This is a genomic window from Herbiconiux sp., assembly GCF_004297105.1.
Taxonomy (GTDB): Bacteria; Actinomycetota; Actinomycetes; order Actinomycetales; family Microbacteriaceae; genus Herbiconiux.
Genome location: NZ_SCVE01000010.1, coordinates 57,672 through 112,561, shown reverse-complemented (window position 1 = coordinate 112,561; position 54,890 = coordinate 57,672). Strand labels below are relative to the sequence as shown.

54 protein-coding genes and 1 pseudogene (1 of these 55 only partly in view) are annotated in these 54,890 nt (G+C 68.8%); 34 read left to right on the top strand and 21 right to left on the bottom strand.

All coding sequences use genetic code 11. From position 1 onward, the window contains the following. From EPO52_RS06250 to EPO52_RS06230, 5 genes and pseudogenes are all read left to right on the top strand, one after another. Positions 1 to 119: pseudogene (locus EPO52_RS06250) on the top strand (aquaporin); the annotation flags it as partial. Positions 120 to 177: 58 nt separating this feature from the next. Continuing rightward, positions 178 to 1,698, top strand: a complete 1,521-nt coding sequence (glpK, locus tag EPO52_RS06245) for a glycerol kinase GlpK (protein WP_290803546.1) — start codon at positions 178 to 180, stop codon at positions 1,696 to 1,698. 184 nt (positions 1,699 to 1,882) lie between these two features. Next, complete coding sequence (locus EPO52_RS06240) at positions 1,883 to 2,506, top strand: hypothetical protein (protein ID WP_290803544.1); 624 nt, start codon at positions 1,883 to 1,885, stop codon at positions 2,504 to 2,506. Between the two features lie 88 nt (positions 2,507 to 2,594). After that, entirely contained in the window at positions 2,595 to 3,998 is a 1,404-nt protein-coding gene (guaD, locus tag EPO52_RS06235) for a guanine deaminase (protein ID WP_290803541.1), read from the top strand. 5 nt (positions 3,999 to 4,003) lie between these two features. Then, positions 4,004 to 4,984, top strand: coding sequence for a hypothetical protein (locus tag EPO52_RS06230; protein WP_290803538.1), 981 nt, complete (start codon positions 4,004 to 4,006; stop codon positions 4,982 to 4,984). Positions 4,985 to 5,016: 32 nt separating this feature from the next. Here the strand turns inward: EPO52_RS06230 and EPO52_RS06225 are convergent, their stop codons facing one another. Genes EPO52_RS06225 through EPO52_RS06215 form a run of 3 tightly spaced genes read right to left on the bottom strand, consistent with a single transcriptional unit; the run spans position 5,017 to position 8,382 of the window. Next, entirely contained in the window at positions 5,017 to 6,945 is a 1,929-nt protein-coding gene (locus tag EPO52_RS06225; RefSeq protein ID WP_290803534.1) for a carbohydrate-binding domain-containing protein, read from the bottom strand. Continuing rightward, positions 6,929 to 7,768 (bottom strand): polyphosphate polymerase domain-containing protein, encoded by an 840-nt coding sequence (locus EPO52_RS06220; RefSeq protein ID WP_290803530.1) that lies wholly within the window; start codon positions 7,766 to 7,768, stop codon positions 6,929 to 6,931. The genes EPO52_RS06225 and EPO52_RS06220 overlap by 17 nt, the downstream gene beginning before the upstream one ends. Then, positions 7,765 to 8,382 carry a DUF4956 domain-containing protein gene (locus EPO52_RS06215; RefSeq protein ID WP_290803526.1) on the bottom strand — a complete coding sequence of 206 codons (618 nt, stop codon included), beginning with the start codon at positions 8,380 to 8,382 and terminating at the stop codon, positions 7,765 to 7,767. Before EPO52_RS06215 ends, EPO52_RS06220 begins: the two co-directional genes overlap by 4 nt. 176 nt (positions 8,383 to 8,558) lie before the next feature. Here EPO52_RS06215 and EPO52_RS06210 point away from each other — a divergent pair, with 176 nt between their 5' ends. The 3 genes from EPO52_RS06210 to EPO52_RS06200 all read left to right on the top strand — a co-directional run bounded on the left by EPO52_RS06210 (position 8,559) and on the right by EPO52_RS06200 (position 11,254). Then, positions 8,559 to 8,942 (top strand): hypothetical protein, encoded by a 384-nt coding sequence (locus EPO52_RS06210; RefSeq protein WP_290803523.1) that lies wholly within the window; start codon positions 8,559 to 8,561, stop codon positions 8,940 to 8,942. A 219-nt stretch (positions 8,943 to 9,161) separates the two neighbouring features. Further along, on the top strand, positions 9,162 to 10,127 hold the full coding sequence (locus EPO52_RS06205) for a phosphodiester glycosidase family protein (protein ID WP_290803519.1): 966 nt from the start codon (positions 9,162 to 9,164) through the stop codon (positions 10,125 to 10,127). Between the two features lie 11 nt (positions 10,128 to 10,138). Further along, positions 10,139 to 11,254, top strand: coding sequence for a bifunctional glycosyltransferase family 2/GtrA family protein (locus EPO52_RS06200; RefSeq protein ID WP_290803516.1), 1,116 nt, complete (start codon positions 10,139 to 10,141; stop codon positions 11,252 to 11,254). 16 nt (positions 11,255 to 11,270) lie between these two features. On the opposite strand, the gene cofD is transcribed toward EPO52_RS06200, so the two are convergent. The 6 genes from cofD to EPO52_RS06170 all read right to left on the bottom strand — a co-directional run bounded on the left by cofD (position 11,271) and on the right by EPO52_RS06170 (position 16,334). Continuing rightward, on the bottom strand, positions 11,271 to 12,263 hold the full coding sequence (gene cofD, locus EPO52_RS06195; RefSeq protein WP_290803512.1) for a 2-phospho-L-lactate transferase: 993 nt from the start codon (positions 12,261 to 12,263) through the stop codon (positions 11,271 to 11,273). 35 nt (positions 12,264 to 12,298) lie between these two features. Then, a complete protein-coding gene (locus tag EPO52_RS06190; protein WP_290803509.1) occupies positions 12,299 to 13,564 on the bottom strand; it encodes a hypothetical protein in 1,266 nt (421 codons plus the stop codon). Beyond that, positions 13,561 to 14,187: a sigma-70 family RNA polymerase sigma factor gene (locus tag EPO52_RS06185; RefSeq protein WP_290803506.1), complete on the bottom strand. Its 627-nt coding sequence runs from the start codon at positions 14,185 to 14,187 to the stop codon at positions 13,561 to 13,563. Before EPO52_RS06185 ends, EPO52_RS06190 begins: the two co-directional genes overlap by 4 nt. A 52-nt stretch (positions 14,188 to 14,239) precedes the next feature. Next, positions 14,240 to 14,656 (bottom strand): type II toxin-antitoxin system VapC family toxin, encoded by a 417-nt coding sequence (locus EPO52_RS06180; RefSeq protein ID WP_290803502.1) that lies wholly within the window; start codon positions 14,654 to 14,656, stop codon positions 14,240 to 14,242. Continuing rightward, the gene (locus tag EPO52_RS06175) at positions 14,653 to 14,937 is read right to left on the bottom strand and encodes a toxin-antitoxin system antitoxin subunit (protein WP_290803498.1); all 285 of its coding nucleotides are present in this window, start codon (positions 14,935 to 14,937) and stop codon (positions 14,653 to 14,655) included. The genes EPO52_RS06180 and EPO52_RS06175 overlap by 4 nt, the downstream gene beginning before the upstream one ends. A gap of 62 nt (positions 14,938 to 14,999) precedes the next feature. Continuing rightward, positions 15,000 to 16,334, bottom strand: a complete 1,335-nt coding sequence (locus EPO52_RS06170) for an aminotransferase class I/II-fold pyridoxal phosphate-dependent enzyme (protein ID WP_290803493.1) — start codon at positions 16,332 to 16,334, stop codon at positions 15,000 to 15,002. Positions 16,335 to 16,503: 169 nt separating this feature from the next. Between EPO52_RS06170 and EPO52_RS06165 the strand changes: the two genes are divergently transcribed. The 8 genes from EPO52_RS06165 to EPO52_RS06130 all read left to right on the top strand — a co-directional run bounded on the left by EPO52_RS06165 (position 16,504) and on the right by EPO52_RS06130 (position 25,131). Continuing rightward, positions 16,504 to 17,352, top strand: coding sequence for a nitrilase-related carbon-nitrogen hydrolase (locus EPO52_RS06165; RefSeq protein ID WP_290803490.1), 849 nt, complete (start codon positions 16,504 to 16,506; stop codon positions 17,350 to 17,352). Between the two features lie 28 nt (positions 17,353 to 17,380). Beyond that, positions 17,381 to 18,817 carry a dihydropyrimidinase gene (gene hydA / locus EPO52_RS06160; RefSeq protein WP_290803488.1) on the top strand — a complete coding sequence of 479 codons (1,437 nt, stop codon included), beginning with the start codon at positions 17,381 to 17,383 and terminating at the stop codon, positions 18,815 to 18,817. A gap of 30 nt (positions 18,818 to 18,847) precedes the next feature. Beyond that, a complete protein-coding gene (locus EPO52_RS06155; RefSeq protein WP_290803485.1) occupies positions 18,848 to 19,864 on the top strand; it encodes a TIGR03842 family LLM class F420-dependent oxidoreductase in 1,017 nt (338 codons plus the stop codon). Further along, entirely contained in the window at positions 19,861 to 20,766 is a 906-nt protein-coding gene (locus tag EPO52_RS06150) for an ABC transporter permease subunit (RefSeq protein ID WP_290803483.1), read from the top strand. The genes EPO52_RS06155 and EPO52_RS06150 overlap by 4 nt, the downstream gene beginning before the upstream one ends. After that, positions 20,763 to 21,620, top strand: a complete 858-nt coding sequence (locus tag EPO52_RS06145; RefSeq protein WP_290803480.1) for an ABC transporter ATP-binding protein — start codon at positions 20,763 to 20,765, stop codon at positions 21,618 to 21,620. Before EPO52_RS06150 ends, EPO52_RS06145 begins: the two co-directional genes overlap by 4 nt. Beyond that, the gene (locus tag EPO52_RS06140; RefSeq protein ID WP_290803477.1) at positions 21,617 to 22,456 is read left to right on the top strand and encodes an ABC transporter permease subunit; all 840 of its coding nucleotides are present in this window, start codon (positions 21,617 to 21,619) and stop codon (positions 22,454 to 22,456) included. The genes EPO52_RS06145 and EPO52_RS06140 overlap by 4 nt, the downstream gene beginning before the upstream one ends. Positions 22,457 to 22,541: 85 nt before the next feature. After that, positions 22,542 to 23,690 (top strand): ABC transporter substrate-binding protein, encoded by a 1,149-nt coding sequence (locus EPO52_RS06135; RefSeq protein ID WP_290803474.1) that lies wholly within the window; start codon positions 22,542 to 22,544, stop codon positions 23,688 to 23,690. 112 nt (positions 23,691 to 23,802) lie between these two features. Then, entirely contained in the window at positions 23,803 to 25,131 is a 1,329-nt protein-coding gene (locus tag EPO52_RS06130; RefSeq protein WP_290803471.1) for an aspartate aminotransferase family protein, read from the top strand. A gap of 18 nt (positions 25,132 to 25,149) precedes the next feature. On the opposite strand, the gene EPO52_RS06125 is transcribed toward EPO52_RS06130, so the two are convergent. After that, entirely contained in the window at positions 25,150 to 25,296 is a 147-nt protein-coding gene (locus tag EPO52_RS06125) for a hypothetical protein (RefSeq protein ID WP_290803468.1), read from the bottom strand. A 115-nt stretch (positions 25,297 to 25,411) separates the two neighbouring features. Here EPO52_RS06125 and EPO52_RS06120 point away from each other — a divergent pair, with 115 nt between their 5' ends. The 8 genes from EPO52_RS06120 (at position 25,412) to EPO52_RS06085 (ending at position 32,115) form a co-directional block, all read left to right on the top strand. Further along, the gene (locus tag EPO52_RS06120; RefSeq protein WP_290803465.1) at positions 25,412 to 26,350 is read left to right on the top strand and encodes a LysR family transcriptional regulator; all 939 of its coding nucleotides are present in this window, start codon (positions 25,412 to 25,414) and stop codon (positions 26,348 to 26,350) included. A 100-nt stretch (positions 26,351 to 26,450) separates the two neighbouring features. Then, a complete protein-coding gene (locus tag EPO52_RS06115) occupies positions 26,451 to 26,957 on the top strand; it encodes a DUF177 domain-containing protein (RefSeq protein ID WP_290803552.1) in 507 nt (168 codons plus the stop codon). A gap of 67 nt (positions 26,958 to 27,024) precedes the next feature. Further along, a complete protein-coding gene (rpmF, locus tag EPO52_RS06110; protein ID WP_290803461.1) occupies positions 27,025 to 27,228 on the top strand; it encodes a 50S ribosomal protein L32 in 204 nt (67 codons plus the stop codon). Positions 27,229 to 27,253: 25 nt separating this feature from the next. Beyond that, positions 27,254 to 27,484 carry a hypothetical protein gene (locus tag EPO52_RS06105; RefSeq protein ID WP_290803460.1) on the top strand — a complete coding sequence of 77 codons (231 nt, stop codon included), beginning with the start codon at positions 27,254 to 27,256 and terminating at the stop codon, positions 27,482 to 27,484. Next, positions 27,474 to 28,199: a ribonuclease III gene (gene rnc / locus EPO52_RS06100; protein ID WP_290803457.1), complete on the top strand. Its 726-nt coding sequence runs from the start codon at positions 27,474 to 27,476 to the stop codon at positions 28,197 to 28,199. Before EPO52_RS06105 ends, rnc begins: the two co-directional genes overlap by 11 nt. A 3-nt stretch (positions 28,200 to 28,202) precedes the next feature. Continuing rightward, complete coding sequence (locus tag EPO52_RS06095) at positions 28,203 to 29,216, top strand: Fpg/Nei family DNA glycosylase (protein ID WP_290803454.1); 1,014 nt, start codon at positions 28,203 to 28,205, stop codon at positions 29,214 to 29,216. Positions 29,217 to 29,488: 272 nt separating this feature from the next. Further along, on the top strand, positions 29,489 to 30,211 hold the full coding sequence (locus EPO52_RS06090) for a cohesin domain-containing protein (protein WP_290803451.1): 723 nt from the start codon (positions 29,489 to 29,491) through the stop codon (positions 30,209 to 30,211). A gap of 41 nt (positions 30,212 to 30,252) precedes the next feature. After that, positions 30,253 to 32,115: an amidase family protein gene (locus tag EPO52_RS06085; protein ID WP_290803449.1), complete on the top strand. Its 1,863-nt coding sequence runs from the start codon at positions 30,253 to 30,255 to the stop codon at positions 32,113 to 32,115. 514 nt (positions 32,116 to 32,629) lie between these two features. Here the strand turns inward: EPO52_RS06085 and EPO52_RS06080 are convergent. Next, on the bottom strand, positions 32,630 to 33,385 hold the full coding sequence (locus tag EPO52_RS06080; RefSeq protein WP_290803447.1) for a YoaK family protein: 756 nt from the start codon (positions 33,383 to 33,385) through the stop codon (positions 32,630 to 32,632). Between the two features lie 151 nt (positions 33,386 to 33,536). On the opposite strand from EPO52_RS06080, the gene EPO52_RS06075 reads away from it, so the two are divergent. Both EPO52_RS06075 and EPO52_RS06070 read left to right on the top strand, forming a co-directional pair. Then, positions 33,537 to 34,661: an acetamidase/formamidase family protein gene (locus EPO52_RS06075; RefSeq protein ID WP_290803444.1), complete on the top strand. Its 1,125-nt coding sequence runs from the start codon at positions 33,537 to 33,539 to the stop codon at positions 34,659 to 34,661. Then, on the top strand, positions 34,654 to 36,378 hold the full coding sequence (locus tag EPO52_RS06070; RefSeq protein ID WP_290803442.1) for an AtzH-like domain-containing protein: 1,725 nt from the start codon (positions 34,654 to 34,656) through the stop codon (positions 36,376 to 36,378). The genes EPO52_RS06075 and EPO52_RS06070 overlap by 8 nt, the downstream gene beginning before the upstream one ends. A 109-nt stretch (positions 36,379 to 36,487) precedes the next feature. Here the strand turns inward: EPO52_RS06070 and EPO52_RS06065 are convergent, their stop codons facing one another. Next, positions 36,488 to 38,158, bottom strand: a complete 1,671-nt coding sequence (locus tag EPO52_RS06065) for an Ig-like domain-containing protein (RefSeq protein WP_290803440.1) — start codon at positions 38,156 to 38,158, stop codon at positions 36,488 to 36,490. Positions 38,159 to 38,341: 183 nt separating this feature from the next. Here EPO52_RS06065 and EPO52_RS06060 point away from each other — a divergent pair, with 183 nt between their 5' ends. From EPO52_RS06060 to EPO52_RS06050, 3 genes are all read left to right on the top strand, one after another. Next, positions 38,342 to 39,541 (top strand): alanine--glyoxylate aminotransferase family protein, encoded by a 1,200-nt coding sequence (locus tag EPO52_RS06060; protein WP_290803549.1) that lies wholly within the window; start codon positions 38,342 to 38,344, stop codon positions 39,539 to 39,541. A 157-nt stretch (positions 39,542 to 39,698) separates the two neighbouring features. Beyond that, entirely contained in the window at positions 39,699 to 40,961 is a 1,263-nt protein-coding gene (locus EPO52_RS06055) for an allantoate amidohydrolase (RefSeq protein ID WP_290803438.1), read from the top strand. Further along, positions 40,958 to 41,863, top strand: a complete 906-nt coding sequence (locus tag EPO52_RS06050; protein WP_290803436.1) for a MurR/RpiR family transcriptional regulator — start codon at positions 40,958 to 40,960, stop codon at positions 41,861 to 41,863. The genes EPO52_RS06055 and EPO52_RS06050 overlap by 4 nt, the downstream gene beginning before the upstream one ends. A gap of 124 nt (positions 41,864 to 41,987) precedes the next feature. On the opposite strand, the gene EPO52_RS06045 is transcribed toward EPO52_RS06050, so the two are convergent. Together EPO52_RS06045 and EPO52_RS06040 are read right to left on the bottom strand one after the other, a co-directional pair. Next, positions 41,988 to 42,683, bottom strand: coding sequence for an NADPH-dependent F420 reductase (locus tag EPO52_RS06045; RefSeq protein ID WP_290803435.1), 696 nt, complete (start codon positions 42,681 to 42,683; stop codon positions 41,988 to 41,990). Positions 42,684 to 42,746: 63 nt separating this feature from the next. Continuing rightward, positions 42,747 to 43,415, bottom strand: coding sequence for a nucleotidyltransferase family protein (locus tag EPO52_RS06040; RefSeq protein ID WP_290803434.1), 669 nt, complete (start codon positions 43,413 to 43,415; stop codon positions 42,747 to 42,749). A 23-nt stretch (positions 43,416 to 43,438) separates the two neighbouring features. Between EPO52_RS06040 and EPO52_RS06035 the strand changes: the two genes are divergently transcribed. Together EPO52_RS06035 and uraH are read left to right on the top strand one after the other, a co-directional pair. Continuing rightward, on the top strand, positions 43,439 to 44,002 hold the full coding sequence (locus EPO52_RS06035; protein WP_290803433.1) for a 2-oxo-4-hydroxy-4-carboxy-5-ureidoimidazoline decarboxylase: 564 nt from the start codon (positions 43,439 to 43,441) through the stop codon (positions 44,000 to 44,002). Then, a complete protein-coding gene (gene uraH, locus EPO52_RS06030; protein WP_290803432.1) occupies positions 43,999 to 44,343 on the top strand; it encodes a hydroxyisourate hydrolase in 345 nt (114 codons plus the stop codon). The genes EPO52_RS06035 and uraH overlap by 4 nt, the downstream gene beginning before the upstream one ends. 23 nt (positions 44,344 to 44,366) lie before the next feature. On the opposite strand, the gene pucL is transcribed toward uraH, so the two are convergent. Together pucL and allB are read right to left on the bottom strand one after the other, a co-directional pair. Beyond that, complete coding sequence (pucL, locus tag EPO52_RS06025; RefSeq protein WP_290803431.1) at positions 44,367 to 45,287, bottom strand: factor-independent urate hydroxylase; 921 nt, start codon at positions 45,285 to 45,287, stop codon at positions 44,367 to 44,369. 140 nt (positions 45,288 to 45,427) lie between these two features. Then, complete coding sequence (allB, locus tag EPO52_RS06020) at positions 45,428 to 46,789, bottom strand: allantoinase AllB (RefSeq protein WP_290803430.1); 1,362 nt, start codon at positions 46,787 to 46,789, stop codon at positions 45,428 to 45,430. 166 nt (positions 46,790 to 46,955) lie between these two features. Here allB and EPO52_RS06015 point away from each other — a divergent pair, with 166 nt between their 5' ends. The 3 genes from EPO52_RS06015 (at position 46,956) to EPO52_RS06005 (ending at position 51,116) form a co-directional block, all read left to right on the top strand. Next, positions 46,956 to 48,092 carry a methylenetetrahydrofolate reductase C-terminal domain-containing protein gene (locus EPO52_RS06015; RefSeq protein WP_290803427.1) on the top strand — a complete coding sequence of 379 codons (1,137 nt, stop codon included), beginning with the start codon at positions 46,956 to 46,958 and terminating at the stop codon, positions 48,090 to 48,092. A gap of 96 nt (positions 48,093 to 48,188) precedes the next feature. Beyond that, complete coding sequence (gene kynU / locus EPO52_RS06010; RefSeq protein ID WP_290803424.1) at positions 48,189 to 49,412, top strand: kynureninase; 1,224 nt, start codon at positions 48,189 to 48,191, stop codon at positions 49,410 to 49,412. A 12-nt stretch (positions 49,413 to 49,424) separates the two neighbouring features. Next, positions 49,425 to 51,116 carry a thiamine pyrophosphate-binding protein gene (locus EPO52_RS06005; protein ID WP_290803421.1) on the top strand — a complete coding sequence of 564 codons (1,692 nt, stop codon included), beginning with the start codon at positions 49,425 to 49,427 and terminating at the stop codon, positions 51,114 to 51,116. 89 nt (positions 51,117 to 51,205) lie between these two features. On the opposite strand, the gene EPO52_RS06000 is transcribed toward EPO52_RS06005, so the two are convergent. The 5 genes from EPO52_RS06000 to EPO52_RS05980 form a co-directional block, all read right to left on the bottom strand. After that, positions 51,206 to 51,772 (bottom strand): pyridoxamine 5'-phosphate oxidase family protein, encoded by a 567-nt coding sequence (locus EPO52_RS06000; protein ID WP_290803418.1) that lies wholly within the window; start codon positions 51,770 to 51,772, stop codon positions 51,206 to 51,208. After that, the gene (locus tag EPO52_RS05995; protein WP_290803415.1) at positions 51,769 to 52,563 is read right to left on the bottom strand and encodes a creatininase family protein; all 795 of its coding nucleotides are present in this window, start codon (positions 52,561 to 52,563) and stop codon (positions 51,769 to 51,771) included. The genes EPO52_RS06000 and EPO52_RS05995 overlap by 4 nt, the downstream gene beginning before the upstream one ends. Beyond that, complete coding sequence (locus EPO52_RS05990) at positions 52,560 to 53,906, bottom strand: FAD-binding oxidoreductase (protein ID WP_290803413.1); 1,347 nt, start codon at positions 53,904 to 53,906, stop codon at positions 52,560 to 52,562. The genes EPO52_RS05995 and EPO52_RS05990 overlap by 4 nt, the downstream gene beginning before the upstream one ends. Positions 53,907 to 53,981: 75 nt before the next feature. Next, positions 53,982 to 54,809 (bottom strand): SDR family NAD(P)-dependent oxidoreductase, encoded by an 828-nt coding sequence (locus EPO52_RS05985; protein WP_290803409.1) that lies wholly within the window; start codon positions 54,807 to 54,809, stop codon positions 53,982 to 53,984. 9 nt (positions 54,810 to 54,818) lie between these two features. After that, a protein-coding gene (locus EPO52_RS05980; RefSeq protein ID WP_290803405.1) for an ABC transporter substrate-binding protein crosses the window boundary here: on the bottom strand, positions 54,819 to 54,890 show its 3' portion. It continues 1,101 nt past the right edge of the window; only the last 72 of its 1,173 coding nucleotides appear in the window; its start codon lies beyond the right edge, outside the window; the stop codon is at positions 54,819 to 54,821.

Genomic DNA, 54,890 nt, shown 5'->3' with positions numbered 1-54,890 from the left:
CGATCAAGGGCAAGGGGTCTTCCGACTGGTCGTACTCGTGGGTTCCCGTGGTGGGCCCGATCATCGGTGGTGTGCTCGCGGGGCTGCTCGCCATCCCGCTGCTCCCCATCCTCACCTAGCGTTCACCCGCATCCGATCAACTGAGACATCAGAAGCATCTCTACAAAGGAGTTAGACATGACTGAACAGAAGTACGTTCTCGCCATCGACCAGGGCACCACCTCGTCGCGCGCGATCATCTTCGATCACGCCGGCACCATCGTGTCGACCGGTCAGAAGGAGCACGAGCAGATCTTCCCGAAGGCGGGCTGGGTCGAGCACAACCCGGTCGAGATCTGGGACAACGTGCGCGAGGTCATCGGTCAGGCCCTCTCGAAGGCCGACCTGACCCGTCACGACATCGCGGCGGTCGGCATCACCAACCAGCGCGAGACCGCGGTGGTGTGGAACAAGAACACCGGCAAGCCCGTCTACAACGCCATCGTCTGGCAGGACACCCGCACCCAGTCGATCGTCGACCGCCTGGCGGCCGATGGGGGAGTGGAGCGCTTCAAGCCGATCGTCGGCCTGCCGCTCGCCACCTACTTCTCGGGCACCAAGATCGTGTGGATCCTGGAGAACGTCGAGGGCGCCCGTGAGGCCGCGGATGCCGGCGACCTGCTGTTCGGCACCACCGACTCGTGGGTTCTCTGGAACCTCACCGGCGGCACCGAGGGCGGCGTGCACGCCACCGACGTCACCAATGCCTCGCGCACCCTGTTCATGGACCTCGAGACGCTCGAGTGGCGCGACGACATCCTCGAGGCGTTCGGCGTTCCGAAGTCGATGCTCCCCGAGATCAAGTCGTCGTCCGAGGTCTACGGCACCGTCGAGTCGTCGAACCTCCTGCGCGAGGTTCCGGTGTCCGGCATCCTGGGCGACCAGCAGGCGGCCACCTTCGGCCAGGCGGCGTTCGACGCCGGCGAGTCGAAGAACACCTACGGCACCGGTAACTTCCTGATCTTCAACACCGACACGGAGATCGTGCACTCGAAGAACGGGCTGCTCACCACCCTCGGCTACAAGCTGGGCGACCAGCCGGCTCACTACGCGCTCGAGGGCTCGATCGCGGTGACCGGGTCGCTCATCCAGTGGCTGCGCGACAACCTCGGCATCATCTCCTCGGCCCCCGAGGTGGAGGAGCTGGCGAAGACGGTCGACGACAACGGTGGCGCCTACTTCGTGCCCGCGTTCTCGGGTCTCTTCGCCCCGTACTGGCGGTCGGATGCGCGCGGTGCCCTCGTGGGGCTCACCCGCTACGTCAACAAGGGCCACATCGCCCGCGCCGCGCTGGAGGCCACGGCCTTCCAGACCCGCGAGGTTCTGGACGCCGTGAACGCCGACTCCGGTGTGGACCTGACGGAGCTCAAGGTCGACGGCGGCATGATCGCGAACAACACGCTCATGCAGTTCCAGGCCGACATCCTGGGCGTGCCGGTCATCCGGCCGGTCGTCGCCGAGACGACCGCGCTCGGTGCGGCGTACGCGGCCGGCCTCGCGGTGGGCTTCTGGGCCAACCTCGACGAACTCCGCGCCAACTGGCAGGAGGACTCCCGCTGGGAGCCCTCGATGGAGCCCGCCGAGCGCGAGCGCCAGCTGCGCAACTGGAAGAAGGCCGTCACGAAGACCCTCGACTGGGTCGACGAAGACACCGAATAAATTCGGCGCCTTCGTCGACCTGGGGCTGTGCCTCGCCTGCGCCGCCGCTCCGGCGGCGCAGGCGACGACACCGAATAGATTCTGTTTGCCATCGCGCAGCCGTCACTGACCCTCGGTCGGTGGCGGCTGCGCCGTTTGCCCCTCCGTGGTTGCTTCAGAGCTGAGGATCTGTCAGAGTTGCTCGATGAGTGAGCAGCCGACCGAGATCATGCTCTCCGTTTCGGGCGAGGGCGAGAGGCCGCGGCGCCAGCGGGTGGTGCCGTTGGTGGTCGGCCTGATCCTGGTGATCGGCGCGGCCGGCGTGGGCGGATTCTTCCTTCTTCGTGCGTCGATGCAGGATGCGGCCGCTCCGGTGATCAGTGGCACCGCCACCTCGTCTTTTTCCCGCACGCCGTCTCCCGCTCCCGCGTCGCCTGCCGTCTCTCCTGGAGCATCTGGTGCGCTGCCGTCCGGCTCGCAGGCCGCACCGCCCCCGGCATCTGCATCGGCGCCGGCGCCGGCAATCGAGTCGTTCTCCGTCGGGCCGCAGACCGTCACCTGTTCGGCGCCGGCGCCGGGAGTGCCGGGGCTCACCAGCACGCCCCTCACCATCTCGTGGTCGATCGTCGGCGGCCTGCGCGCCTGGGTCGGCGTCGACACCGACGATGCCATGGCCGAGCCCTACGCGGAGGTCTCGGCCGAGGCGGGCTCCACCACCGACCTCCAGTACCTCTGCGCCGACGACCACCGGTACACCCTCACGGTCCTGGGCGCCGACGGCCAGACGGTGAGCCGCACGGTCACGGTCACCAACATCGGAGATCGGTGACGCGCTTCGAGTGTCCCCTGTTAGGGAGACTGTGGTGGCGGCATCCGTGTGTCACTATTGCCGCACACGACTCATAGATGGGGATCTCATGGCCGAGAAGGCAGTCCGCGGTACGTTCCTTGATTTCATCGACGACCCGTGGAAACACGTGGGCGACGAAGCCGCAGCCACCCGCTTCCACGTCGACGGCCTGCTGGTCACCGAAGACGGCATCATCACCGATTTCGGGCCCTACGACGAGATCGCGCCGAAGCACCCCGGAATCGAGATCACGGAGATCCGCGACCGCATCATCCTGCCAGGATTCATCGACGGGCACATCCATCTCGCGCAGACCCGCGTGCTGGGCGCCTACGGCGAGCAGCTGCTGCCGTGGCTGCAGAAATGGGTGTTCCCCGAGGAGCACAAGTACGCCGAGCGCGACTACGCCGAGGAGGGCACGAAGCACTTCTTCGACAACCTGCTGGCTTCCGGAACCACCACCGCGCAGACCTTCACCACCGGCAACCTGCTCTGCAACGAGGTCTTCTTCGAAGAAGCCACGAAGCGCAACATGCGCATGATCGCCGGCCTCACGGGTATCGACCGGCATGTTCCCGACTACTTCGCGAACACTCCCGAGCAGTACTACGCCGACTCGAAGACGCTGATCGAGAAGTGGCACGGCACCGGACGCAACCTCTACGCCATCACCCCGAGATTCGGCTTCGGCGCCTCGAACGAGCTCATGGCCGCCACTCAGAGGCTGAAGGAGGAGTTCCCCGACACCTGGGTCAACACCCACATCTCCGAGAATCCGGCCGAGATCCACGGTGTTCTGGCGCTCCACGACGACTGCACCGACTACCTGGAGGTCTACGAGAAATACGGTCTCGTCGGCCCCAAGTTCACGGGCGGTCATGGAGTGTGGCTGTCGGATGGCGAGTTCCGCCGTTTCTCGGAGTCGGGCGCGGCCGTCGCGTTCTGCCCCTCGTCGAACCTCTACCTCGGATCGGGCCTCTTCCGCCTCGGCCGCGCCACCGACCCCGAGCACCGTGTGCTGCTCTCGGTGGGCACCGACATGGGCGGCGGCAACCGCTTCAGCCTCCTCAACTCGCTCGAAGACGGCTACAAGGTGGGGATGCTCAACAACACCATCCTCGACGGCTCCATCGTGCCGAGCCAGCAGGACCTGGCGGAGTCGGAGCGCAACAAGCTCTCCGCCTTCCGCGCCTTCTACCTGCTCACCCGCGGTGGCGCCGAGTCGCTCTACATCGACGACCTGGTCGGCACCTTCGACATCGGCAAGGAGGCCGACTTCGTGGCCCTCGACTACACGGCGGGCCCCCCGGCCGCTCCGTGGCACGCCTCGTTGCTGCTCGAGAAGGCCGGCGACGGCCCGCTGTCGCTCGAGACGGTCTCCGACCTGCTGTTCGGCATCATGATGGTCTCCGACGAGCGCGCCGTCGACCAGACCTGGGTGATGGGCGAGCTCGCCTACCAGAAGGCCTGACGCCCATGACCGAGACCAGCTCCGACACGACGGGAGCGACGGATGTCGGCACCCCCGTCTCGCTCGTCGTGCACCGGCGGCTGGCCGAGGAGAGCTACGAGAAGTACGCGGCCTGGCAGCAGAAGGTGGGCGCGCGCATCGCGAACTGGCCGGGCTTCCTCGACCGTCAGGTCATCGCGCCGAAGCCTCCGCTGCAGGTCGACTGGGTGGTCGTGCAGCGCTTCCGCGACGTCGATTCGGCGCGCGGCTGGCTGCAGAGCGCCGAGCGCACGACGCTCATGGCCGAGATCAAGGACGAGTTCATCGGCAACGACGACATCCATCTCTTCACGGAGGAGGCGAAGCATCCGTCTGAGGCCGCATCGGTACTGATCTCGAGCAGGGTTCCGGCAGACGAAGAGGGCGCGTTCCTCGACTGGCAGCGGCGCATCTCGGCGGCCGAGTCGCGATTCGACGGCTTCCTCGGCCACAAGATCGAGCGACCGGTGCCCGGGGTGCAGGACGACTGGGTGGTGGTGCTCAGCTTCGACACCGACGAGCACCTGAACGCCTGGATCGATTCGGCCGAGCGCAAGGAGCTGCTCGACTCGGGCAAGGCCTACAACGAGCAGCTCACGCTCACCAAGGCGAGCTATGGCTTCGGCTTCTGGACGGGCAACAAGACGGCCCTACCCGACCCCATCTTCAAGAGCAATCTGCTCGTGCTGCTGATGCTCTATCCCGTCGTGTTCCTCTGGGGCTACTTCGTGGCGGCGCCGCTGTTCGACAGCCACGGGGTGCCGTTCTGGCTGTCGCTGTTCGTGGGCAACCTGGTGTCGACTCAGCTGCTCGGCTGGTTCCTCGTGCCGTGGGCGTTCAAGCGTTTCAGCTGGTGGATCAAGCGCAACCAGCCAGCCCGGGTGCACCTCTACGGCTACGCGATCGTGGTGGCCCTGTACGCCGTCTCGATGGCGGTCTACGCCTGGCTGATCGCCATCCGCGGGTGAGACGACCTGCCGGCGCGCTGCGGGCAGGCCGGCTAGTTGCGAGCCCCGGTTCCCGACCCGGGGCCGCCTCCTGTCCCACCCCCGCCCATGCCGCCCTGGGTGGCCTCGCCTGCGGTCAGCGTCGTGGACACGGTGGCGCCGTCGGCGGTCCCGGACGTGGCGAGGCCACCCAGTACGTCGCCTGAGACGGTCCCTCCGACCGCGATGCTGTACGTCGCGCCGGTCGTCACGGTCGGGGACGAGTAGACCAGGTTCTGAAAGCTCTTGCTCGACTCGAACGAGGCCACGACCGAGCCGTCCTCGGCCACGACCTGCACGATCGTGCCGGCGTCGACCGCGTCGGAGAGGTTCGCCGACAACCAGCCCTGCGCCGAGGAGGTGCTCGGCGACACCGCCATTCCCATGCTCCCTGCCGCGAGCAGGGTGCCGCCGGATATGGTGAAGTCACCATTCACATCGAGGGCACCGTTGCCGTTGTCCGTGGGCCCGCTCACCACCGTCGTGCCGCCGGTGATGGTCATCGATCCATTCGAGTCGAGGCCGTCGCCGTCCGCGTCGACCACGAGAGTGCCGCCTGAGATGACGATGGAGTAGTCACCCGCCGCCATTTCACCTCCGGCGCCGCCCCCTGTCTCCGCGGTGGAGGCACCGGCCGCGTTCAAGCCGTCGTCACTCGACGTGACGGTGGTCGAGCCGCCCGCCACGGTGACGTCCGCCGATTCCAGGCCCTCGTAGGAGGTCGTGATGTCGACCGTACCTCCGTCGACCACCAGGGCGGTGTCGGCGTGGATGCCGTCGTCACCCGCCGAAGCCGCGACCGTCGCGTCGCCGGTCACATGCACGTAGGCCGCGGAATTCACGGCGTCGTCGGCTGCGTCGATCGTGGTCTCGCCACCCTCGATCACCGTGATGACCTCGCTCGTGATGCCCTTCGAGGTGGCGGAGTCGTCGGTCGAGCTGTCGTCGGACGTGTCGGCCGTGTCATCCGCCGGCCCGGCGCCCATCGCGGTCGAGTGCGCAGCGGCCTGCGACGAGCCGCCGCCGGCCGTGATGTCCAGCGTTCCCGCGGTGACCACCACGTCGGTCTGCGCCTGGATGCCGTCGTCTCCGGCCGTCACGGTGACGGCGCCGCCGGCGAGATCGACGAAACCGCGCGTCGTGTCCTCGTCGTTGTCGCTCTTCAGCCCGTCGCCGCCCGCGGTCACGGCGAGGGTGCCGCCGGTGATCACGAGGTAGTCCTTGCCGCGAACACCGTCGTCGACCGCGTCGACCGTGACGGTGCCGGACGCGATGACCAGCCCGTCCTTGCCGGTGATGCCGTCGTTGCCGTTCCCGGTGACGTTCAGGGCCCCGGTCCCGGTGATGAGCAGGTCGGCCGCGCTGTAGAGGGCGGCGTTCGACTCATCGGTGTCGGCGTAGCCTGCGGTGTCGCTGAGTGAATTGGTGGAACCGGCGGCCAGCACGAGCACCACCTCGGCGGCGGCTGCCACGTCGATAGCCGAACTGGTCGAGCTCGTGATCGACGCGTCGTCGAGGATGAGGCGCACGGTTCCCTCGTCGGTGCTGTTCACGAGGAGCTGGCCATCCGTGAGCGCGCCGCTCACCCGATAGGTGCCGGACGCGGTGATGGTGACGGTCGAACCCTCGACGGCCACTCCGGACGAATCCGCCCCGCTGTCGTCGACGCTCGCCGAGTCGCCGGCGAGCGTGATGAGCGTGGCCGTGCCATCGGCAGAGTCGTCGTCGGTGAACTCATGGATGCTGTCGTTCGCGGCGAGCACGGCGGCGGCGTCCTGGGTGGCGTCCGTGCCGGCGACGGCATCGAGCACCGTCGACGCCGCGCCGTCGCCGCCGGTTCCGGTGCCGACGGAGGCGACCGTGGCACAGCCGGCGAGGAGGCCGACGGTCACGATTCCTCCAGCGAGGAGGGGGAAGACGAGTGGTCTACGTGAGGGGAGCATGAGTGATTCCTTGGTCGTTGATCGGGTGTCGTGGTGTCGGAGCGGTGTCAGGGCGGAAGTGGCGTGTGAGGACGCGTGTCCACTTGTTGGAGGCCAGTTCGGGGCGGAGAGCCGCGAGCCCCGTGCCGTACTTGGAGATGGTGGAGGGTCGGTGACCGTGCGCCCAGAGGTGTCTGTCGACAGGGGAGGCCCTCGACCCGGACTTGGTCTCGATGACGACGATCCCCGGGGTGTGCATCCGCCGCTCGTCGTCGAGTGCCCAGTCGAGGTGCGTGTCGATCGTCGCGCGACTGTCACCCGCCTCTCCCGGAACGATGAGCGTGGTGCGTCGATAGCGCGTGATGAGGGTCGGGGCCAGCGAGTCGAGGTCGACGTCGGTGAATCCCGCCCCGGCCAGGGTGTCCTCGACATAGTCGAGCCCGTGCTGGTTGAGGAGTCTCCGCTCCTCGAAGACGTACTCCATGCGGTCCTTCACCGTCGCCGACCGGGCACCCTTCGTCTTCACCTCCAGATATGCGGCAGTGGAATCGACGTACGAGCGGGTGCGCATCTTGAATCGACGTCGGCGCTGCCGGGCGGCCATCCAATAGCTCGTGAGCTCAGGAGTATCGAAGTAGACCGACTCGTACCGGAAATCACGAACGCCCGCGGTCTCGAGAACCTGAGTGCGGGGATCGACTCCGTCGAGAAGTGCGGGCAGCGCGCCGATGGGGATCACATACTTGCGATCGACTCGGGTCTGCAGGGCGGCTCGTTCGATGAGCTCGTCGAGCCCGATGGGTGCCAAGGTCGCCAGACGCGACGCGGCTTCGGCGTCGCTCATCGCACGTCGGTCTTGTCGAGCGACACCGCGGGAGCGACCGACGCGTGCGCGGCGTTCCGCGGGCGGTCGCCGATGGGCACCAGGAACCGGACGTCCACGGTCGTGGTGTCATTGACGAGGTCGACATGTTTCACCTGGACCTGTTTGATCCGCCCGCCGAGCACCTGTTCGAGGTAGGCCTCGAGTGCCGGCTCGTCGGTGAAAGCTCTGTCGAGGTGCATGCTCTGCTGCCGGTACCGCGGGAACAGCCGCACGTTGTCGCCGACGAACATCACAGCGAGGATGAGTGCCATCAGGCCGATGTTGAGCGCACTCGGCACGGCCGTGAGGCCGGCGAGGAGCCCCAAGGCCAGTGCTGAGAAGTAGTAGGCCACCTCGTGCTGTGCGATCTCGTCCGATCGCAGGCGGATGATCGACAGCACGCCGAACAGCCCGAGACCGAGCCCTGCGCCGATGGTCGAGGATCCCAGCACCATCGACACGGCCAGAACGCCGACGTTCACTCCAAGAAACGCGACCACCAGATCGCGGCGGTGGTGGCGACGGAAGTAGAGGCCGAAGGTGAGGATGCTGATCGCCAGGATGTCGACGGCGATCAAGAGGACGTAGGACATGGGGTGCTCCAGAATGTATGGATGTGAAACCGATGGTGTCTATTCCGTGGGCACCTCATCTGCGATTGCTATGAGGCGGCTATGGTGAGCTTTCGAACACGTCGGGTCTCATGCCACATAGGAACTCCTTAGAGATCACAATGGAGGCCCATAGCGCTCCATCAGACACTCGTTCCATGACGAAGAGATATGAGCCCACTTCAGGCGGACTGATGCTGCCGGGCGAAGAACCAGAGCACCCGGCCTCCGCGGCCGAACCGGCGGCAAAGCGGTCCGCTTTCTCCCGCCGTGCAGTCGCCGGTGTCGGCGCAGGCGCCCTCGTGGTGGGCCTGCTGGTCGGCGGTGGGGCCGGTGCTGCCATTGGTGCCGCCGTCGGTTCGGACGGATCGTCCTCCGCGGGCACCCAGGGTTTCACCCCACCCGAGATGGGTACCCCGCCCGACATGGGCACCGGTAGTCCGCCCGACATGGGTAGCGGTACCCCGCCCGGCTCGGGGACCGACTCCGGCACCGACACGGGCTCGGGAACATCCTCGACGGAACCCGGTGCGACCAGCTGAGCCGCCTCCGCCCGGTCCACCTCCCCCGTACGCCCCCACCGCGATCGCCTTCCACGGCGCGGTGGGGGCCTTTCTCGTTGACGCGGGTCGATCCGTTCATCGAGGGCTCATAGTCAGTCTTCGGCTCTCGCAACCTCGCTGCAATCCCGTACCTAGAACCAGAGGCTGCAGTGAGGTATGCGCGAAAAACAGACTCCGATATCCGAGCACGCACAACCCGTGAACCGTCGCCGGCAATGGCTCCGGCGCCGTAACGTCATCATCGCGGCGTCGCTGGGCGTGGCCCTTGCGGTCGGCGTCGGTACGACGTGGGCGCTCGAACGCTACGTCATCGCGCATGTCGCGATCTCCGACGTCGACGCCTACGAAGCCGAACAGTCCGCCTTGACGGGCGATTCCGCCACCTCTGCTGAAGATGAAGCGGCGGATGCGGTCACCACGGAGACGAGCTACGCGTCCAACGATGCCGACATCCAGATCTCCACGGTCACCACCGGCTCCGGAGACGACACCGTCACCTACTACGTGGCCGACGTCACGATCAGCGACGCCACCGTGCTCAGATCCGCGTTCGCGCAGAACGCGTTCGGAGAGAACATCACCGAGACCACCTCCGACACCGCCGCCGACAACAACGCGGTCTTCGCCATCAACGGCGACTACTACGGGTTCCGCGACACCGGCATCGTGGTGCGCAACGGGGTCGTCTACCGCGACGACGGTGCCCGCGAGGGACTGGCGTTCTACACGGACGGATCGGTCGAGGTCTATGACGAGACCACGACCACCGCCGATCAGCTCGTGGCGGACGGCGTGTGGAACACGCTCTCGTTCGGCCCGGCGATCGTCGAGGACGGCGCGATCGTCGACGGCATCGAGAACGTCGAGATCGACACCAATTTCGGCAACCACACGATCCAGGGTGAGCAGCCCCGCACGGCGGTGGGCGTGATCGATGACAACCACCTCGTCTTCGTGTTGGTGGACGGGCGCAGCCCGGGCTACAGCAAGGGCGTGACTCTGACGGGCCTGGCCGAGATCATGCAGTCCCTCGGTGCGACCACCGCCTACAACCTCGACGGCGGGGGGTCGTCGACCATGTACTTCGATGGCGCGCTCGTCAATGACCCGCTCGGCACCGGCACGGAGCGTGGCACCTCCGACATCCTCTACATCGCAGGTTGAGAGGCGCGGGCATGATCGTCCTCATCCCGTCGTACGAGCCGGATGGCCGTCTGGTCGACGTCGTGCGCGAGCTGCGCGCCACCGCGCCGGAGACGACCGTGGTCGTCGTCGATGACGGCTCCGGCGCGCGATACGCCGCGGAATTCGCCCGGGCCCGTCTGGCCGGCGCCGAAGTGATCGGATATCCACTCAACCGGGGCAAGGGGCACGCGCTCAAGCACGGCCTGCGACATGTGCAGGCGCATCACCCGGGAGAGGTCGTCGTCTGTGCCGACAGCGACGGACAGCACCGCACCTCCGACATCCTCCGCGTCGCCGGGCGAGCGGGCCGGGATGTGATCGCGATAGGCGGGCGGCGCTTCACGGGAACGGTGCCTCTGCGCAGCCGGTTCGGCAACGCCACCTCCCGGGCCATCTTCCGGTCAGCCACGGGTATCGCCGTCGGGGATACTCAGACCGGGCTGCGCGCCTACCACCCCGGGATGCTGGACTGGCTCCTCGGGGTGAAAGGGGACCGGTTCGAGTACGAGCTCAATGTCCTCCTCGGCGCACAGGCGGCCGGGTACTGCATCGTGGAGCTCGAGATCGCGACGGTCTATCTCGAGCACAATGCCTCGTCGCACTTCCGGCCGGTGATCGACTCGATACGTGTGCTCCGTCCCTTTCTCCGCTACGTCGGATCGTCGTTGGCGGCGTTCGTCATCGACCTGGTCATGCTGCAGGTGCTGTTCACCGTCACGGGATCCCTCGTGCTCGCCGTCGTCGGATCACGCATGCTGAGCGGATCGGTGAACTTCTTCGTCAACCGTCAGCTCGTGTTCCGCGAACGCGAGCGACGGCGGATGAGCCGCGATGCGGCACGCTACGCCATTCTCGCCGTGACGTTGCTCGCCGCGAACCTCGGTCTGCTCGAACTTCTCACCTGGGCCGGAGTCTCGCTCCTCGCGTCGAAGCTTCTCACGGAGGCCGTGCTCTACCTCACCGGCTTCGCGGTGCAACGGCACTTCGTCTTCCGCCGCAGACGCCGCGCGGTCAGGCGCGCGATCACGTCAGAACAAGGTGAGGCGCGGGTGTGCCCGGCGCCCGATGAACTCGCCCCACGGGAGACCCTCACCGCTCCGCTCTGACGCTCCTGGGTGGGCGTCAGCCGCGGCGCGCGGCCGCGAGGGCGTCGGCGGCGAGCCGAGAGCTCTTCGCCACGTCGCTCATCCAGAGCGGGACAGCGGTGGTGCGGATGCCGGCGGCTGCGAGAACGGGGGTGCTCGCCGCATCCGCCTCATCGACGAGCCAGGCATCGAGGAGGCCGCCTCGGCTGCGGGCGCCGTAGTGCTTGGCGACGGCGGTGGTGGTGGTCTCGACGCCGATGGCGGTGAGGCAGGCGTCGGCCATGCCGCGCACGGCGGCTCCGGCGATGATGGGGGAGACGCCCACGATCGGGGCGCGGGCCGCCAGCACGGCGGCGCGCAGGCCGGGGACCCCGAGAATGGTGCCGATCGACACCACCGGGTTCGACGGGGCCAGCAGGATGACGTCGGCCTGCTCGATCGCGCGCAGCACCGAAGGCGTGGGCCGTGCCGCCTCCACGCCGACCTGGATGAAGCGCTGCGCGGGAACGCCGGCGCGGTACTTCACCCACCACTCCTCGAAGTGCACGATGCGCCGCTTGCCGTCGACCAGGATGTCGACGTGGGTCTCGATCGGCTGGTCGCTCATCGGAAGCAGGCGGATGCCGAGGGGCCAGCGCTCGGCGAGACGCGCGGTGGCCTCGGTGAGGGTGAGGCCGTCGCGCAAGAAGCTCGAGCGGGCGATATGCGTGCCGAGATCGAGGTCGCCGAGGGTGAACCAGGGCCAGCCGACACCGTAGGCGGTGAGCTCGGCGCTCACGCGCTCGCTCTCGTCTTTGCGGCCCCAGCCGCGCTCGTCGTCGTTCGCGCCGCCGAGCGTGTACATGATCGAGTCGAGGTCGGGGCAGACCCGCAGGCCCGTGAGCCACATGTCGTCACCGGTGTTCACCACGGCGGTGACCTCGGCGGTCGATCCGCCGTCGCCGTTCGGATACGCCTCCCGCAGATGCGTGCGCAGCCCCCGCAGGAACCGCGCACCCCCGACACCGCCCGCCAGCACTGTGATCTTCACGCCCCCATTCAATCCCATCCCGGCGCCGCTCCGCGTCACCCGGCCCCGACGTTCTCCAGCACGAGATCGGTGAGAGCCCGCAGGGACTCCGTGGGGGCGCTCACCCGCACCCACGCTCCGTCGATGAGCACGGTCACCTCGCTCGTCGCCGAATCGATCTCTCGGATGTACGCTTCGCCCGGGTAGTCGGGTGCGACCACCCACACCACATCAGGTGTCGCAGCGGCGGAAGCGGCGAAGTAGGTCGCGCCGCCGGGGAGCACTGCGGCAGACGCGCCGACATTTCCATCGGGATCGCTGTCCATCCACGCGCACCAGTACGCACCCACCTGCAGTGAGGTCTCGAAGCGGGCATTCGCGTACTCACCGCCTTCAGCCTTGTAGGGCTCCACACCATTCACCCCGAGGATGCTCGCCAGTGCTGTCGGGTCGGCCAGATCATCGCAGCTTGTCGCACCCGAGACGATCTCGCCCGGGGGCTGCCAGAGTGCGTCGGGAGCGCCGAAGTCCGCGGCGCTCGCCATCGTCTCGACGAACAGCTCTCTGACCTCTGCCACCCGGGCCTCGGTCAGGGGCTGGTCCGAGCCGCCGGTGGCGGTGACGCTGACGGCGTAGCCATTGACGCGGCCGATGTAGCCGCACCAGGTGGCGTCATAGGCGGTCCCGTAGGTGCCGCACGCGGAATACGCCTCGGGTCCGACATCGGGCTCCGGCTGACCGAGCTGCGTGTAGGTACCCTCCCGGTTGGCCTCGGCGAGGAATCCCTCGGCCGTGACATCGGGATAGACCGACAGGCTGACCCCCCGTGGCGGTGCCGATTCGCCGGTCCAGACGCCTTCTGACCACGCGCATGTGAGGGTGCCGACACGCCTGTCGGTGTAGAAGACCGGGTTGCTGAAGTCTCCGTCGGGTGTGGCGGTGAGGGTGACCCCCGAAATCGCCTCGGCTTCTGACTGGGGGAGCAGCTGGTCGCAGGTGGCCGGGACCCGCACCACCGGTGCCGTCGGGGCTGGCGGCTGTGCGGGTGTCGGAGTGGGGGTCGGTGTCGGGGTGGGCGTCGGAGTGGCGGTGGGTGCGACCGTGGTCGTGACCGGGGCCGGGGCGCCGAAGAGCGAGTCACCCATGAGGGCGACTGCGGCGGTGCCCGACGCGAGGAGTCCTGCCAGCACCGCGAGTGCCACGAGCACGATGGTGCGGCGGCGTGGATGGCCGGAGGCGGGGGCGCTCGCCGCGGCCGTCTGCACGAGCAGCGAACGGATGGCGGCACTGCGCGCTGGGTCGAATTCGGGCCTGTTCGTCATCGTGCACCTCCCGTGCTGGTGGTCGGATCGTCGTGAAGGGTCGGTGTGTCGATGGCGATGTCGCCGGTGAGTGCGGCGAGCCGCCGTTTCGCTCGCGAGAGCCGTGACTTCACCGTGCCGACCGGGATGCCGAGCGCGGCAGCGGTCTGTCCGGTGGTGAACTCCTCGAGCACGCAGAGCGTGATCACGTCCTGATCGGCGCGCGACAGCTGGGCGAAGGCGTCGCGCACCCGGCGGTCGCGAGCGGAGCGGTCGAGGCGCTCGCCGACGGCATCCGCGTGGTCGTCGGCGGACGTGCCGGCCGCTGTCGCGGGCGGCAGCTGCGCCATCGCGTCGCGATAGCGGCGCATCGTGCGCACGAGGTTGCGCACCACGAAGTTCGTGGTGACGAGGAGCCAGCCGATGATCGAACCATCGACCACCCGCACGGCCTCGCGCTTGCGCCACGCCTCGAGGAACACGAGCGCGGTCACATCCTCTGCATCGTGCGGCGATCGCATCAGGCGCAACGCCTGCCCGAACACCCGGTCGCGATGCCGGTCGAATACGACCCCGAACGCGGCCGGGTCACCCCCACGTGCCGAGGCCCACACCGTGGCCTCGTCGATCTCCCCTTGCTCCATACCCCCTAGTGTCCGCTCACCTGAAAAGGGTTCCCGACCCGAATCGGAATCGTCACCCCCACGGATCGACGATCGGCACGCCGACCTGCTCGAAGTCGCGAACATTCCGGGTGGCGACTACGGAGTCGGTGGATCGAGCGATCGCGGCGATCTGTGCGTCGAGGGTCTTCATGGGCCGCCCGATTCGCTTGCGCGTGGCGAGGATGTCGGCATACTCGAGAGCCGCATCCGAATCGAAGGGCAGCACTCGCTCGTCGAACATCGCCGTGACGGCGCGCGCGATCTTCATCGAGAGCTCGGCGCGACGCACCCCACGCGGCATGACCGCGACGCCGTAGAGCAGCTCGGCGATGGTGACCGCGGTCGTCGACAACTCGTTTGGTGGCTGCCGATTCAACCAGTCGACGATCTTCGGGTCTCCTCGGCTGTGGACGATCTCTGAGATCACATTGGTGTCGACAATGATCATCGCCGAGCAGGATCGTTCGAAGCCGAGTCGTCGAAGACCACCCCGGGTTCATGATGTTCGCGCGGTGGGATGTTCGCCACAATCTCATCCGCCCCGCCGATTTCGGCGAACATGGCGTGTATTCGGGTACCCAGACCGATGTTGTTGGCGGGTTCGGCGGCCACGGCCGCCGTCAGAATCTCGCGCACTTCTGCCTCCATGGAGCGCCCGTTACGGGCCGCCCGGGTGCGCAGTTTGCTCCGGGTTGCCTCGTCGAGATCTCGAACGGTGATCGTCGCCATCTCGCCCCCTCAAGGTCGTGCTGTCAATGCTAGCAGCGGAGTGGGCGAAAAGCGAGATTATGTCAGCGTGCCGCGGCGGCCGATGCGAGGAGCCCGCCCACGAGGTCGAAATCGTCCGAGACGCGGCCCGCGGTCACGCGGAGGAAAGACGCGCCACCCGGCGCGGCCCAGAACGAGGAGCCCGCCGCTGCTCGGATTCCGCTCGCCGCCAGCGTCACGATGGCGGCCTTCTCGTCGGCCACGGGGATCCACGTGTTGATGCCGTCGGAGGGCGTGTGCGCCAGGCCGTGGGCCACGAGAGCCTCCGACAGCATCCGCTGCCTCGCCTGGTAGATGCGGCGCGCGTCGTGGATGGTCGACACGGAGGCATTCGCCGTGAGCAGCTCGTAGAGGATGGTCTGCAGCATCCGCGATGTCCATCCCGGTCCCAGCAGACGCCGCGCCACGATGCGGTCGATCAGCGCCTCCGGGCCGCCGAGGGCGGCGATGCGCAGATCCGGCCCGTGCGACTTGCCGTAGCTCCTCACGTGCAGTGTGCGGTTCGGCAGCCAGGTGCCGAGGCTGTGCGCGGCCGAGTTCGAGATCTCGCCCGAGTGGTCGTCCTCGATGATCACCGGGTCGCCGAGGTGCGAGTTCGCCCGCACGACCCGCGCCAGTTCCCGCGCCCGCTCCTCCGTCATCGAGATGCCGGTGGGGTTCTGCGCCCGCGGCTGCAGGATGATCGCGGCCGGCGCCATCCGCAACGCCCGGTCGAGCGAGTCGGGCCGCATCCCCGCTCCGTCGAGCGAGACGGGGATGCGCTCGACGCCGAAGTGGTCGAGGAGGTCGAAGAAGGGCGGGAATCCGGGGTTCTCCACCACCACGCGGTCGCCGAACCGCACGAGCGTCTCGAGCGCGCGGGAGATCGCATCCAGAGCGCCGTCGACGATCGTGAGCGACGCGACGGGATAGGGCCAGGATGCTCGCAGCTGCAGTTCGAGCTCGGGCAGCACAGGGGAGCTGAGGTAGCTCGCGGTGTCGGCCCGGGCCGGCAGCTTCGTGAACGCGGCCCGGAGGTCGGGCAGCAGCTCGGGGTCGGGTGTTCCGCTGGACAGGTCGAGCCGCGCCACCACGTGCGACCCGGCCAGCTCGCCGAAGTGGGGCGGCATCCACGGCGTCGCGGCCTGCAGCACGTAGCTGCCGGCGCGCCCGCGCGACGTGATCAGTCCCACGCCGGAGAGGGCCTGCCAGGCGTTGCTCACGGTGGCCGGACTGACTCCGAGGGTGGCCGCGACGTCGCGCACGGTCGGCAGGCGGTCGCCCGCGCTGAGCGCGCCCGAGCGGATCAGCCGCGAGATGGCGGCGGCGATGCCCTCGGGCGTGCGGTGTTCCACCGCGGAGACGATCTGATCGAGCATCGGTATCCGATTCATCGGGAGGGGAGGAGCCAGGAGGAGACGGTGGTGCTCGGAACTCTTGACATATTTACTCTCACGTCACAATCTGAAACACGAGAGAAATGTTCAAGTCGAATAATAACAAAACGGGGATGAACCACCACCTCGTCTTGTGGGAGAGGATTTGCCGATGACGACGGTGCGCGCTGCGATCACCCAAGCGACCTGGACAGGCGACAAGGAATCGATGATCGCCAAGCACGAGCAGTTCGCTCGTGATGCGGCAGCCGACGGTGCGCAGGTGATCTGCTTCCAGGAGCTGTTCTACGGGCCCTACTTCGGCATCACGCAGGACAAGAAGTACTACGACTACGCCGAGGCGGCCGACGGCCCCATCGTGCAGCGCTTCGCCGCCCTCGCCAAAGAGCTGAACCTCGTGATCATCCTTCCGATCTACGAAGAGGACCAGCCCGGCGTGTACTACAACACGGCCGTGGTGGTGGATGCCGACGGCACGATCCTCGGCTCGTACCGCAAGCACCACATCCCGCACGTCGACCGCTTCTGGGAGAAGTTCTACTTCCGGCCCGGAAACCTCGGCTACCCCGTGTTCGACACCGCCGTCGGCAAGATCGGCGTCTACATCTGCTACGACCGGCACTTCCCGGAAGGATGGCGCGAACTCGGCCTGAACGGAGCCGAGATCGTGTTCAACCCCAACGCCACGAAGCCCGGCCTCTCGAACCGGCTCTGGGAGCTCGAGCAGCCCGCGGCCGCGGCGGCGAACGGCTACTTCGTGGCCGCCCCGAACCGCGTGGGCCGTGAGGACAACGAGTACGGCGACCTCGCCGTCACCTTCTACGGCACCAGCCAGTTCGCCGACCCGCAGGGCAACATCGTGGGCGGGTACGCCTCAGGCGACCAGGAGGAGATCGTGATCCGCGACCTCGATCTCGACATGATCCGCGCGGTGCGCAACGACTGGCAGTTCTACCGCGACCGCCGGCCTGACTCGTACACGAGCATCCCGAAACCGTGACCCGCCGAGCAGAGCAACGGAGCTGACGATGACGAAGACACTGATCACCAACGGGACCGTCGTGAATGCGACCGGAACCGCCCAAGCGGATGTCCTGATCGATGGCGACACGATCGCTGCGGTTCTGGCCCCGGGAAGCACGCTTCTCGGGTTCGATCTGGCACGCAACGTCGACGAGGTCGTCGACGCCTCCGGCAAGTACGTCATCCCGGGCGGGATCGACGCGCACACGCACATGCAGATGCCGTTCGGCGGCACCGAGGCCAGCGACACGTTCGAGACCGGAACCCGTGCGGCGGCTCACGGCGGCACCACGAGCATCATCGACTTCGTGGTGCAGTACGCCGGCGAGAACATCCTCGACCAGTACAACCTGTGGCAGCAGAAGGCCGCCGGCGAGTGCGCCGTCGACTACGGCTTCCACCAGATCCTCTCCGACGTGCAGGACTCGAGCCTCACCGCGATGGATGAGCTGATCAACGAGGGTGTCACCTCCTTCAAGCTCTTCATGGCCTACAAGGGCGTGTTCCTCTCCGACGACGGCCAGATCGTGAAGGCGATGCAGAAGGGCTCCCAGAACGGAGCCCTCATGATGATGCACGCCGAGAACGGGTCGGTCATCGACCTGCTCGTGCAGCAGCACATCGAGCGCGGCGAGACCACGCCGTTCTACCACGGCATCTCGCGCCCGTGGCAGGCGGAGGAGGAGGCCACCCACCGGGCGATCATGCTCGCGAACCTCACCGGCGCCCCGCTCTACATCGTGCACGTCTCCGCGAAGGAGGCCCTCGCGCAGATCACCCAGGCGCGCGACACGGGCCAGAACGTGTTCGCCGAGACCTGCCCCCAGTACCTGTACCTGAGCCTGGAAGACCAGCTCGGTGCCACCAGCCCGGAGTGGGGCGATTTCGAGGGCGCGAAGTGGGTGTGCTCGACGCCGCTGCGCTCGAAGCACGAGGGCCACCAGCACCACATGTGGCAGGGCCTGCGTACGAACGATCTCCAGGTGATCTCCACCGACCACTGCCCCTTCTGCATGAAGGGCCAGAAAGACATGGGGATCGGCAACTTCTCGAAGATCCCGAACGGCATCGGCTCGGTCGAGCACCGCATGGACCTCATCTACCAGGGTGTCGTGATGGGAGAGATCAGCCTCCCGCGCTGGGTCGAGCTCACGAGCACCACGCCGGCGCGGATGTTCGGCATCTACGGCAAGAAGGGCGTCATCCAGCCCGGGGCCGACGGCGACGTGGTGATCTACGACCCGAACGGCCACACGTCGATCGGTGTGGGCAAGACCCATCACATGAACATGGACTACTCGGCCTGGGAAGGCTACGAGATCGACGGCCACGTCGACACCGTGTTCTCCCGCGGCCGCAAGATCGTGGATGACAACAGCTACCTCGGTCGCAAGGGCGACGGCGCGTACTTCAAGCGCGGCCTCAGCCAGTACCTGATCTGACCGATCTCCGAGAGAAAAAGGAACCACAGCATGGATTTCGGCGCCGTCGTACAGACCAACCCGCCCGCCGCCCGCACCGTCGGGCTCGCCAAGCTCAGCGAGCAGTTCGGCTTCGACTACTTCTGGACCTTCGACTCGCACCTGCTCTGGCAGGAGCCCTATGTGATCTACAGCCAGATCCTGGCCGAGACGCACAAGATCAAGGTCGGCCCGATGGTGACGAACCCGGCCACCCGCGACTGGACGGTCACCGCATCCGTCTACGCCACGCTCAACGAGATGTACGGCAACCGCACGGTGTGCGGCATCGGCCGCGGCGACTCGGCAGTGCGCGTCACCAATGGGGCGCCCACCACGCTGAAGTCATTGCGCGAATCGATCCACGTCATCCGCGAACTGGCCAGCAGCCGGGCCGTGGAGTACAACGGAGCCACGTTGCAGTTCCCCTGGAGCCAGGGCTCCGAGCTCGAGATGTGGGTGGCCGCCTACGGCCCGCTCGCCCTGAAGCTCACGGGCGAGGTGGGAGACGGCTTCATCCTCCAGTGCGGTGACGTCGACATCGCCAAGTGGATGATCGAGCGGGTGCGCACGGCCGCCTCCGACGCGGGCCGCGACCCCATGGCCATCAAGTTCTGCATCGCCGCCCCGATGTACATCGGCGACGACTGGGAGCACATGCGCGACCAGTGCCGCTGGTTCGGCGGCATGGTGGGCAACCACGTGGCCGACATCGTGTCGAAGTACGGCACGGATGGCGCGGTTCCGCAGGCCCTCACCGACTACATCGCGGGTCGCGAGGGCTACGACTACAACGAGCACGGCCGAGCGGGCAACACCCACACGAGCTTCGTGCCCGATGAGATCGTCGACCGGTTCTGCGTGCTCGGCACCGCGAAGGACCACATCGAGAAGCTCGAGCAGTACAAGGAGATCGGCTGCACCCAGTTCGCCGGCTACCTCCAGCACGACAACAAGGAGGAGACGCTCCGCGTCTACGGCGAGACGGTCATGCCGGCCCTCCGCGACCACATCACGGCCAAGGCATGAGCCGAGGCTCCGAGAAGGGCGCCCCGCGCGGCAACCAGACCCTGAGGCGCATCGCCTTCGGGGCGGCAGGCATCGTGCTGCTCGTGGTGCTGTGGGAGCTCTACAAGGCCCTCGGGCCGGCATCCGGAGTCGTGGTGGGCGACCTCACGATCCTGCCGCGCACCACGGATCTCGCCATGCCCCACGTCTGGGACATGGTGGGCCGGTTGTTCGAGAACAGCGGCGGCGGCCGTAACGCCGCTCCGGTGTGGGTCGATGTGCTGCAGGCCTCGGTGTTCACTCTCGGCGTGGCCGCCGTGGGCTGGGTGGTCGGTGTCGTCGTGGGGATGCTGCTCGCCGTGCTCATGCAGCGCTTCCGCACGGCGGAGTCGGCGGTGCTGCCGTGGATCATCCTCAGCCAGACCGTTCCGCTCATCGCGATCGCACCCCTCGTGCGGCGCTGGGGTTCGCAGCTCGAGTTCGGCGACTTCACCTGGGAGAACTGGATGTCGGTGGCCGTGATCGCCTCATATCTCGCGTTCTTCCCCGTGTCGATCGGCGCTCTGCGCGGTCTCAACTCGCCCGACACCATCCACGTCGAGCTGTTCCGCAGCTACGGAGTCGGATGGTGGCGCACCCTGTTCACTCTCCGCCTCCCCGCAAGCGTTCCGTACCTCCTGCCGGCCCTGCGGCTCGCGGCCGCCAACGCCGTCATCGGCACGGTCGTGGCCGAGGTCTCGATCGGCCTGCGCGGCGGTCTCGGCCGCATGATCATCGAGTTCGCCCAGCAGGCTTCGGGCGACCCGGCCAAGACCTGGGCGCCGATCTTCGGGGCCATCGCCGTGGGGCTCGTGGCCGCCGGCTTCATCGCACTTCTCGGAGTCCTGCTCCGTCGCTACCGCAGAGGGGAGGTGCCCGCATGAGCGAGGCGCCCGCAGCATCCGCCACCCAGCCCGTGACGGCCACCGATGTCGCCGCCGCCGTGCAGGTCACCGGCGTCGACAAGGTCTTCGTGGGCAAGAAGAAGGCCACCGTGACGGCACTCGAGAACATCGATCTCACGGTCGCGCCGGGCGAGTTCGTGTCGCTCATCGGGCCCTCCGGATGCGGCAAGTCGACGCTGCTCCGGCTCATCGCCGATCTCGACACCCCGTCGACGGGCTCGGTCACCGTGTTCGGCAAGACGGCTCGCCAAGCGCGCATCGACCAGGAGTACGGCATCGCCTTCCAGCAGGCCGGCCTCCTGCCCTGGCGCACCGTCACGGGCAACATCGAGCTGCCGCTCGAGCTGCACAAGGTGGGTTCCGCCGCCCGGAAGGCGCGCTCCGCCGAGCTGCTCGCCCTCGTGGGCCTCTCCGACTTCGCGGAGAGCTACCCCGACCAGCTCTCGGGAGGCATGCAGCAGCGCGTGGCCATCGCCCGTGCCCTCGCCGAGAGCCCGCGCCTGCTGCTCATGGACGAGCCGTTCGGCGCGCTCGACGAGATGACCCGCGAACGGATGCAGACCGAACTCGTGAAGATCACCGCCGAGACGGGCGCCGCCGTGGTGTTCGTCACCCACTCCATCCCCGAGGCCGTGTACCTGTCGAACCGCGTGGTGGTCATGTCGCCGAGGCCCGGGCGCATCCGCGACATCCTCACCGTCTCGCTCGGGTCGGCTGCCGAGCGCAACGAGCAGCTGCGCGAGAACGAGGCCTTCTTCGAGAACGTCAGCAAGGTGCGCGAGCTGCTGCACGGCGAGGCGCCCGTGGGCGTGCGCGGGGTCGAGACGCGATGACCGCCACCACGGTCACCGCACCGGCCCCCGGTGCGGGCACGGCGTCGAAGCAGCCGGCGGCGGGCGGGGCAGGTGCCGGCCGTCTGCGCACGATCCTCGCGCCCGTGCTTCTCGGAGTCGTCGCACTGCTGCTGTGGCAGCTCGCCGTGGTCGTGTTCGACATCAAGCCGTTCATCGTCCCCGCCCCGCTGTCGATCGGTGGGGAGTTCGGCACGAACATCGCCACGGTGGTGGCGGGCGCGGTCGTCACCGGGGGCAATGCCCTGGTGGGACTCGTCATCGGCGGCATCGTGGGCATCGTGTTCGCCATCCTCGCCGCCCTCGTGCGGGTGGTCGACGAGCTCTCCGTGGCCATCGTCGCGGCCCTCGCCGTCATCCCGATCGTCGCGCTGGCCCCCGTGCTCTACACGATGTTCGGGGCCGGTGCCGAGACGGCGCGGCAGCTGGTGGCCGCCATCGCCGTGTTCATCCCCGTGTACATCAACACTCTCCGGGGCCTGCGGCAGGTGCGCCCGGTGCACCGCGATCTTCTGCATGTGTATGCGGCATCCGCGTGGCAGATGACGCGCACCGTCACCGTGCCCGGTGCGTTGCCGTTCATCTTCACCGGGCTGCGCATCGCGTCGAGCCTCGCCGTGATCTCCGCGCTGATCGCCGAGTACTTCGGCGGACCCGTCGGCGGCCTCGGCAAGTCGATCACCTCGGCCGCCTCATCGTCGAACTACAACCTCGCCTGGGCCTATGTGCTCGGCGCCATCCTCGTGGGTCTCGTGTTCTACTGCGTCACCCTCGCAATCGAGATGTTCGCCACCCGGCACTACCGGCCGACGAGCTGATCGAACAGGCCTCGCGCTCCCGCACAGCACTTCCGGGAGGCGTTGGATGTCCGCACCACCGCCAGCACCACACAAGGAGGAAGCAATGAAACACAGCACACGTCTCATCACGGGCGTCGGGGCTCTGGCCGTCACCGCGCTCGCGCTCGCCGGTTGCTCGAGCGGGGGCTCGTCGACCGATTCGACCGATTCCGCCAGCGGTGATCTCACCCCGGTGACCCTGCAGCTGCAGTGGTTCTCGCAGGCCCAGTTCGCCGGCTACTACGCGGCGGTCGACCAGGGTTTCTACGAGAAGGAGGGCCTCGACGTCACCATCCTCGAGGGTGCGGCCGACATCGTGCCGATCGACGTGCTCACGGGCGGCGACGCCGACTTCGCGATCTCCTGGGTGCCCAAGGTGCTCGGCTCGATCGAGCAGGGCGCGGCGGTGACCGACATCGCGCAGATCTTCGAGCGGAGCGGCACCACCCAGATCTCCATGAAGGATGCCGGAATCACGAGCACCGCCGACCTCAAGGGCAAGACCGTCGGCAGCTGGGGCTACGGCAACGAGTGGGAGCTCTTCGCGGGCATGGGCAAGGCCGGGGTGAACCTCTCCGACATCTCGCTCGTCTCCCAGGCGTTCGACATGAACGGGTTCCTGGCCGGCGACATCCAGGCCGCTCAGGCCATGACCTACAACGAGTACGCGCAGGTGCTCGAGACGATCAACCCGGCCACGGGCGAGCTGTACACGCCCGACGACCTGAACGTCATCGACTGGAACGACGAGGGCACCGCGATGCTCCAGGATGCGATCTGGGCCGACTCCGACCGCCTCGCGAGCGACTCCGCCTACGCCGACACCGCGGTGAAGTTCATCAAGGCCTCCATCGAGGGCTGGGCCTACGCCCGCGACAACCCGGAGGAAGCCGCGAAGATCGTCACCGCCTCCGGCTCCCAGCTCGGTGAGAGCCACCAGCTCTGGATGACCAACGAGGTCAACAAGCTGATCTGGCCCTCCACCTCGGGTGTCGGCACGATCAACCAGGACCAGTGGGACCAGACGGTGAAGATCGCCATGGACACCCCCAACGAGACGGGCTCCACCGTGATCACCTCGGAGCCGCCGGCCACCGCGTTCTCGAACGAGTACGTGGAGAAGGCGCTCGCCGAACTGAAGGACGAAGGGGTCGATGTCATGGGCACCGACTACAAGCCCATCACGGTCACCCTGAAGGAGGGTGGCAACTAGCCACCCCTTCCTCCTCGCGACTCGCCAAAATCCGGTCTACCTGACCGCAGTTGGACAGGATATTGGCGAGTCGCGAGGATCTACTCGCACTACCCAGAAAGAAGCACGCACCATGACTCTCGACCCCGCCGACCAGCAGCTCACGCGCGAACTCGATCGTGCCCACGTCTTCCATTCGTGGTCGGCCCAGGGGGCGTTGAACCCCATGGTGATCGCCGGCGGTCTCGGGTCGACGGTGTGGGACTTCGAGGGCAACGAGTACCTCGACTTCTCGTCGCAGCTCGTGAACACGAACATCGGGCATCAGCATCCTGCGGTCGTGTCCGCCATCAAGGAGCAGGCCGACATCCTCACCACCGTGGCCCCCGCCCACGCCAACCTGACCCGGGGCAAGGCCGCTCAGCGCATCCTCGACCGGGCGGGCGCCTCGTTCAACAACGTGTTCTTCACCAACGGCGGTGCGGATGCGAACGAGAACGCGATCCGGATGGCGCGGCTCTACACGGGCCGGGACAAGGTGCTCTCGACCTACCGCTCCTACCACGGCAACACCGGTGCGGCCGTGGTGGCCACGGGCGACTGGCGGCGTGTGCCCAACGAGTATGCGCGCGGCCACGCGCACTTCTTCGGGCCGTTCGCATACCGTTCCGAGTTCTGGTCGTCGACGCCCCAGCAGGAGTGCGAGCGGGCGCTGCACCACCTCGAGCGGGTGATCGTGTCGGAGGGTGCGGCCTCGATCGCGGCCATCCTCATCGAGACCGTGCCCGGCACCGCCGGCGTGCTCGTGCCGCCGCCCGGATACCTCACGGGAGTGCGAGCCCTGGCCGACAAGTACGGCATCGTGCTGATCTTCGACGAGGTGATGGCCGGATTCGGCCGCACCGGCGGCTGGTTCGCGTTCCAGTCGCTCGCCGAGCAGGAGGGCGGTGTCGTCGAGCCCGACCTCATCACCTTCGCCAAGGGGGTCAACTCGGGCTACGTGCCGGCCGGTGGTGTGATCATCTCTCCGTCGATCGCCGAGATCTTCGACGACGCCGTGTTCCCGGGCGGCCTCACCTACTCGGGGCATCCGCTCGCGATGGCGGCCATCGTCGGCACTCTCGACGCCATGGAATCGGAGGGCATCGTGACGAACGCCGAGCGAATCGGTCGGGAACTCCTCGCCCCGGGCCTCGCGGCACTCGCGGAGAAGTACGAGATCATCGGAGACGTGCGTGGTCTCGGCGTGTTCTGGGCGCTCGACCTCGTGACCGACCGGGAGACGCGCGAGCCGGTGCCCGCATCCGTGATCGGGGCGCTGAAGGCTGCGCTGCTCTTTCGGGGGCTACTGCCCTTCACGGCCGACAACCGGCTGCACGTCGTGCCGCCCTGCGTCGTCACCGATGCCGAGGTGGAGAAGGCGCTCGCGCTCTACGACGAGGCGTTCGCCTCGCTCGCCTAGTCCGACCCCAGCCCGGGATCAGCGGTGTTCGAGCCGCTGCGCCCAGGTGCCCGCCGTCGGGTCGGCGGTGGGCACCCGGCGGTGGCCGTCGCGCACCAGCGTGTCGACGGTGGCGGCGATCCCGGTGGCGGCGAGAAGGGCGAGAACGACGAGGAGTGCGATCATGGTGTGCTTCCTTCCGGGAGGGCAACGAGGGTGCGGTGCCTGGTCCCCTCACCGTGGCAGCGGATTGTGATTAGATCAATCGAGTAGTTCTGCTGTCTCGTTGTAGAGTTCCTTCATGGATGTCAGACGGCTCGAACTGCTGCGTGAACTCGCCGAGCGCGGGAGCATCACCGAGGTGGCGCGCGCCACCCACCGCACGCCTTCCGCGGTGTCTCAGCAGCTGCGCGTGCTCGAGCGAGAGGCAGGGCTGCCGCTCACCGAGAAGGCCGGACGCGGCATCGTCCTGACGGATGCGGGCCGTGCGCTCGCCCGCAGTGCCTCCGATGTCGCTGTCGCCATCGAGCACGCGAATGCGTTGTGGGACGAGTTCCGCAACGACCCCACCGGCGAGGTGTCGCTGGCCACCTTCCCGACCGGGGGCCAGATGCTGCTGCCCGGTGTGGTGAAGCGCCTCGACGAGGTGGGCGGGCTCACGCTGCACTGTTCCGACCGCGACCCCGAGAGCGACGACTTCCCCGCGCTGACGGCCGACTTCGACATCGTCCTCGCGCACACCGCCTCGTCTGCGGCCACGAACTGGCCCGCGCGGGAGATCACGGCCGTGAAGCTCATGACGGAGCCGCTCGACATCGCACTGCCCCCGGGGCATCCGCTGGCGTCGAAGGACATGCTCGACCCGGAGGATCTGGTGGGGGAGCGCTGGATCGGGGTGCCTTGGGGATACCCCTTCGAGCGCACCATCCAGGACATCTCGACCGCAGCCGGGGCGCCGATGAACGTGGTGCAACGGTTCGGTGACACCCGCGTCACCGAGGCGTTCGTGGCGGGCGGGCTCGGCATCGCCATCCTGCCCTGCTACACGGCCGGCGGCGCGTACCGAAGTGAGATCGTGCTGAAGAACCTGCGTGGCGTCGTCGCCGAACGCCACATCTTCGCGCTGATGCGCCCCGACCGCGCTGAGCGGCTGGCCGTGCGCACCGTGATCGACGCGTTGCGCGCCGAGGCGGATGCGGTGGTGGCCGCGAACGTGCACCGCAACCCGCCCCGCGACTGACGGAGGCCCCCACGATCGACGGTAGAATCTCGCAGTGAGCACATTCAGGAAGACCCCTTACACGGTCAACGTGCGCGATCTCATCCACAAGCCCGGAGAGATGCGCGAGCACTCCCTCGCCATCGTCACGAAAGACAAGCTGGGCGAGGGTCTGGTGGCGGTGCAGGCCGGCGCGGAGCTCGATCTCGACCTGCGGCTGGAGTCGGTGCACGAGGGTGTTCTCGTGAGCGCAGAGCTCTCCGCAGAGGCATCCGGTGTCTGCGGGAGATGCCTCCGCGACATCATCCAGCCCGTCGAAGTCGAATTCCAGGAGATTTTCGCGTATTCTTCTGACGAAGCTTTCGATTACGAGGTTCACGACGACCATGTCGATCTCGAACCTCTGATCAGGGATACGGTGGTGCTGTCACTTCCGTTCCAGCCGGTGTGCACGCCGGATTGCCCAGGCCTCGACCCGGTGACGGGCGAGAGACTGGCCGATCAGCCGGTACAACGTGTGCCCGATGTGATCGACCCGAGATGGTCGGCGCTGGCCGGCCTGAGTCTGCCTGAGAAGTCGGGCGGCGCGGAGAAGGCTTCCGAAGACATGGACGCAAGCGGCAAGTAGTCGCGGTGTCGAGACCGCCGGTTGTGTGCGAGCAGCGCAGATCCGGCCGAACAGAAGAGAGATAGTCATGGCGGTTCCGAAGCGGAAGCAGTCACGTTCCAACACCCACGCGCGTCGTTCGCAGTGGAAGGCCGAGATCCCCACGCTCGTCAAGACCGTGGAGAACGGCAAGACCACCTACAGCCTTCCGCACCGCGCGAAGGTCGTCGAAGACTCCGCCGGCACCCCGCTCTTCATGGAGTACAAGGGGCGCAAGGTCGCCGACGTCTGAGTTTATTGTCACGGGTCGTGGGGCGTTGATTTTCAAGGACGTGCCGCGAGCAGGCAATATCGGCACGGTGCCCTACGGGGACGTGCCGCGAGCAGGCAATATCGGCACGGTGCCCTACGGGGACGTGCCGCGAGCAGGCAATATCGGCACGGTGCCCTACGGGGGCGTGCTGCGAGCAGGCAGTCTCGGCACGGTGCCCTACGGGGGCGTGCTGCGAGCAGGCAATATCGGCAGGGTGCGACACGGTGACTTCTGAATTCGAAGGTGACCGGTCGCACCTTTTGGCGACCCTGCAGATCGAGCTCGATCCTGAGCTCCTCGATCTCGCGCTGACGCACCGCTCGTACTCCTACGAGCACGGTGGCGTGCCCACGAACGAGCGCCTCGAGTTTCTCGGCGACTCCATCCTGGGCCAGGCCGTCACGGTGATGCTCTACACCACCTACGACGCCCTCGACGAGGGCGAACTCGCGAAGAGGCGGGCGTCGCTCGTCTCGACCGTGGCTCTGGCCGAGATCGCCCGCACCATCGGACTCGGGCCATTTCTGAAGCTCGGTCGCGGCGAAGAGCTCACGGGCGGCCGCGACAAGGCGTCGATCCTCGCCGACACGATGGAGGCGCTCATCGGGGCGACCTTCCTCGACCAGGGTGCGGATGTCGCCACCGCCCTCGTTCTGCGCCTGGTGGCGCCGCTGGCCAGCGACCCGTCGCGCTTCGGCGTCACCATGGACCCGAAGACCTCCCTGCAGGAGCGCGCCGCCGCCAATGGCTACGAGGCGCCGGTGTATTCGATCGCCGAGAGCGGGCCGGACCACCAGAAGGCGTTCCACGCCACGGTGACCCTCACGCGGGCGAAGGGCGGCGGCGAGCCCCTCACGGCCACGGGCGATGGCAGCAGCAAGAAGCAGGCCGAATCGATTGCGGCCGCGACGGCATTCGCCCTGCTGGCCCCTCCGGCCGCGAAGGCCTAGGCGGTGCCCGAGCTCCCCGAGGTCGAGGTGGTGCGGGCCGGCCTCGAACCGGCGGTGGCGGGGGCCCTCGTCACCGCGGTGGAAGTGTTCGACCAGCGGTCGCTGAAGCGGCACAGCGCGCTCGAGGGGTCGTTCGTCGACCTCCTGGAGGGCCGCCGCATCCTGGCGGCCGCACGACGGGGCAAGTTCTTGTGGTTCCCGCTGTCAGATGCCGGCGGCAGGGCTCAGGCGCTCGTGACCCACCTCGGCATGAGCGGCCAGGTGCTGTTGCGCACACCGGGGGTCGAGGAGGGCGGGCTGCTGCGCATCCGGTTGCACATCGAGCACCCGGAGCACGGCGAGTTCTGGGTGAATTTCGTCGACCAGCGCATCTTCGGGTCGATGGCGGTGGATTCGCTCGTGCCGACCTCGGACGGGCATGCGGGCGGGTACTTCGGGTCCGCGGCGGCAGGTGCACCCGCGAGAGATTCCGTGTCGGCGTCCGCGACCTGGACCGGGCCCGCTGACGCTCGGTCCGCCGATGACTGGCGAATGCGCGTGCCGTCGCAGGTGGCGCACATCGCGCGCGATCCGCTCGATCCTGCCTTCGACGAGCGCCGGTTCTTCGCGGCCTTGGCGCGGCGGCGCACGGGGCTCAAGCGAGCGCTGCTCGATCAGACGCTCATCTCCGGCATCGGCAACATCTACGCCGACGAATCGCTCTGGGCCGCGCGACTGCACTACGAGTACCCGACCGATCGCCTCGCGCGCGCGCGAGCCCGCGAGCTGCTCGCCGAGGTGCGGCACGTGCTCGAGAAGGCGCTGGCCGAGGGCGGCACGAGCTTCGATGCACAGTACGTGAACGTGAACGGGGCGTCGGGGTATTTCTCGCACAGCCTCAACGCCTACGGGCAACAGGGCAAGTCGTGTTCCCGCTGCGGCACGCCGATCGTGCGCGAGGCCTTCATGAACCGCTCCTCGCACCTCTGCCCGCGCTGTCAGCGCCTGCCGAGGGCTCCACGGGCCGAATCCGTCTGAGAACTTCTCTGCATCCTGCAATCCGTGCCGGAAAGTTCCCCCTGGTGAGCTGTAATCTGCAGGAAATCTTCATGTAACGATTCGCGACATTGGCGTCGCTAGCGTAGGCATCCCTGCACCATCCACGAGCGGTTCGCTCCTGGCTCGCTACGCGGTGACGATCTCACCGACGCCTTCCACCCGGCCACGGCCGGGCCTGCGTCGCGCCGCGTTCTCTTGCGGTCCGAGCGACTGACGCCGCTCTCGATCAGCGAAAGTAGGACCACGTCCTGATGCACACAACACCGACCCGCCGCCGGCGGATCCGAGCGGCCGTCCTGGCCGGCGGACTCGCCGTCGGCCTCTCCCTGCTGGGCGGCGCGGGCGCCGCCGTGGCCGCGCCCGCCGCGACCTCGGTCACCCTCACCGCGACACCGGATGTCGCCCCCGGCGCCGTCGTCGACGTGGCCGTCGGTCTCGTCGCCACCTCCGACGTCTTCGCCTACGAGATCGAGCTGCAGTTCGACCCGGCACTGCTCGCCTACGTGCCCGACTCGGTCACCGGGCCTGACGGCGGATTCATCTCGGCCACCACCGCCCCCGGATCGATGACCCTCCTGCAGACGCGGCTGGGCACCTCGCCCGCCCTGTCGGGTGACCTGGCGGCCACCGCGCAGTTCACCTCGCTCGCCCCCGGGGACGCCGTGATCACCGCATCCGTGACCCTGGTCGACGGCGACGGGGCCACGACGGTGCTGGCCGACGAGCCGACCGCCCCGGTGACGATCACCGCGCCGCCGGTCACCGAGCCCGAGCCCACCGCGGAGCCGACGGCCACGCCTGCTCCGACCTCTGCGGCGCCCACCGCGACGTCGACCCCCGCTGCCGTCGCGGTCTCGGACGGCAACCTCGCCCTCACCGGGTTCGGTGTCGGCGGACTCATCCTGTTCGCCGTCGTGGCTGTCGCCATCGGTCTCGTCGTGGTGCTTCGGCGCCGGGCTGCGAGCGCACGATGAACCCCATCTCCCACGCTCCCGCCTCTGTGAGGAAGACCTCTGTGAATTCTCGACACCTCCGAACCATGGCCGCTGCCGCGACGTGCCTCGTCTCGGCACTCGCCCTCGGCACTCTCGTCGCCGTGCCCGCCAATGCGGCGCCGGAGACCCCGACGGCCGCGCTGCTGGCCCCGTTCTACACCGAGCTCGACGTGACGGGCGATCGCCAGGTGACCACGGATGACCTCGCGGTGGTCTCCGCGCACCTCGGCGCCACCAGCGCCGACGGCGACTGGGCATCCGTCTCGGCTGCCGACGCGGATGCCGACGGCGCCATCACGGTGACCGACCTCGCGGCCGTCTCGGGCCGCATGGTCTATGACGACGGGCCCTTCGAGATCGTCGAGGCCTCGGCGATCGACATGCAGGCCGCCATGAACGCGGGGGTCGTGACCTCGGTGCAGCTCACCCAGGACTACCTCGACCGCATCGCCGCCTACGACAAGACGGTGGTCGACACGGGTGCCGGCGGTCGCGCGCTCAACTCGATCATCACCACCAGCGACGTCGCTCTCGAGGCCGCTGCGGCCGCCGATGCCGAGCGTGCCGCGAACGGCATGACGAGCATGCTGCTCGGCATCCCGATCGCCGTGAAGGACAACTACGACACCACCGACATGCCCACCACGGGCGGTTGTGCGTGCTGGGATGCGAACCAGACCACGACGGATGCGGCCATGGTGGCGGGTCTCCGCGACGCGGGCGCCGTCATCCTCGCCAAGGCGAGCCTCGACGAGTTCGCCTACGGGTTCGCCTCGGAGTACACCTCGTTCCAGGGCACGGACCCCACCAGCGGCCAGCAGCTCACCACCCTCGTGGCCAGCCCGTACAACACCACAAAGACCGCGGGCGGTTCGAGCGGCGGAACGGGCGCGGCCATCTCGGCGAACCTCGCCGGGATCGGGTTCGGTACCGACACCGGTGGTTCGATCCGGGTGCCTTCGACGTACAACCAGCTCGTGGGCATCCGGCCGACCGTCGGCCTCACGAGCCGCGACGGCATCATCCCGCTCGCCCTCTCGCAGGACACCGGCGGGCCGATCGCCCGGAGCGTGACCGACGCGGCCGTGGCGCTCGACGCGGTGACCGGTGTGGATGCGGCCGACCCGGCCACGTCGGCACAGGAGGGTCTGGTTCCCGAGTCGTACACCGAGGCGCTCGACCCCGATGCGCTCGCCGGCACCCGCATCGGCTACGTCACGTCGATGGTGAGCACCAACGCCACCACGCTGCGCCTGTTCAACGAGGCCGTGGCGACCCTGACGGCCCAGGGCGCCACCGTGGTGCCGATCACGGTGCCCACCGACCGCAACGATCCGTTCAACAAGGTGCTCAACGAGAGCAGCGGTTCGACGAACGAGTTCAAGCACGACCTGAACACGTACATCGAGAACCACCTGTCGTCGGATGTGACGCTGCGGAGCCTCGGTGACATCATCGCCTCGGGCAAGATGGTGCCCTCGCGGATCAACGGCACGTACACGCCGCGCAACAACGTGAGCGAGGAGACCTACCAGAACTGGGCGGGCCCGACAGGCACGCACACGACGCAGATCGCGACCGGCAAGGCGTACGTGACGCAGATGATGGACGACCAGGATCTGGACGCCCTCATCTACCCGTCGGGCACTCCGTACGGCACGTACAGCACCAACATGCGGCTGAGTCCGAACACCGGGATGCCGTCGATCACGGTGCCGATGGGTCAGGCGATCGCCGCCGACAACACGACGGTCGGAGCGGGGGTCAACCTCGAGTTCCTCGGGCGTTCCTACGATGAGAGCACGATCATCGGTCTCGGCTACGCCTTCGAGCAGGCGACGCACGCGCGCACCACGCCCGCGCTGTACGGCCCGCTCGACTGATCGCAGCCGCGGCCCCGCATCCGGACGCCCGCCCTGCCGCCTCCCCTCGGGGAGCGCGGAGGGGCGGGCGTTCCGCGTCGAGTTGCCACATGTTGTGGCAACTCGCTCCGCGAGCCCACGACGAGTGGCAAGTGGGTGTGGGCGCGGCATCCGGTTGCCAAATGTTGTGGCAACTCGCCTCGGGAGCCCGCAACAAGTGGCAAGTGGGTGTGGGCGCGGCATCCGGTTGCCACATGTTGTGGCGACTCGCGCCGGGAGCCCGCTACGAGTGGCACGTGGCTGTGGGCGCGGCATCCGGTTGCCACATGTTGTGGCGACTCGCGCCGGGAGCCCGCTACGAGTGGCACGTGGCTGCGGGCGCGGCATCCCGTTGCCACATGTTGTGGCAACTCGCCCCGCGAGCCCACGACGAGTGGCAAGTGGATGCGGGCGTGGCTGTGGGCGTGGCATCCGGGTGCCACAAGATGTGGCAACTCGGGGGCGGTTGCCACAACTTGTGGCAAGTGAATGACGGTCAGGCGTCGGCGGGAGCGGCCGGGGCCGCGTGCTTCACGTGGGCCGCGATGTGGCCGAGCAGCGCGGCGATGAGGGTGACGATCGCCGCGACCGCCACGCCCCAGCCGATGTGCGCCACGAGCAGCAGTGCACCGAGGCCGGCGCCCGCGGCGATCAGCACGATCGCCGCGGCACGGCGGAACCAGGGCTGGCCTGTGCCGCCCGCCAGGCGGGAGTCGGCGGCGAAACCCGTGATGGTCGACGTGACGACCACGGTGGTGACATCCTTCACCGCGATGTGCCGCGCGGTGGCCGCCTGCAGCCCCATGGCCGAGGCGAGGAAGAACGTGATCACGAGCTCCCACGGCTGCGGCGGCTTGCCGCCCAGGATGAACAGGGCGATGGCGAGCCCGGCCAGCACGATGCCGACGACGGTGAAGAGCCAGGTCGTGCGCGTGGTCCAGCCCGCCTTGACGGGGCGCAGCACGCGACCGCCGATCACGGCGCCGAACATGAACGCGAACAGTGCCAGCAGGGGCCCGAACCAGGGCAGGTCGTCGGCCCCCGCGAGGGCCATGCCCAGGATGACGACGTTGCCGGTCATGTTGCCCGCGAACACCTTGTCGAGCCCGAGATAGCCGACCGCGTCGACCACTCCGGTGGAGAAGGTGAGCGCCAGCATCAGGGCGAGGTGGAGGTTGTCGCGGTTCGAACGGAGTCGCTGCAGCACGGGGGTCCTGTCGGTGGTCGGTGCTCGGAGTTCCGGATGATTCATCCGGGCTGTTCCAAGAGTGGAGGGCGCACGTTTCGACGGTATTAAGAGCCGTTTCGGCCGTGCTAACAATGCCCCTGAACGGTAGCCGGTGCATCCGGAGCCGTGCAAACGGGCGATACCCTCAGGGAACGAACCACGAGGACGGAACCTGATGTCGATGTTGGCGGCACTACAACCCGGCGCGGGGGAGATCCGCGCCACCGAGTACCTGGCGGCCAGCCGCGACACGGTGATGTGGGGTCGGCTGCCCTGCGCGGCCGACCGGGCCGTGCTCGAGATCGACCCGGGCACCGACGTCACGATCGACACGATCAGCCACGAGGGCATCCTCGAGGACCAGGGCCGCGACCCCGCCGCCTTCTTCGCCGCACACGGGGTGACCCGCGACTTCGTGCTCGACGACGCGGTGGCGCTCGCTGCCTCCGACTACGATCGCCGCGCATCCGATGGGCCGCACGTGATCACCGGGCCGATCGCGGTGCGCGGGGCACGGCCGGGCGACCTTCTCAAGATGACGGTGCTCGAGACCAGCCCACGGGTGCCCTACGGGGTGATCTCGAACCGGCACGGCAAGGGTGCACTCGTGGGGGAGATGCCGCTGGTCGAGCACAACGTCAGCATCTTCGCCGAGCTGCAGGACGCCCTGGACGGCTCTCGCGTCGGCACGCTCCCGCTCGTGCCCGGGGGCGAACGCTCGGTGCGTTTCCCGCTCGACCCGTTCCTCGGCATCATGGGTGTCGCCGTCGCCGGGTCGTCACGCCCGCACTCCGTGCCTCCCGGAGCGCACGGCGGCAACATCGACATCAACCTGCTGACGGTGGGGTCGTCGCTGTATCTGCCGGTGCAGGTTCCGGGCGCGCTCGCCTACGTCGGTGACCCGCACTTCGCGCAGGGCGACGGGGAGGTCGCCCTCACAGCGATGGAGGCGTCGCTGCGCGTCACCATCCGCTTCGACCTGCTCTCGCAGGCGGATGCGCTCGCCGAGTTCGGCGAGGTCACCGGCCCGCTGGCCGAGACGAGCGAGTTCCTCGTGCCGACCGGCATGGACGAAGACCTGGATGTGGCCGTGCAGAACTGCGTGCGCGCTGCTCTGGGGCTGCTCGAGGCGCGGTACGGCATGGACCGCGCCCTTGCCTACGCCTACCTCAGTGCCGCCACCGACTTCGACATCTCGCAGGTGGTCGACATCGTGAAGGGCGTCCACGCGCGGGTACGGTTGGCGGATTTCGCGGGTGTCGCCCGGGGTGGTTCGTCGATCGGGGGCCGGCGTGGCTAGGCATGGACGAGCGGATGCGCCCCTCGACGTGATTTCGATCGACGGGTCGCTCGATCCGTCGTCTCTCGATGAGCTGCTCGCCGCCTTCTCCGGCTACGAGTCGGCGCTCATGACGAACGACCTCGAGGCGCTCGACCGCTACTTCGCACCCGGACCCACCACACTGCGGGGCGACCCGAGCGCGCTGCTCGTGGGGCACGACCGAATCAGTGCGTTCCGGGGGCTGCGCGGCGGACTGCCGCGGCGCACGATCACCGAACTGCACGTGCGGGTCGTCTCGCCGACCGCGGTGCTGCTCGTGTCGGTAAGTGTGCCCGTGAAGGGCGGCTCGGGGCTGCAGACGCAGCTGTGGCAGCGGATGTCGCGTGCGGCATCCGGGTCGGCTCTCGGGGAGTCGACGGCGGGCGACTGGGTGATCACGGCGGCGCACGTGCACGGCGCGGCGCCGGCCCTCAACGGCACCATCTGGCGGGTGGTCGGGAATCCGTTGGTGCCGGCGCTGCCGGCGGTGGTGGCCGAGGGCGTCCTCGATCCGGATGGCCTCCCGGTCACGGTGCCCCAACCGCTGACGGGCATGACGGTGGCGGTGAAGGACCTCTACGACGTGGCCGGTTTCGCGGTGGGGGCCGGCATCCCGGAGTTCCTGGCGGAGGCGCCGGTGGCCACGGTGGATGCGCCGGCCGTCGCCGCGCTGCGAGCCGCCGGGGCAGCGGTGCAGGGCATCGCCCAGACCGACGAGTTCGCCTACAGCATCGCGGGGAGGAACGTGCACTACGGCACCCCTCCGAATGCGGCGGTGCCGGGTGCGATTCCCGGTGGTTCGTCGAGCGGGCCGGCCTCCGCTGTCGCCCTCGGGCAGGCCACGATCGGGTTGGCCACCGACACGGCCGGGTCGATCCGGGTGCCGGCGTCGTACCAGGGGCTGTGGGGGATCCGCACGACGCACGGGGCGGTGAGTGCATCGGGGCTGTGGCCGCTCGCGCCGTCGTTCGACACGGTGGGGTGGCTGACACGGTCGGCGCCGGCGCTGCGCGCTGCGACTGCCGCGTCACTCGACCGTGCGCCCGGTGCAGGGTTCGAGCCCATGCCGAGTCCGGGCGGGTCGGCGGCGGCGTCGCTGGCGGCGCGGTTCGTGGTGTCTGCCGATCTGACGGCGTCGTGCGCTCCTGACGTGCGAGCGGCGTTCGCGGCGTTGGTCGCGGATCCGGTGTTCGCCGAGGTGGAGCAGGTGGAACTCGGTTCTCTCGACGAGGTGTTCGCGGCCTTCCGCACGGTTCAGGGCGCGGAGGCCTGGAGGCAGGACGGCGCGTGGATCGAAGCGCACCCGGGCGTTCTCGCCATGGATGTCGCGGAACGATTCGACATCGCGTCAGAGGTCACCGCGCAACAGGAGTCCGCAGCGAGAGACGTGCTGGCGGCAGCCCGGGCCCGGTTCGACGAGGTGCTCGCGGGCCGCATCCTGCTGCTGCCCTCCGCGTCGTCGGCCGCTCCCGCGCTCACCGCCTCGGGCGAGGACATCGCGGTGGCTCGCTCGTCGACCCTGCGGATGACCGCCGTGGCGGGCACGGGCGGCTACCCCGCGATCTCGGCCCCCCTCATGACGGTACCGGCGCCCGGGGGCACGGCTCCCGTCGGCCTGTGCTTCGTGGGCCCGCGCGGCACCGACCTCGACCTCATCGACGTGGCGGCCGCGGTCGCGGAGGCCCTCCGCTCCTGACCCGAGCGGGTGATTCCAGGCGCCGTTCATCGTGTCGACGGGGAGTCGGCCCGTCGACACGATGAACCTCTCGCGCTGTCCCGTGTCGGCCCGAGAGCCGGCGAGGCATCTACGAGGCGCCGACCCTCACTGTGACCGTCGCGACATTCGAGAACGTTCCGAGAGGTCCGGAGAGCCGGTACAGGAAGGAATCCGCTCCCACGTAGCCGGCGGCAGGCGTGTAGGTGAACGTGCCGGTCACCGTATCGAGCGTCAGGGTTCCGTGCGCCGGCGGAGTCGCGCCCTGCTGAATCAGCCAGGGGCCGACTGTGGGAACAGAGTCATTGGCGAGAAGGCCCACGTCTGCGGTGAGTGATCCGTCGAGACCGACCGAGAACGAGTCATCGGAAGCGACCGCTGCAGGCTCGACGGTTATCCCGAACGTGGTGGGTACGCTCTCAGAGTCCCAGCTCGGATCTGACGTCACCACCGAGATGGTGTCGGTGCCGAGGTATCCGGCCAGAGGTGAGTAAGAGATCGCACCATGGGTGTCGATCGTCGCTGTGCCGTGGAGCGCACTCGCGCGCATGGGCTTGCCTGCCGCAGTGGTGCAGAACGTGTCGAGGACGGTTGTGGCGCCCGTCAATACGCTCTGCGTCTGCGTGGAGGGAACGGCAGCAGGATGTGGCGTCGACCCGGCCGACCCCGCAAGGGTGCACGCCGGGGGAGCGAGGTACGGTGCGGGAGCGGCGATCGTATAGAAGTTCGTCACGGGGACTCGCGTGGTAGTGGTGCGTTCATTGCCCGCGAAGTCTCGGAACGTCATCCGGTCGTAACCGAGGTTCGAGACGAGCACGGAGAGATGGCTGGCCGACGTCAGCGCACTGCTGGCGTGCACAGCGAAGATCAGTGTCTTGGTCTGGCCCGGCGCAACATCGGGAACAGTGCACTCTTCCGTCGCGCTGCCGAAGATGTCGCACTCGGTACCGCTCGGGAATGAGGCTATCGATGTGAGGGCGATCGGCCCTCCGAAGTCGAGTGAGACGAACGCGGGCGTGGTGGTGGTGCTGGATGTCGGGTTCGTCACGTCGAGTCTCAGCAGGTACGACTCGAGTGCGCCCGGAACAGCGGAGAGCGACGCGTGCGTCTCCAGCTGCCCGGCTGCCGGTGTCATGGGAAGGCCGGGGCCGACGAGGAGCTGCGGCGCCACGGGGCCACCGCCCGTCGTCGAGGTGAAGGAGAACGCACTGCCGCAGGGCTGTGTGGAGGAGTACGTGGCGACGCTGTAGGTATCACCGTCCCACAGCCGATAGACCAGCTTGTAGTTGATCTGCGTGCCGTTCGGGATGCGATAGATCGACAGCTCGCTGTGAAGCTTGGAGTCGATGTAGTTTCGGCGCACGCCGACGCTCCATCCGCCGGCGTGCTGGTCGCTGCTCCAGGTCGACACATCATTGAGTGCGACATTGGCGAAGAACGCGGGCGGAAGTGTGTTCGTCGAGGGGGTACAGGGAGTACCGGCACCGCCGGAAGTGCCCCCGGTGGTGGTTCCGCTGCCTGTGCCGGTGCTGGTTCCGCTTCCGGTCGCCGCAGTACCGCCGTTGCATCGCAGCCCCGGGATCTTGCCGTCGTCGAGGTACGACTTGAGCCCGGGGGTATAGCTGCAGTCGATCGTGAGCGCCGATGCCGATGGCGCGGGAGCCAGCCCGACGACGAAGGCGGACGCGAGCGCGAGTGCCGCGGCGAGGAGACCGATTCGCGCCCGTGCCGAGCTCGGCGCGGGGAAGGAGGTGTGTTTCATGACGGACTTTCTGATCGGATCGGCCCACCACCGAGATGAGGATAACTCAGTCGGATCTTCCGCTCAACCAGGAGCGTGAAACATGGTTGAAACGTTCGTTTCGTAGAGTCGGTGGTGAGAAACGAAGATTTCGAGGAGGCCGCTATCACCGTTCAGCCGATCAATCCGCCGCCGCGGCTGCTCATGGGCCCCGGGCCGATCAACGCCGACCCGCGTGTGCTCCGGGCCATGTCGGCACAGCTCGTGGGTCAGTACGACCCCGCGATGACCGAGTACATGAACGAGACGATGGCGCTCTACCGCCAGGTGTTCCAGACGCAGAACGAGCAGACGCTGCTCATCGACGGCACGAGTCGTGCCGGTATCGAGGCGGCCCTCGTGTCGCTCGTGGCACCCGGCGACCGGGTTCTGGTGCCGATCTTCGGCCGGTTCGGGCATCTGCTGCGTGAGATCGCCGAGCGCGCCGGGGCCGAGGTGCACGTGATCGAGCGCGAGTGGGGCACCGTGTTCACCGCCGCCGAGATCGAGGCCGCCATCCGCGAGACCAAGCCGAAACTGCTCGCCGTCGTGCACGGCGACACCAGCACCACCGTCGCCCAGCCGCTCGAGGGCCTCGGCGAGATCTGCGAGAAGCACGGCGTGCTGTTCTACACCGACGTCACCGCCTCGCTCGCCGGCAACGCCTTCGACACGGATGCGCTCGGCCTCGACGCCGTCACCGCCGGCCTGCAGAAATGCCTGGCCGGGCCATCCGGATCCGCTCCCGCCACCTTCTCGCCGCGCGCCGTCGAGGTGATCAACAGCCGAAAGAGCATCGAGGCCGGGATCGCGGGCAGTGACGCCGAGATCCACGAGTCCCGCATCCGCTCGAACTACTTCGATCTCGCCATGATCTTCGACTACTGGGGCGAGAAGCGTCTCAACCACCACACCGAGGCCACGAGCATGCTCTACGGCGCGCGCGAGTGCGCCCGGCTGCTCGTGGAGGAGGGGATGGCCGCGGCCGTCGAGCGCCACCGGCTGCACGGCGCCGCGATGCTGGCGGGCGTGCAGGGCCTCGGCCTCGAGGTGTTCGGCGACCCGGCGGCGAAGATGAACAATGTCGTCGCCGTCGTGATCCCGGATGCGGTGAACGGCGACGCCGTGCGCGGCGAGCTGCTGAACGACTTCGGCATCGAGATCGGCACGTCGTTCGGGCCGCTGCACGGCAAGGTCTGGCGCATCGGCACCATGGGCTACAACGCCCGTAGAGACGCGGTGCTCACCACCCTCGCCTCCCTCGAACAGGTTCTCCGGCGCCACGGCGCCTCCGTGGCCGCAGGCGGCGGAGCCGGCGCGGCCTACGACCTCTACCAGGACACCCAGGCGGGAGCCGCGTCATGATCCAATCGATGGCTACGCGACCGAACGCGACGGGCCGCTCCCAGGCGACCCAGGGCTGCACAGCCGCCGGGCCGTGCCGCGTAGCGACACGGAACGACGGACTGCGCAGCATGTCGCCCGCGCCGCAGAGGCGGCGGCGCGGAGAGGGGTCAGCACCGTGACCGAAACCACGAGCGCCCAGACGATCCTGGCGCGCTGCGACGAGCTCGCCACACACTCCTCCCTGCCCGACGGCCTGATCGAGCGCGTCTACCTCTCGAAGGAGCACGCCGAGGTGAACGCGATCGCCGCCCGCTGGATGGCCGAAGCGGGCATGACCACCTGGCAGGACGCCGCCGGCAACCAGTGCGGCCGCCTCGAGGGCGCCGTGCCGGGCCTCCCTGCGCTGCTGCTCGGCAGCCACCTCGACACCGTGCCCGCGGCCGGCAGGTACGACGGCATCCTCGGCGTGCTCACGGCCATCGCGGTGGTGCACCGCATCCGGGATTCCGGACGGGCGCTGCCGTTCGCGCTCGAGGTCGTCGCCTTCGCCGATGAGGAGGGCACCCGCTTCGGTCGCGCTCTGCTCGGCAGCCGCGCCCTGGCCGGTACCTGGGATGACGCATGGTGGGAGCTCCGCGGCGAAGACGGCGTGACCCTTCGCGACGCATTCACCGCGTGGGGGCTCGACCCCGCGACCATCGGGGATGCGGCCCGCACGCCCGAGGAACTCGTGGGTTACCTCGAGGCGCACATCGAACAGGGTCCGTACCTCGAAGACGAGAACAAGGCGCTCGGCATCGTGTCGTCGATCGCGGGAGCGCGCCGCTTCCAGATCACCGTCATCGGCAAGGCCGGCCACTCCGGCACCCCCTACGAGCGCCGCCGCGATGCTCTCGCCGGCGCCGCCGATGCCATCATCGCCATCGAACGCATCGCCCGGTCGGCGCAGCTCATCGCCACCGTGGGGCACCTCGAGGTGTTCCCGGATGCGGTCAACGTCATCCCGGGCAAGGTCGAGTTCAGCCTCGACCTGCGTGGTGAGTACGACAGCGAGCGGGACCGCATCTGGACGGTCATCCAGGGTCTGCTCACCGACATCTGTAGGCAGCGCCGGCTGCGCTGGGAGAGCGTGGAGACGCACTCGGCACCGGCCGCCGTGTGCAGCGAGAGGCTGCGCAAGGCGGTGGGGGAGGGCATCCGCTCGACCGGTGATTCCCGGCCCATGTCGTTGTTCTCGAAGGCCGGGCACGATGCGATGGCCGTGGCCGAGATCAGCGAGATCGGGATGCTGTTCGTGCGCTGCGAGGGCGGGGTGAGCCACAACCCCGACGAGCGCGTGACGGAGGCGGATGTGGCAAAGACCCTCGATGCCTTCGAGAGAGCGGTGCTGGCACTCGCCGACGTACACGAAGCCCAGGCGGAGGCTGCGGCCTCATGACCGCGGGCACCGAGATCGCGGGCACCGAGACCGCGGGCGGCGGTGTCGCCGGCGCGGAGGTGGCGATGAACATCGGGCAGCGCATCGACCGCGCCTACGGCGAGCTGTCGCCGCAGGAGCAACGGGCGGCCGATTTCATCCTCGACCACCTGAGTGACCTCGCCATCTACTCCGGCACCGAGCTCGCCCAGCGCAGCGGCGTGTCGAAGGCCACCGTGTCGCGGTTGTTCCGGCGGCTCGGGTTCGAGAACGCGCAGGAGGTGCGGGAGCACGCTCGCTCGTTGCGGTCGTCGGGGGTGCCCGTGGGTGGGGCGACGCCGGGCGCATCCGCCGATCTGTCGGCGCACCTCGTGCGCGAGGTGGAGAACCTGCGACGCTGCCTCGACGCGCTCGGCCCCGAGCGGCTCGAGCAGGCGACGTCTCTGATCGTGCGCAGCCGTTCGGTGACGGTGGTCGGGCTGCGCAACAGCTATTCGATGGCGTTGCACCTGCGCGAACAGCTGGCGCAGTGCCGGCCCGCGGTGCACGTCGCTCCGCTTCCGGGGCAGACGCTCGCCGAGGAGTTCGCCGAACGGGATGCGCGCGACGTGGCCGTGGTGTTCGGATTCCGGCGGCGCCCCGCCGGGTTCGCCCGCCTGATCGCGGGCATCGCGGCTCGCGGGGTGCCGATCGTGCTGATCGGTGACCCGTCGGCCCGGCGCTACGCGGAGTTCGCGGCCGTGTGGATCGAGTGCCCGATCGACAGCGTCTCCCCGCTCGACAGCTATGCGAGCGCCATGAGCGTGGCCAACGTGCTGGCGAGCAACGCGCTCGCCGCGCGCACGCGCGAGAGCCGTACCCGCATCGGCGCGATCAACGGCCTCTACGAGGCGTTCGGCGAGCTCGAGGTGCCGACGCCGTAGAGGTGCTGCGGGCACGGCAACGACGGAGTTTCGGGCCAGGTTCGGGGAAAGACGGAGCCTCGGTCCGACTCGAGGGCCGGACTCCGTCGTTCCCGTGACGGCCTCGGACGCGGTCGAGCCCGGTTCAGCTCTCGGACGGGTGCGGGATGTCGCGCTCGGCGCCGTCCGACGCGCGGCGTGCCTCGGCGAGCTTCTGCCGGGCTTCGGGGGCCGTCATCCGGGTGCCGTAGGCCGGAGTGTCACGCTGGAAGCGCCAGCCCTCGGCGAGGGGGCCGGCGTCGACGGCGTCGAAGCCGAACTCGTCGAGCAGCGTGGTCACCACGGCCTTCGCGGATGCGTCGTCGCCCGCGATCGGCAGGGCCCGGCGGTCGGCACCGCCCGCGGGCGACCCATCGGTGGTGAGGTCGGCGGCCATGATGTTGTTGAAGCCCTTGACCACCTTCGAGGTCGGAAGGTGGGCCTGGAGCAGTTCGGAGACCGTCGTGGTCTCGTCCTCGAGCGACGTGATGCGGCCGTCGCGCTCCCAGTAGTAGTTGTTCGTGTCGATCACGAGCTTGCCGGCGAGCGGCTCGGCGGGCACGTCGAGGTAGTTCTTGAAGGGCACGGTCACGACCACGATGTCGCCCGCCGCGCCGGCCTGGGCCGCGGTGGCGGCGGATGCCTGCGGCCCGAGCTCCGCGACGAGGTCGGCGAGCGTCTCGGGGCCGCGGGAGTTGCTGATGACCACGGTGTAGCCGTGCGACACGGCGAGGCGGGCGAGCTGGCTGCCGATGTGGCCGGCGCCGATGAATCCGATGGTGGTGAGTCCTGTAGCTGTCATGTGTCCACTCAACTCCGCGGGCATCCGTTCTCTTCCGGTTCGCGGAAGACGCCCCGGCTATGTTCAGCCGGCGTCGAGCTGGCCGCGCGGTGAGTCGACGTCGTCGCCTCCGCCCAGATCGGTGCAGTCGACCGTCTCGGCACCCTGGGCCGCTAGGTAGGGGCGAGCACCGACGTCGCCGTGCAGGGTGGCGATCAGGGCCTCGAAGTGGACGCGACCGATGACCACCGGATGCCCGGGCCGGCCGTCGTACACCGCTTGGCGAAGGGTGGTGGAGAGCGGATGCGGCGTGAGCAGCCGCTGCACGGCACCGGCCGTCAACCAGGGGAGGTCGACCAGGGTGACCACGGCGGCGGCGGCGCCGAGCGCTCGGGCAGCGTCGAGACCCGCGCGGAGGGAGGCGGAGAGCCCGTCCGCCCAGTGGTCGGTCACGACGACGTGGGTGGTCGCGACCGGAGTGGCGGAGGGACCGGCCGGTGCGGTGGGGGAACCGTCCAAGCCGGGGGACAGGAGGGCGCGCGCGTCGTCGGCGGCCGCACCCAGCACCACGATCACCTCCGCGCATCCTCCGGCAGATAGCACGCGCACGGCACGGCGCAGCCAGGGCTCGCGGTCGTGGCCGACGACGAGGGCCTTCGGGCGCCCCATCCGCGTGCCCGCACCGGCTGCCAGCACGATGCCGACCGTCGGGCCCGCCGGGTGATCGCCCGAGTGCTCGCTCTCTGCCGACATGCCCCCATCGTAAGCTTGAGGGCATGGAGCAGACCCCGGGCGCGGCATCCGGCCCCATCGTCGACACGCCTGGCCTGCGCGAGGAGTTGCGGTCGTGCCTCGCGGTCGACCGATTCGTCGATGACGTGGCATCCGGCGCGCCCTACACGGACAATGCGGCGCTGCTCGCCGCCGCCGATCGGGTGGCGTCGTCGCTGACGCCGGCCGAGGTGGATGCCGCCCTGGCGCATCATCCGCGTATCGGCGAACGGGCAGCGGGCGAGGGGCAGGCGCAGCGGTTCAGCCGCTCGGAGCAGTCGGCGGCCGAGGCCTCGGATGCCGCCCTCGCCGACGCGATCGCCGCCGGCAACCGGGCCTACGAGGCGCGCTTCGACCGGGTCTTCCTCATTCGCGCCGCCGGGCGTGGCCGTGCCGAGATCCTGGCCGAGCTCACCCGCCGGCTCGAGAACGACGATTCGACCGAGGCCGCGACCGTGGCATCCGAGCTGCACGACATCACGATGCTCCGCCTCGCCACCCTCCATCCGGGTGCGCCGGCCTCGCATCCGCCCGTTCCACGCTCCGCCGAACCGACAGGAACACGATGACCGAGCGCAGCCACGTCACGAGCCACGTGCTCGACTCCACGATCGGCCTCCCCGCCGCGGGAGTGCCGGTGATCCTCGAGCACGACGACGTGGGCAACTGGGTGATGATCGGCTCCGCCGAGACGGATGCCGACGGCCGCGTCAACGCGCTCGGCCCCGTCGCCCTGCAACCGGGCCGCTACCGCGTGAGCTTCGACACCGCGACCTACTTCGCCGAGCAGGAGGTGAACGCGTTCTACCCGGAGGTGCAGATCACCTTCGAACTCACCGACGCCGCCGCCCACTACCACGTGCCGCTCCTGCTGAGCCCGTTCGCGTACAGCACGTACCGGGGGAGCTAGGCCCGGGTGACGACCGGGGCGATCTACGCGAAGCCCCCCGCGATGTCCCACGCCGGCCCTGCCGCAGGCGCGTCGTCGCGCAGCACCGAGGCCTGGATCAGGCCGTAGGGCCGGTCGTCGGCGTTGAAGACCTCGTTGTCGTTCTCCACGCCGAAGGGCGAGAGGTCGTAGAGGAAGTGATGCTTGTTGGGGGCCGACATCCGGATCTCCGCGAGGAACGGAAAGGCCTCGAGCACGGCCGTGCCCATCTCGTAGAGCGTCTGCTGCAGCGCCAGGGAGTGCAGCGTGGCGAACACCGAGACCATGGTCTGCTTGATGCCCGCGTAGGTGCCCTCCCAGTCGAATCCCTCCCAGCCCGCGGCCGGCGTGATGAAACGCCACTGCGCCACGAGCGAGGTGGCCATGATGCGGTCGCTGGTGGGCTGGAGGATCGTGTAAGGGTCTTCGAGGAAGTCGTGGAACTCCGATCCGGTGGTCTTCAGCAGAACCAGATCCTTGAAGCCGCCCACGACCCACTCCTGCTGAGATGCTCCCTTGCCCTCCACCGTGATGGCGGCCGTGCGCACCTCCTGCCCCCGGCGCACGAACGTGTGGTCGTGCTCGGTGCCGTCGACGAGCACGCGTTCCCAGGCGTACTCCTCGATCTCGATGCGGGCGCCGGTGACGGGCTCGACGTCGGAGACGAAGTGGCGGGCCAGCTCGAAGCCGTACGGCTCGATCGACACCAGCCCCTTCTCCTTGGCGTAGGAGTAGGCGGTCTGCTTCTGCGTGTCGGTGGGAAGCACCGCGCTCTGGTCGCCCACGAGGTGAGCGGCATCGAATGCACCGCGCAACGCGGTCGACACGTTGATGTCGTGGATCTCGTGCCGAGGCGAATCGCGGTAGATGCGAACGACGCGGTTCTCCGCTTTTCCGTACTGGTGCGGACCGAGGACGATTGACATGGCTCCTGCTCACTGCGCGGCACGGGCGGATCGCGCACCACCAGTCTGTCGCCCGCATCCGCCGTGGATCGACGGATGCCCGCCCCGCGCCCCGGAATTTACGACCAATTTACGTGGCGGCTCATCCGGTGCAACGGCGATCAATCCGTGGAGCGGGTGAGCAGCCTTCCGCGGGGTGAGGATGCGGCCTGCTCACCGAGCAGGTGAGCCACCTCGCCCCGCACCCATGTGGTGTGCACCACCCCGTGCAGCGTCGACCCGTCGTAGGCCGACACCTTGTTCTTGTGCTCGAGTGCGTCGGCCGACACGGTGAACGACTCGTCGGGCGCGAGGGCCACGAGGTCGGCATCGGCGCCGGCCGCGATGACGCCCTTCGAGGTGAGGCCGATGAGCGCCGAGGTGTTCACGCTCATCCAGCCGAGCACCCGCTCGAGCGGGATGCCGCGCGCGCGTGCCCCCGACCACACCGCGGGGAACGCGAGCTGAAGGCCCGAGATGCCGCCCCAGGCCTCGGTGAAGTCGCCGTTGCCCGCGAACTTGAGGGCGGCCGTGGAGGGGGAGTGATCGCTCGCGATCAGGTCGATGGTGCCGTCGAGGAGCGCCTCCCAGAGCAGCTCGCGGTTGCCCTCGTCGCGGATCGGCGGGCAGCACTTGTACTGCGTCGCGCCGTCGGGGATGTGCTCGGCCGAGAAGGAGAGGTAGTGCGGGCAGGTCTCGACGGTGAGCGGCAGCCCCTCCGCCTTCGCGGCCCGGATCTGGTCGAGCGCCCGGGCGCTGGAGAGGTGCAGGATGTGGGCGCGGGCACCCGTGGCGCGCACCCCGGCGATGACGTGCGCGATCGCATCCTCCTCCGCGAGGTCGGGGCGGGAGGCGACGAACGCGAGGTAGTCGGGCCCGTGCACGGCGTCGGCGGCGCGGTCCAGCACCTCGGGGTCTTCGGCGTGCACGATGAGCAGCCCGCCGAACGAGGCGATCTCCTCGAGCGCGGCCCGCAGCTGCGGCGTGGAGAGGTGGGGGAACTCGTCGACGCCCGAGGGGGAGAGAAACGCCTTGAAGCCGTAGACGCCGTCGTTCCAGAGGGGTTCGAGCGATCCGAGGCTCGAGGGGATGGCGCCGCCCCAGAACCCGACGTCGACGCTCGCCTGCGGGGCGGCCGCCTCCCGCTTCACGGCGAGCCCCTCGACGGTGGTGGTGGGCGGGATGCTGTTGAGCGGCATGTCGACGATGGTGGTGACGCCGCCCGCAGCTGCCGCGCGGGTGGCGGTGGTGAACCCCTCCCACTCGGTGCGCCCGGGCTCGTTCACGTGCACGTGGGTGTCGACGATGCCCGGGATGAGCACCTGCGACGAAGGCAGAGTCACCACGGTGTGCGCCGGGAACCCCTCATCGAACTCGGCGATGGCGGCGATCACGCCGTCCCGCACGGCGACGGATGCCGCCCTCCACTCACCCTCGACGAAGGCCTTCTCGGCGCGGACAACCAGGTCGTACAGCTCAGGCATCGTCTCTCCAAGGGGGTATCGGCCTCCCCCAAGCCTAAACTCCTCGCGACCCGTCGATTTTGGTCGTAAAACCTGCCGTGTGGGGCCGAAATCGACGGGTCGCGAGGAGGGCGGGGTGGGGGCGGCGCGAAACGTGGGCGTTACGCGGCGCGGCTAGCATGAGCGGATGAACGTGGCACTCGAGCGGCGCACCGCCTGCCCCAAGCACATGGAGTACGGGCCGTGCGGCGGGGTGGAGTTCGACGGCACGTGCGAGGTGGGCGACTTCCGCTGCGTGTTCCTCGACGTCGACACGGTGCGCTGGCACGGGATCGCGCCGAATCCGGAGTGGCAGGCCGCGCTGGAGGTCTCGCCGGCTGACGGGGAGTCGCCGCAGCGCGTCGGAGTGCACATCGAGGTGCGGCAGCTGGCGGATGCGCACGAGTTCCCCGTCGACCCCCAGCCGGGAGCGGCCGCGATGCGCGCCCTGCTCGGCACCCGCCAGATCGTGGTCGCCGACTTCCCCGGCAAGCCGATCGACCGGGCATCCCTGCTCGATTGCGCGCAGGCCCTCGCCGGGCGGGTCGACGCCACGCTCGCGGGCGACTCCGGGCGCTCCCGCGTGCAGTTCCCGCCCGCGTACCGAGCCCACCTGATCCAGGATGCCGGCCTCGCCGTCTGGACGGGAATGAACTGTCGCGACCGCAACCGCGTCGCCATCGAGGGCGAGCTCGCCGGCCTCGCCGAGGTGGGCGTCGCGGGCGTGCACTGCGTGACCGGCGACCACACCGCCACGGGCGACCGGCAGGACGCTCTGCCGGTCTTCGATCTCGACTCCACCCAGGTGGCCGCGCTGGCGCGCCAGGCAGGGCACCTCGTGTCGGTGGGCGAATCGCCTCTCACGCCACCCGTGGAGAAGCGGGCCGCGCGCCTCGCCGAGAAGGTGCGTGCCGGTGCGGATGTGTGCTTCGTCAACCACGCGGGCGGGGCCGAACCCGTGCGCCGCTTCATCCGGGCCAGCCATGAGACGGGTGTCGCACCCGCGTTCATCCCGTGCGTCCCGATGGTGATCGACCGGGGGAGCGCCGCGTTGCTCAAGTCGTTCACCACGCTCGTGCTGCCCGACGGTTTCCTCGACGGAATCCTCGATGCGGCCGACACCTACCGCGCCGGACTCGATGCCACCCTCGCGCTCTGCGAGGAGCTGTTGCAGCTCGAGGGTGTCGCCGGAGTGAATCTCTCGGGCGGGGCCTCGGCGGGCGGCGAGGTGGCCTTCGCGGATGCGATGGCCACGGTCGCCGACCGCCTCGGCCTCCGCCGCTGACCTGTCACTGAGCACGCCGCCGGCCTGCCGCGTGCCACGCCGCCGACCTGGCGCCTATCGGCGGTCGACGGCCTCCTCCGCGGCTAGTCTCGATCCATGCCCCGCGAATCCGCCGCCGCCCTCGACGCCCGTGACCCGCTCGCGGCCTTCCGCTCCCGCTTCGTCGGCGCCGACGATCCGGCTCTGCCCGCGTATCTCGATGGCAACTCGCTCGGGCGGCCGGTGGCGTCCGTTCCCGCGCGACTGGCGCAGTTCGCTGAGGAGCAGTGGGGAGGCCGCCTGATCCGCGGCTGGGACGAGTCGTGGTTCGACCTGCCGCTCACGCTCGGCGACCGTATCGCTCGGGCGACACTCGGCGCGGCACCCGGGCAGACCGCGGTGGCCGACTCCACCACGGTGTCGCTCTACAAGCTGGTACGGGCGGCACTCGCGCTGCGGCCCGGGCGCGACGAGATCGTGATCGACCGCGGCAACTTCCCCACCGATCGCTTCGTGGTGCAGGGCATCGCGGCCGAGACCGGTGCGAGCATCCGCTGGATCGACAGCGAACAGGGCTCGGGAGTCACGCTCGAGCAGGTGCGCGAGGTCGTCGGCGCCCGCACCGCCGTCGTGGTGCTGAGCCAGGTGGCCTACCGCTCGGGGCATCTCGCCGACGTGCCCGGCATCACGTCGCTCGTGCACGAGCACGGCGCGCTCGTGCTGTGGGACCTCTGCCACTCGGTCGGCGCCGTTCCCATCGAACTCGACGCCTGGCAGGTCGACTTCGCCACCGGATGCACGTACAAGTACCTCAACGGCGGCCCGGGTTCACCCTCCTTCCTGTACGTCGCCGAACGCCAACTCGGCCCGGCGCGCCAGCCGATCCAGGGGTGGATGGGCGACGGCGACCCCTTCGCGATGGCCGGCGACTACCGGCCGGCCACGGGCATCCGTTCGTTCCTCAGCGGTACTCCGTCGATCGTGGGCATGATCGCGATGCAGGAGATGCTGGCGCTCATCGAGGAAGCGGGCATCGAGGCGATCCGCACGAAATCGCTCGCCCTCACGGAGTTCGCCATCGAGCTGGTCGACGAGCAGCTCGCCCCCTACGGCGTCGAGCTGTCGACTCCTCGCGACGCGGCGGAGCGCGGCAGCCACATCACGATCGACCACCCGGCCTTCGTGGGCCTGACCGGCGACCTCTGGGAGCGCGGGCTGATCCCCGATTTCCGGCCGCCGACGGGCCTCCGGCTCGGCCTCTCCCCACTCTCCACGAGCTTCGCCGAGGTGCAACTCGTGATCGACGCCGTGGCGGGTCACCTGCGCGCAATCGGGGAATGAGAAGCTGGTCGCATGAGTGACCAGACACAATCAACCGTCACCGTCGGGCAGTACCTCGCCACCCGCCTCGTGCAGCTCGGCTCCGACCACGTCTTCGGCCTTCCCGGCGACTTCAACTTGAGCCTTCTCGATCAGATGGTGACAGTCGAGGGCTTCCACTGGGTGGGCTCCACCAACGAGCTGAACGCCGCCTACGCGGCCGACGGCTACGCGCGTCTCAAACGCGGCATCGGCGCCCTCGTCACCACCTTCGGGGTGGGGGAGCTCTCGGCCATCAACGGCGTCGCCGGCAGCTTCTCCGAAGACGTGCCCGTGGTGCAGATCACCGGAATGCCGTCCACCACCGCGCGCGCCGCGGGACTCCACCTCCACCACACCCTCATCGACGGCGACTACGAGCACTTCTACCGGGCCTACCGCGAGGTCACGGCCTCGGCCACGATCGTGCGCGCGGCATCCGCCACCCGCGACATCGACGCGGCGTTGATGACGGCGCTCCGCGAGTCGAAGCCCGTCTACCTCGGCATCCCCGCGGATGTCGCCATCGCCCCCGTGCACGCCGCGAACCTGCGTTACCCCCTCGTCGCCGCCTCCTCCGATGCCGGCGAGCTGGCGCGCTTCAGCGAGGCGCTCGCCGAGCTCGTGGCGGAGCAGCCCCGCGTCACGGTGCTCGTGGGGCCTCAGGTGCATCGCCGCAGTCTCGAGCCGCTCATCCGGCAGATCGCCGATCACGACGGCGTCTATGTGGCGTCGCAGAACATGTCGAAGGCCATCCTCGACGAGTCGCACCCGGCCTCGCTCGGCACCTACATGGGCGCGTTCACGCGGGTTCCGGATGCGCGCGACGCCGTCGACGAGGCTCCGCTCCTCGTCTTGGCGGGCACGGTGATGAGCGACTTCCTCACCGGGTTCTTCACGCAGAAGTTCGACGAGGACGCGGCGGTGGAGCTCGGCCTCACCCAGGCGCGCATCGCCGACACCACGTTCTACGGCGTTCGGCTCGACGACTCGCTGGCGGCACTGCATGCCGCGCTGGGCGCGTCGTCTCGCTCCTCGGTGACACCGGTGGGGCATCCGGAAGCCGCTTCGGCGCACTCGCCCGAGCCCGGTGCCGCGCTCTCGCAGGAGCATTTCTGGGCGGCCGTTCAAGACTGGCTGCGCCCCGGAACCACGGTGATCGCGGATGCGGGCACCTCCTTCTACGGGGCGCTCGACCTCGTGCTGCCCGACGATTCGGCGCTGCTCGGCCAGCCGGTCTGGTCGGCCATCGGCTATACGATCCCGGCGACGCTCGGTGCCTGTGTGGCGATGCCCGATCACCGCGCGGTGCTCTTCGTGGGCGACGGTGCCGCGCAGCTGACCGTGCAGGAGCTCGCCACCATCCTGCATCGCGGCTACACCCCTGTGGTGTTCCTGCTGAACAACGACGGCTACACGGTGGAGCGCAAGATCCAGAGCCCGGCGGCGGTGTATCAGGACATCACCCCGTGGGACTGGACCCTCATCCCGGCCGCCTTCGGCGCCGGCGATCTCGCGCTCACCGCGACGGCCCGCACGGAGGACGAACTGGCTGCAGCGCTGGAGCTGGCGCACTCCGCCGACGACAAGGCGGTGTTCATCGAGGTGGTGCTGCCGCCGATGGACTCCCCGCGCCTCTTGACCGTGCTCACCGAAGCGATCGCAGCCGCCGCCGCCAAACACTAACGGCGCGCCCCGCGTCGGGTCGCACGATTTGTCGCCAGATCGACAATAAGGCGACAAATCGTGCGACCCAGCGCACGTGGGGGATGATGTCAGCCCGCGAGGGTGACGGGCGTGAGCCACTCGTCGGTGGGAGAGGCCCGGCGGTACTCGGTGCGGCGGCTCGCCGCATCCGGGTCGCCCTCCCAGAACGTGAGGCGCACGGGGCGCACGAGGAAGCCGTCCCACGTGCCGGGAGGTGTCAACGTGCCTCCGGGATGCTCGTCACCGAACGACGCCCACACCGCGCGCCGCTCTGAGAGGGGCAGCGCCGCATACTCGTTCGTATTGAGCCAGGCGAGTAACTGGAGGTAGCGCGACCGATGTCCGTAAGCCCACGACAGCTCATCAGCAGAAGCCCGCGACACGTCCCCCTGCACCACGAGCTGCCGCCCCGGCCACACCAGCGTCAGCGCCACCCGCGGATCCCGCGTCACATCCGCCACTTTCCGCGACCGCGAGTCGGTGTGGAAGTAGAACCCCGAGGCGTCGTACTCGCTCAGCAGCACGGTGCGCGCATCCGGATACCCGCTGGCCGACACGGTCGACAGCGTCATCAACGGCCGGGCAGGATCCTCATTGGCGGGCAGCCACGATGCCAGGAGGTCGGCGGCAGTCACGCCGAAGCCCCGGATGCATCGAACCGCGCGATCTCGCCGAAGGCCGCCACGGCATCCGCCACCGAGGCATCGAATAGCTCGGCACCGTAGGCCGCTGAGGCACCCGTGGGATCGCCGAGGGTGCCATTGGTCGAGAAGTCGTTCGAGAGCCACCCGAACGTCACACGCTTGCGGAACCCGATGTGCTCGTAGTCAGCGAGGTGCGCGGGAACACTCCGCTCGGCCACCGACAGATCGACGAGCTCGGGCCGCAGGTGCAGCACGAGCGAGGTCTCCGAGTGCCCGGCGTGGATGCCGAGACCCAGCTCCTCGGGGCCGTCGTGATCGCCCGGGGGAACCGTGGCGCCCATGAGGAACGTCTCGAGGCCGAAGCGCCGCCGCAATTCGCGGCACGCCACCTGCAACAGGGCGAGGTTGCCCCCGTGCCCGTTGAAGAACACGAGCTTGCGGGCCGGGGTGGCGGCGATCGAGTTGCCGAGCTCGACCACGGTCTGCATGAGGGTGTCCCACGAGATCCACATCGTGCCGGGCGCCCAGTGGTGCTCGTCCGACTTGGTGTAGGCGATGGTGGGGAGGATCCAGACGTCCTGACCCTCGGCTGCGGCGGCCTCGACGGCCGCGTTCGCCACACTGTCGGCGATGAGGTAGTCGGTGATCAGCGGCAGATGGGGGCCATGGAACTCGATGGCGCCGGTCGGCAGCACGATGACGGAATCGGCCGAGAGGGCCGCCTCGGCGGCCGTTCCGGAGAGCTCGACGAGCTTGCGGGAGGCGGGCTGGGAGAGCGTCATGCCGACTTCGCCCCCGCCCACTTCGTACCCGTGGGAACGGTCGAACCGGTGGGGATCTTGCCCGGGTTGAGCAGGCCGTCCGGGTCGGTCGAGGCCGCCAGGGCCTTGGTGCGCTCCACCTCGTGATCGACGAACCACTGGTGCGGGCTGTGGAAGCCCACACCGAGCGCGGTCAGCCGGTCGTACCCCGCGTACACGGCCTCGGGGCTGATGTAGGGCGCGGCGAGCATGCCGATGGGATGGTCGCGCTGCGCCTCGATGTGCAGCATCGCGCCCGGGTACACCTGGTGCAGGTCGTCGAGCTTGTCGACGAGGGCGGATCCCGAGACCTCGACATGGAAGTAGGTCTCGTCGGTCGACTTCTGCAGCCACTCGATGGGGTGGTTGTAGCTGAGCATCGAGATCTTCACGGTGGCCTGCGGGCCCTCACGCACCTCCTCGACCCGGCCCCCGGCGGCTTCGACGAGCGCGGTCGCCGCCTCGATCGTCGAGGCGTCGAGGATGGCCCGCAGTGAGGCGCGGTCTTTCGGGATGGCCGTGTCGGCGGGCAGCGCGTTCGCGATGGTGGGGAGGTCGGCGGAGACGAGCCGAGGCGTGGGATCGAGCCATCCGATCTGCTGGATGATCGAGGTGGCGTTCTCGAAGGTGGGGAAGCTCGCGTAGAAACCCACCCACTCCTGGATCGGCTCGAGGGCGATGGTGGCCCGGGCGATGATGCCGGCGGTGCCGTAGGTGTGCACGTAGGGCTGGGCCGCCTCGCCTTCGACGTGCACCAGCGACGCCTCGGGGGAGGCGTAGACCACGTCGAGGGCGAGCACGTAGTCGCCGCTCATGTTGGAGCCGTGCTTGATCGACCCGGTGCCGCCCGACCCGCCGGAGAGGAAGCCGCCGATCGACGACTGCGCCGTGGAGGGGTACATGAGGATCTGCTGGCCCGACTCGCGGGCGGCCTGCTCGATGTTCACCATCGGTGTGCCGGCTTCGGCGGTGAGGTAGCCGTCGCCGACCTCGACGATGGCGCGGGCCTTCGACATGTCGAGCACGAGCCCGCCCTGCATCGGGATGGCCTGGCCGTAGTTGCCCGTTCCCTTGCCGCGCGGGGTCACCGACACGCCGTGCCGAACGGCCGCTGCGACCGTCTCGGCGATCTGCTGCGCGTTCGCGGGGAACGCCACGATGTCGGCGAGGCCGAGCGGCAGCTGCTCGGCCAGGATGGGCGACATCTTCGCGCCGTCGACGGAGGCCTTCTCGCGCCCGCGCAGTTCGGTGGTCACCCCCCGGTCTCCCAGGATGCCCACGAGTTCTTCGGCGAGGGCGGCGATCTGTTCGGCGGTGGCAGTCATGGTGGATCCTTTGGTGCGCGGTTGCGGGCGGGCGGTCGGGCGGGCGGTCGGGTGGGAGGCGTGCGGAGCGGATGCTCAGTGCATGAGCATCCCGCCGGTGACGTTCACCGCCTGGCCGGTCATGTAGCCGGCATCGGCGGAGGCGAGGAAGACGGCGACCCCGGCCACGTCGTCGGGGTCGGCCAGACGGCCGAGCGGCGAGTAGGTCGACCACTCGGCCACGTCGGCTTTGGTGCGCGTGGCGGCGCCCATCTCGGTGAGCACGTAGCCGGGGCAGATGCAGTTGGCGGTGATCCCGGATGCGCCGAGTTCCAGCGCGGTCACCCGGGTGAGAGCGATCACGGCGGCCTTGGAGGCGGCGTAGTGACCCTGTCCGGCGCCACCGGTCTTGCCGGCCATGCTGGCCAGGTTGATGATCGTTCCGCCGGATCCGGCGGCGATCATGGCGCGCGCGGCGATCTGCGTGGTGACGAGCATCGCCGTGGTGTTGATGGCGAACATGGCGTCCCATTCCTCGACCGAGATGTCGAGAAGCGGGGAGAAACGGAGGATGCCGGCGTTGTTGATGAGCACGTCGATGCCGTCGAGCTTCTCGATGGCTGCACCGAGGGCATCCGTGGTGCTCGCGCCGTCGGTGAGGTCGACGGGGAAGAAGTGGCAGCCGATCTCCTGGGCGAAGGCGCTGCCCTGCTCGGCGAGGCGGTCGAGGACGCTGACCTCAGCACCCTCGGCCGCGCAGCGCCGGGCGATGGCCGCCCCGATGCCACGCGCCCCACCCGTGACCACGACGCGCTTTCCCTCGAGCCGGGGGAGAGCTGGTCGGGCGGTGACCGTGGAGGGGAGCGCCATGGCGAGGGTGCCTTTCTGGAGGGTGGCCCGGTGGCCGGCCCGAGGACCGGCCACCGGAGAGGACTACTTGAGACCGATGGAGGTGTCGATGTAGTCGTTCGTGTACAGGTCGGTGGCCTTCAGGCCGTCGGCCGG

Bases quoted from the DNA above. Each gene is read 5' to 3' on its own strand.
- EPO52_RS06230 (WP_290803538.1), top strand. From the start codon at position 4,004: ATGACCGAGACCAGCTCCGACACGACGGGAGCGACGGATGTCGGCACC.
- EPO52_RS06135 (WP_290803474.1), top strand. From the start codon at position 22,542: ATGAAACACAGCACACGTCTCATCACGGGCGTCGGGGCTCTGGCCGTC.
- EPO52_RS06225 (WP_290803534.1), bottom strand. From the start codon at position 6,945: ATGCTCCCCTCACGTAGACCACTCGTCTTCCCCCTCCTCGCTGGAGGA.
- EPO52_RS06130 (WP_290803471.1), top strand. From the start codon at position 23,803: ATGACTCTCGACCCCGCCGACCAGCAGCTCACGCGCGAACTCGATCGT.
- EPO52_RS06140 (WP_290803477.1), top strand. From the start codon at position 21,617: ATGACCGCCACCACGGTCACCGCACCGGCCCCCGGTGCGGGCACGGCG.
- EPO52_RS05995 (WP_290803415.1), bottom strand. From the start codon at position 52,563: ATGACGCTCTCCCAGCCCGCCTCCCGCAAGCTCGTCGAGCTCTCCGGA.
- pucL (WP_290803431.1), bottom strand. From the start codon at position 45,287: ATGTCAATCGTCCTCGGTCCGCACCAGTACGGAAAAGCGGAGAACCGC.
- EPO52_RS06165 (WP_290803490.1), top strand. From the start codon at position 16,504: ATGACGACGGTGCGCGCTGCGATCACCCAAGCGACCTGGACAGGCGAC.
- rpmF (WP_290803461.1), top strand. From the start codon at position 27,025: ATGGCGGTTCCGAAGCGGAAGCAGTCACGTTCCAACACCCACGCGCGT.
- EPO52_RS06220 (WP_290803530.1), bottom strand. From the start codon at position 7,768: ATGAGCGACGCCGAAGCCGCGTCGCGTCTGGCGACCTTGGCACCCATC.
- EPO52_RS06170 (WP_290803493.1), bottom strand. From the start codon at position 16,334: ATGCTCGATCAGATCGTCTCCGCGGTGGAACACCGCACGCCCGAGGGC.
- EPO52_RS06185 (WP_290803506.1), bottom strand. From the start codon at position 14,187: ATGGAGCAAGGGGAGATCGACGAGGCCACGGTGTGGGCCTCGGCACGT.
- EPO52_RS06080 (WP_290803447.1), bottom strand. From the start codon at position 33,385: ATGAATCATCCGGAACTCCGAGCACCGACCACCGACAGGACCCCCGTG.
- EPO52_RS06200 (WP_290803516.1), top strand. From the start codon at position 10,139: ATGATCGTCCTCATCCCGTCGTACGAGCCGGATGGCCGTCTGGTCGAC.
- EPO52_RS06145 (WP_290803480.1), top strand. From the start codon at position 20,763: ATGAGCGAGGCGCCCGCAGCATCCGCCACCCAGCCCGTGACGGCCACC.
- allB (WP_290803430.1), bottom strand. From the start codon at position 46,789: ATGCCTGAGCTGTACGACCTGGTTGTCCGCGCCGAGAAGGCCTTCGTC.
- kynU (WP_290803424.1), top strand. From the start codon at position 48,189: ATGCCCCGCGAATCCGCCGCCGCCCTCGACGCCCGTGACCCGCTCGCG.
- EPO52_RS06075 (WP_290803444.1), top strand. From the start codon at position 33,537: ATGTCGATGTTGGCGGCACTACAACCCGGCGCGGGGGAGATCCGCGCC.
- EPO52_RS06210 (WP_290803523.1), top strand. From the start codon at position 8,559: ATGACGAAGAGATATGAGCCCACTTCAGGCGGACTGATGCTGCCGGGC.
- EPO52_RS06015 (WP_290803427.1), top strand. From the start codon at position 46,956: ATGAACGTGGCACTCGAGCGGCGCACCGCCTGCCCCAAGCACATGGAG.
- EPO52_RS06040 (WP_290803434.1), bottom strand. From the start codon at position 43,415: ATGTCGGCAGAGAGCGAGCACTCGGGCGATCACCCGGCGGGCCCGACG.
- EPO52_RS06175 (WP_290803498.1), bottom strand. From the start codon at position 14,937: ATGGCGACGATCACCGTTCGAGATCTCGACGAGGCAACCCGGAGCAAA.
- uraH (WP_290803432.1), top strand. From the start codon at position 43,999: ATGACCGAGCGCAGCCACGTCACGAGCCACGTGCTCGACTCCACGATC.
- EPO52_RS06115 (WP_290803552.1), top strand. From the start codon at position 26,451: ATGCGCGAGCACTCCCTCGCCATCGTCACGAAAGACAAGCTGGGCGAG.
- EPO52_RS06005 (WP_290803421.1), top strand. From the start codon at position 49,425: ATGAGTGACCAGACACAATCAACCGTCACCGTCGGGCAGTACCTCGCC.
- guaD (WP_290803541.1), top strand. From the start codon at position 2,595: ATGGCCGAGAAGGCAGTCCGCGGTACGTTCCTTGATTTCATCGACGAC.
- EPO52_RS06155 (WP_290803485.1), top strand. From the start codon at position 18,848: ATGGATTTCGGCGCCGTCGTACAGACCAACCCGCCCGCCGCCCGCACC.
- glpK (WP_290803546.1), top strand. From the start codon at position 178: ATGACTGAACAGAAGTACGTTCTCGCCATCGACCAGGGCACCACCTCG.
- hydA (WP_290803488.1), top strand. From the start codon at position 17,381: ATGACGAAGACACTGATCACCAACGGGACCGTCGTGAATGCGACCGGA.
- EPO52_RS06090 (WP_290803451.1), top strand. From the start codon at position 29,489: ATGCACACAACACCGACCCGCCGCCGGCGGATCCGAGCGGCCGTCCTG.
- EPO52_RS06240 (WP_290803544.1), top strand. From the start codon at position 1,883: ATGAGTGAGCAGCCGACCGAGATCATGCTCTCCGTTTCGGGCGAGGGC.
- EPO52_RS06180 (WP_290803502.1), bottom strand. From the start codon at position 14,656: ATGATCATTGTCGACACCAATGTGATCTCAGAGATCGTCCACAGCCGA.
- EPO52_RS06190 (WP_290803509.1), bottom strand. From the start codon at position 13,564: ATGACGAACAGGCCCGAATTCGACCCAGCGCGCAGTGCCGCCATCCGT.
- EPO52_RS06065 (WP_290803440.1), bottom strand. From the start codon at position 38,158: ATGAAACACACCTCCTTCCCCGCGCCGAGCTCGGCACGGGCGCGAATC.
- EPO52_RS06045 (WP_290803435.1), bottom strand. From the start codon at position 42,683: ATGACAGCTACAGGACTCACCACCATCGGATTCATCGGCGCCGGCCAC.
- EPO52_RS06150 (WP_290803483.1), top strand. From the start codon at position 19,861: ATGAGCCGAGGCTCCGAGAAGGGCGCCCCGCGCGGCAACCAGACCCTG.
- EPO52_RS05990 (WP_290803413.1), bottom strand. From the start codon at position 53,906: ATGACTGCCACCGCCGAACAGATCGCCGCCCTCGCCGAAGAACTCGTG.
- EPO52_RS06215 (WP_290803526.1), bottom strand. From the start codon at position 8,382: ATGTCCTACGTCCTCTTGATCGCCGTCGACATCCTGGCGATCAGCATC.
- EPO52_RS06050 (WP_290803436.1), top strand. From the start codon at position 40,958: ATGACCGCGGGCACCGAGATCGCGGGCACCGAGACCGCGGGCGGCGGT.
- EPO52_RS06125 (WP_290803468.1), bottom strand. From the start codon at position 25,296: ATGATCGCACTCCTCGTCGTTCTCGCCCTTCTCGCCGCCACCGGGATC.
- EPO52_RS06120 (WP_290803465.1), top strand. From the start codon at position 25,412: ATGGATGTCAGACGGCTCGAACTGCTGCGTGAACTCGCCGAGCGCGGG.
- EPO52_RS06060 (WP_290803549.1), top strand. From the start codon at position 38,342: ATGGGCCCCGGGCCGATCAACGCCGACCCGCGTGTGCTCCGGGCCATG.
- EPO52_RS06035 (WP_290803433.1), top strand. From the start codon at position 43,439: ATGGAGCAGACCCCGGGCGCGGCATCCGGCCCCATCGTCGACACGCCT.